The organism is Streptomyces sp. NPDC049915 (assembly GCF_040656475.1).
In the GTDB taxonomy this organism is placed as follows: Bacteria; Actinomycetota; Actinomycetes; order Streptomycetales; family Streptomycetaceae; genus Streptomyces.
Genome location: NZ_JBFAMH010000006.1, coordinates 393,566 through 451,236 on the forward strand (window position 1 = coordinate 393,566; position 57,671 = coordinate 451,236).

General features: G+C 69.2%; 44 protein-coding genes and 4 pseudogenes (2 of these 48 running past the window's edge). 26 read left to right on the top strand and 22 right to left on the bottom strand.

Annotated features, from left to right (window positions below; translation table 11 throughout):
* A protein-coding gene (locus tag AB0J12_RS14020) for an EAL domain-containing protein (RefSeq protein ID WP_363264509.1) crosses the window boundary here: on the bottom strand, positions 1 to 2,131 show its 5' portion. Its footprint begins 1,037 nt before the window's first position; only the first 2,131 of its 3,168 coding nucleotides appear in the window; the start codon lies at positions 2,129 to 2,131; its stop codon lies beyond the left edge, outside the window.
* 414 nt (positions 2,132 to 2,545) lie between these two features.
* Between AB0J12_RS14020 and AB0J12_RS14025 the strand changes: the two genes are divergently transcribed.
* Complete coding sequence (locus AB0J12_RS14025) at positions 2,546 to 3,736, top strand: MFS transporter (RefSeq protein WP_363264510.1); 1,191 nt, start codon at positions 2,546 to 2,548, stop codon at positions 3,734 to 3,736.
* A 1,185-nt stretch (positions 3,737 to 4,921) separates the two neighbouring features.
* Here the strand turns inward: AB0J12_RS14025 and AB0J12_RS14030 are convergent.
* The 6 genes and pseudogenes from AB0J12_RS14030 to AB0J12_RS14055 all read right to left on the bottom strand — a co-directional run bounded on the left by AB0J12_RS14030 (position 4,922) and on the right by AB0J12_RS14055 (position 10,760).
* Entirely contained in the window at positions 4,922 to 7,399 is a 2,478-nt protein-coding gene (locus AB0J12_RS14030) for a SpoIIE family protein phosphatase (protein ID WP_363264511.1), read from the bottom strand.
* 150 nt (positions 7,400 to 7,549) lie between these two features.
* Positions 7,550 to 7,708 carry a hypothetical protein gene (locus AB0J12_RS14035; RefSeq protein WP_363264512.1) on the bottom strand — a complete coding sequence of 53 codons (159 nt, stop codon included), beginning with the start codon at positions 7,706 to 7,708 and terminating at the stop codon, positions 7,550 to 7,552.
* A gap of 274 nt (positions 7,709 to 7,982) precedes the next feature.
* A pseudogene (locus tag AB0J12_RS14040) lies at positions 7,983 to 8,108 on the bottom strand (FKBP-type peptidyl-prolyl cis-trans isomerase); the annotation flags it as partial.
* A 30-nt stretch (positions 8,109 to 8,138) separates the two neighbouring features.
* The gene (locus tag AB0J12_RS14045) at positions 8,139 to 8,912 is read right to left on the bottom strand and encodes an FKBP-type peptidyl-prolyl cis-trans isomerase (RefSeq protein WP_363264513.1); all 774 of its coding nucleotides are present in this window, start codon (positions 8,910 to 8,912) and stop codon (positions 8,139 to 8,141) included.
* A 364-nt stretch (positions 8,913 to 9,276) separates the two neighbouring features.
* Positions 9,277 to 9,564, bottom strand: a complete 288-nt coding sequence (locus AB0J12_RS14050) for a hypothetical protein (protein WP_363264514.1) — start codon at positions 9,562 to 9,564, stop codon at positions 9,277 to 9,279.
* 209 nt (positions 9,565 to 9,773) lie between these two features.
* The gene (locus AB0J12_RS14055) at positions 9,774 to 10,760 is read right to left on the bottom strand and encodes an alpha/beta hydrolase (RefSeq protein ID WP_363264515.1); all 987 of its coding nucleotides are present in this window, start codon (positions 10,758 to 10,760) and stop codon (positions 9,774 to 9,776) included.
* A gap of 143 nt (positions 10,761 to 10,903) precedes the next feature.
* On the opposite strand from AB0J12_RS14055, the gene AB0J12_RS14060 reads away from it, so the two are divergent.
* Positions 10,904 to 11,509, top strand: coding sequence for a helix-turn-helix domain-containing protein (locus tag AB0J12_RS14060; protein WP_363264516.1), 606 nt, complete (start codon positions 10,904 to 10,906; stop codon positions 11,507 to 11,509).
* A 160-nt stretch (positions 11,510 to 11,669) separates the two neighbouring features.
* Here AB0J12_RS14060 and AB0J12_RS14065 read toward each other — a convergent pair whose 3' ends face one another.
* Positions 11,670 to 13,118 (bottom strand): M4 family metallopeptidase, encoded by a 1,449-nt coding sequence (locus tag AB0J12_RS14065; RefSeq protein ID WP_363264517.1) that lies wholly within the window; start codon positions 13,116 to 13,118, stop codon positions 11,670 to 11,672.
* A 689-nt stretch (positions 13,119 to 13,807) separates the two neighbouring features.
* Between AB0J12_RS14065 and AB0J12_RS14070 the strand changes: the two genes are divergently transcribed.
* Both AB0J12_RS14070 and AB0J12_RS14075 read left to right on the top strand, forming a co-directional pair.
* A complete protein-coding gene (locus AB0J12_RS14070) occupies positions 13,808 to 19,795 on the top strand; it encodes a DNRLRE domain-containing protein (RefSeq protein WP_363264518.1) in 5,988 nt (1,995 codons plus the stop codon).
* Positions 19,796 to 19,864: 69 nt separating this feature from the next.
* Positions 19,865 to 20,143, top strand: coding sequence for a hypothetical protein (locus tag AB0J12_RS14075; RefSeq protein WP_363264519.1), 279 nt, complete (start codon positions 19,865 to 19,867; stop codon positions 20,141 to 20,143).
* 241 nt (positions 20,144 to 20,384) lie between these two features.
* Here AB0J12_RS14075 and AB0J12_RS14080 read toward each other — a convergent pair whose 3' ends face one another.
* Positions 20,385 to 21,038: a TetR/AcrR family transcriptional regulator gene (locus tag AB0J12_RS14080; RefSeq protein ID WP_363264520.1), complete on the bottom strand. Its 654-nt coding sequence runs from the start codon at positions 21,036 to 21,038 to the stop codon at positions 20,385 to 20,387.
* 45 nt (positions 21,039 to 21,083) lie between these two features.
* On the opposite strand from AB0J12_RS14080, the gene AB0J12_RS14085 reads away from it, so the two are divergent.
* A complete protein-coding gene (locus AB0J12_RS14085) occupies positions 21,084 to 22,016 on the top strand; it encodes a DUF2867 domain-containing protein (protein WP_363264521.1) in 933 nt (310 codons plus the stop codon).
* Here AB0J12_RS14085 and AB0J12_RS14090 read toward each other — a convergent pair.
* Positions 22,002 to 22,175: pseudogene (locus AB0J12_RS14090) on the bottom strand (IS5/IS1182 family transposase); the annotation flags it as partial. The gene AB0J12_RS14085 and the pseudogene AB0J12_RS14090 sit on opposite strands and share 15 nt — an antisense overlap.
* 1 nt (position 22,176) lies before the next feature.
* Between AB0J12_RS14090 and AB0J12_RS14095 the strand changes: the two are divergent.
* Positions 22,177 to 22,404 (top strand): hypothetical protein, encoded by a 228-nt coding sequence (locus AB0J12_RS14095; protein WP_363264522.1) that lies wholly within the window; start codon positions 22,177 to 22,179, stop codon positions 22,402 to 22,404.
* 90 nt (positions 22,405 to 22,494) lie between these two features.
* Here AB0J12_RS14095 and AB0J12_RS14100 read toward each other — a convergent pair whose 3' ends face one another.
* The 3 genes from AB0J12_RS14100 to AB0J12_RS14110 form a co-directional block, all read right to left on the bottom strand.
* The gene (locus AB0J12_RS14100) at positions 22,495 to 23,289 is read right to left on the bottom strand and encodes an SDR family NAD(P)-dependent oxidoreductase (RefSeq protein WP_363264523.1); all 795 of its coding nucleotides are present in this window, start codon (positions 23,287 to 23,289) and stop codon (positions 22,495 to 22,497) included.
* Complete coding sequence (locus tag AB0J12_RS14105) at positions 23,286 to 23,477, bottom strand: hypothetical protein (RefSeq protein WP_363264524.1); 192 nt, start codon at positions 23,475 to 23,477, stop codon at positions 23,286 to 23,288. The genes AB0J12_RS14100 and AB0J12_RS14105 overlap by 4 nt, the downstream gene beginning before the upstream one ends.
* A 73-nt stretch (positions 23,478 to 23,550) precedes the next feature.
* Positions 23,551 to 24,633 carry a DUF2855 family protein gene (locus AB0J12_RS14110; RefSeq protein ID WP_363264525.1) on the bottom strand — a complete coding sequence of 361 codons (1,083 nt, stop codon included), beginning with the start codon at positions 24,631 to 24,633 and terminating at the stop codon, positions 23,551 to 23,553.
* Between the two features lie 127 nt (positions 24,634 to 24,760).
* Between AB0J12_RS14110 and AB0J12_RS14115 the strand changes: the two genes are divergently transcribed.
* Entirely contained in the window at positions 24,761 to 25,354 is a 594-nt protein-coding gene (locus tag AB0J12_RS14115; protein WP_363264526.1) for a helix-turn-helix domain-containing protein, read from the top strand.
* A 141-nt stretch (positions 25,355 to 25,495) separates the two neighbouring features.
* Positions 25,496 to 26,641 (top strand): acyl-CoA dehydrogenase family protein, encoded by a 1,146-nt coding sequence (locus tag AB0J12_RS14120; protein WP_363264527.1) that lies wholly within the window; start codon positions 25,496 to 25,498, stop codon positions 26,639 to 26,641.
* Positions 26,642 to 27,071: 430 nt separating this feature from the next.
* Here AB0J12_RS14120 and AB0J12_RS14125 read toward each other — a convergent pair whose 3' ends face one another.
* The gene (locus AB0J12_RS14125; RefSeq protein ID WP_363264528.1) at positions 27,072 to 28,652 is read right to left on the bottom strand and encodes a DHA2 family efflux MFS transporter permease subunit; all 1,581 of its coding nucleotides are present in this window, start codon (positions 28,650 to 28,652) and stop codon (positions 27,072 to 27,074) included.
* Positions 28,653 to 28,968: 316 nt separating this feature from the next.
* Between AB0J12_RS14125 and AB0J12_RS14130 the strand changes: the two are divergent.
* Positions 28,969 to 29,390, top strand: a pseudogene (locus AB0J12_RS14130) (trypsin-like serine protease); the annotation flags it as partial.
* Here the strand turns inward: AB0J12_RS14130 and AB0J12_RS14135 are convergent.
* Positions 29,348 to 29,479 carry a hypothetical protein gene (locus AB0J12_RS14135; protein WP_363264592.1) on the bottom strand — a complete coding sequence of 44 codons (132 nt, stop codon included), beginning with the start codon at positions 29,477 to 29,479 and terminating at the stop codon, positions 29,348 to 29,350. The pseudogene AB0J12_RS14130 and the gene AB0J12_RS14135 overlap by 43 nt on opposite strands.
* A gap of 95 nt (positions 29,480 to 29,574) precedes the next feature.
* Between AB0J12_RS14135 and AB0J12_RS14140 the strand changes: the two genes are divergently transcribed.
* From AB0J12_RS14140 to AB0J12_RS14150, 3 genes are all read left to right on the top strand, one after another.
* A complete protein-coding gene (locus AB0J12_RS14140) occupies positions 29,575 to 29,784 on the top strand; it encodes a hypothetical protein (protein ID WP_363264529.1) in 210 nt (69 codons plus the stop codon).
* Between the two features lie 49 nt (positions 29,785 to 29,833).
* The gene (locus tag AB0J12_RS14145) at positions 29,834 to 30,307 is read left to right on the top strand and encodes a VOC family protein (RefSeq protein ID WP_363264530.1); all 474 of its coding nucleotides are present in this window, start codon (positions 29,834 to 29,836) and stop codon (positions 30,305 to 30,307) included.
* Between the two features lie 337 nt (positions 30,308 to 30,644).
* Positions 30,645 to 31,211 (top strand): dihydrofolate reductase family protein, encoded by a 567-nt coding sequence (locus AB0J12_RS14150; RefSeq protein ID WP_363264531.1) that lies wholly within the window; start codon positions 30,645 to 30,647, stop codon positions 31,209 to 31,211.
* A 284-nt stretch (positions 31,212 to 31,495) separates the two neighbouring features.
* Here AB0J12_RS14150 and AB0J12_RS14155 read toward each other — a convergent pair whose 3' ends face one another.
* Positions 31,496 to 31,852 (bottom strand): hypothetical protein, encoded by a 357-nt coding sequence (locus AB0J12_RS14155; protein ID WP_363264532.1) that lies wholly within the window; start codon positions 31,850 to 31,852, stop codon positions 31,496 to 31,498.
* 467 nt (positions 31,853 to 32,319) lie between these two features.
* On the opposite strand from AB0J12_RS14155, the pseudogene AB0J12_RS14160 reads away from it, so the two are divergent.
* Positions 32,320 to 32,901: pseudogene (locus tag AB0J12_RS14160) on the top strand (transposase family protein); the annotation flags it as partial.
* A gap of 204 nt (positions 32,902 to 33,105) precedes the next feature.
* Positions 33,106 to 33,879 (top strand): L,D-transpeptidase family protein, encoded by a 774-nt coding sequence (locus AB0J12_RS14165; RefSeq protein ID WP_363264586.1) that lies wholly within the window; start codon positions 33,106 to 33,108, stop codon positions 33,877 to 33,879.
* Between the two features lie 207 nt (positions 33,880 to 34,086).
* Here the strand turns inward: AB0J12_RS14165 and AB0J12_RS14170 are convergent, their stop codons facing one another.
* Together AB0J12_RS14170 and AB0J12_RS14175 are read right to left on the bottom strand one after the other, a co-directional pair.
* The gene (locus AB0J12_RS14170; RefSeq protein ID WP_363264587.1) at positions 34,087 to 35,871 is read right to left on the bottom strand and encodes a HAMP domain-containing sensor histidine kinase; all 1,785 of its coding nucleotides are present in this window, start codon (positions 35,869 to 35,871) and stop codon (positions 34,087 to 34,089) included.
* A gap of 37 nt (positions 35,872 to 35,908) precedes the next feature.
* Complete coding sequence (locus AB0J12_RS14175; RefSeq protein WP_363264588.1) at positions 35,909 to 36,604, bottom strand: response regulator transcription factor; 696 nt, start codon at positions 36,602 to 36,604, stop codon at positions 35,909 to 35,911.
* Between the two features lie 638 nt (positions 36,605 to 37,242).
* Here AB0J12_RS14175 and AB0J12_RS14180 point away from each other — a divergent pair.
* The 4 genes from AB0J12_RS14180 to AB0J12_RS14195 all read left to right on the top strand — a co-directional run bounded on the left by AB0J12_RS14180 (position 37,243) and on the right by AB0J12_RS14195 (position 41,157).
* On the top strand, positions 37,243 to 37,584 hold the full coding sequence (locus AB0J12_RS14180; RefSeq protein WP_363264593.1) for a hypothetical protein: 342 nt from the start codon (positions 37,243 to 37,245) through the stop codon (positions 37,582 to 37,584).
* Positions 37,585 to 37,676: 92 nt separating this feature from the next.
* Positions 37,677 to 38,774 carry a DegT/DnrJ/EryC1/StrS family aminotransferase gene (locus AB0J12_RS14185; protein WP_363264533.1) on the top strand — a complete coding sequence of 366 codons (1,098 nt, stop codon included), beginning with the start codon at positions 37,677 to 37,679 and terminating at the stop codon, positions 38,772 to 38,774.
* Positions 38,771 to 39,808 (top strand): Gfo/Idh/MocA family oxidoreductase, encoded by a 1,038-nt coding sequence (locus tag AB0J12_RS14190; RefSeq protein ID WP_363264534.1) that lies wholly within the window; start codon positions 38,771 to 38,773, stop codon positions 39,806 to 39,808. The genes AB0J12_RS14185 and AB0J12_RS14190 overlap by 4 nt, the downstream gene beginning before the upstream one ends.
* A gap of 38 nt (positions 39,809 to 39,846) precedes the next feature.
* On the top strand, positions 39,847 to 41,157 hold the full coding sequence (locus AB0J12_RS14195) for a nucleotide sugar dehydrogenase (protein WP_363264535.1): 1,311 nt from the start codon (positions 39,847 to 39,849) through the stop codon (positions 41,155 to 41,157).
* Here AB0J12_RS14195 and wecB read toward each other — a convergent pair.
* Positions 41,142 to 42,233, bottom strand: coding sequence for a UDP-N-acetylglucosamine 2-epimerase (non-hydrolyzing) (gene wecB, locus AB0J12_RS14200; protein WP_363264536.1), 1,092 nt, complete (start codon positions 42,231 to 42,233; stop codon positions 41,142 to 41,144). The genes AB0J12_RS14195 and wecB overlap by 16 nt on opposite strands.
* Positions 42,230 to 42,883 (bottom strand): acyltransferase, encoded by a 654-nt coding sequence (locus AB0J12_RS14205; protein WP_363264537.1) that lies wholly within the window; start codon positions 42,881 to 42,883, stop codon positions 42,230 to 42,232. The genes wecB and AB0J12_RS14205 overlap by 4 nt, the downstream gene beginning before the upstream one ends.
* Before the next feature lie 287 nt (positions 42,884 to 43,170).
* On the opposite strand from AB0J12_RS14205, the gene AB0J12_RS14210 reads away from it, so the two are divergent.
* From AB0J12_RS14210 to AB0J12_RS14225, 4 genes are all read left to right on the top strand, one after another.
* On the top strand, positions 43,171 to 44,865 hold the full coding sequence (locus AB0J12_RS14210) for a DUF4012 domain-containing protein (RefSeq protein ID WP_363264538.1): 1,695 nt from the start codon (positions 43,171 to 43,173) through the stop codon (positions 44,863 to 44,865).
* Between the two features lie 275 nt (positions 44,866 to 45,140).
* Entirely contained in the window at positions 45,141 to 47,048 is a 1,908-nt protein-coding gene (locus AB0J12_RS14215; RefSeq protein WP_363264539.1) for a polysaccharide biosynthesis protein, read from the top strand.
* The gene (locus AB0J12_RS14220) at positions 47,045 to 47,773 is read left to right on the top strand and encodes a sugar transferase (RefSeq protein WP_363264540.1); all 729 of its coding nucleotides are present in this window, start codon (positions 47,045 to 47,047) and stop codon (positions 47,771 to 47,773) included. The genes AB0J12_RS14215 and AB0J12_RS14220 overlap by 4 nt, the downstream gene beginning before the upstream one ends.
* Positions 47,766 to 48,950 (top strand): DegT/DnrJ/EryC1/StrS family aminotransferase, encoded by a 1,185-nt coding sequence (locus AB0J12_RS14225; RefSeq protein ID WP_363264541.1) that lies wholly within the window; start codon positions 47,766 to 47,768, stop codon positions 48,948 to 48,950. The genes AB0J12_RS14220 and AB0J12_RS14225 overlap by 8 nt, the downstream gene beginning before the upstream one ends.
* 150 nt (positions 48,951 to 49,100) lie before the next feature.
* Here AB0J12_RS14225 and AB0J12_RS14230 read toward each other — a convergent pair whose 3' ends face one another.
* Both AB0J12_RS14230 and AB0J12_RS14235 read right to left on the bottom strand, forming a co-directional pair.
* Positions 49,101 to 49,718, bottom strand: coding sequence for an acetyltransferase (locus AB0J12_RS14230; RefSeq protein ID WP_363264542.1), 618 nt, complete (start codon positions 49,716 to 49,718; stop codon positions 49,101 to 49,103).
* Positions 49,715 to 51,253, bottom strand: coding sequence for a glycosyltransferase family 4 protein (locus AB0J12_RS14235; protein ID WP_363264543.1), 1,539 nt, complete (start codon positions 51,251 to 51,253; stop codon positions 49,715 to 49,717). Before AB0J12_RS14235 ends, AB0J12_RS14230 begins: the two co-directional genes overlap by 4 nt.
* A 246-nt stretch (positions 51,254 to 51,499) precedes the next feature.
* Between AB0J12_RS14235 and AB0J12_RS14240 the strand changes: the two genes are divergently transcribed.
* The 4 genes from AB0J12_RS14240 to AB0J12_RS14255 all read left to right on the top strand — a co-directional run.
* Positions 51,500 to 54,286 (top strand): O-antigen ligase family protein, encoded by a 2,787-nt coding sequence (locus AB0J12_RS14240; protein WP_363264544.1) that lies wholly within the window; start codon positions 51,500 to 51,502, stop codon positions 54,284 to 54,286.
* An 89-nt stretch (positions 54,287 to 54,375) separates the two neighbouring features.
* Positions 54,376 to 55,518 carry a glycosyltransferase gene (locus AB0J12_RS14245; protein ID WP_363264545.1) on the top strand — a complete coding sequence of 381 codons (1,143 nt, stop codon included), beginning with the start codon at positions 54,376 to 54,378 and terminating at the stop codon, positions 55,516 to 55,518.
* On the top strand, positions 55,515 to 56,492 hold the full coding sequence (locus AB0J12_RS14250) for a D-glucuronyl C5-epimerase family protein (RefSeq protein WP_363264546.1): 978 nt from the start codon (positions 55,515 to 55,517) through the stop codon (positions 56,490 to 56,492). Before AB0J12_RS14245 ends, AB0J12_RS14250 begins: the two co-directional genes overlap by 4 nt.
* Positions 56,479 to 57,671: the 5' portion of a glycosyltransferase family 4 protein gene (locus AB0J12_RS14255; protein ID WP_363264547.1), read on the top strand. Its footprint extends 4 nt past the window's final position; 1,193 of the gene's 1,197 nt are visible here — the first part of the coding sequence; its start codon is at positions 56,479 to 56,481; the stop codon falls past the right edge of the window. Before AB0J12_RS14250 ends, AB0J12_RS14255 begins: the two co-directional genes overlap by 14 nt.

Below are 57,671 nucleotides of genomic sequence, written 5' to 3' on the forward strand. Positions count from 1 at the left end.
TCACATGCTCGGTGAACCGCTCCACGCCCACCGACGTGGCCGAGCCCTCCACCAGCAGGGCGAACTCGTCGCCGCCGATGCGTGCGGCCGTGTCAGAAGCCCGGACAGTGGTCTGCAGCCGGAGGGACAGGGCGACCAGGAGTTCGTCGCCCACACTGTGGCCGTGCAGGTCGTTGACGACCTTGAAGTTGTCCACGTCCACGAAGAGCACACCGACCACGGTGCCGTCGCGCTGAGCCTGCACCAGGGCGTGGCTGACCCGGTCCTGGAAGAGCACGCGGTTGGCCAGGCCGGTCAGCGAGTCATGGAATGCCCGGTGCGTCAGTTCGCGTTCGAGCTTGAGCTGTTCGGTCACGTCCCGCAGGGTGAGTACCACCCCGCCGACCGTGGCCTCCTCGCGCAGGTCGCTCCACCTCACCTCGACCTCGATGGTCGCCCGGTCGGCCCGGACCATGCGCCAGTGCTCGCGGTTGCCCTGGTCATCATGCCTGCGTATACGGCCGAGGGTCTCGACCACCGCGCGGCTGTCCTGTGGCGGGACCAGATCGATGAGCTGTGCGCCCTCCAGGTCCGGAACGCCCAGCAGTTGGTCTGCGGAGGGGCTGGCATAACGGACCCGATCGTCTTCGTCGAGGATCAGGATGACGTCAGAGGCGTTCTGCACAAGGGTGCGGAAGTACGCCTCGCTGTTGCGCTGATTGACCTCCTCGGAGAGGGCCAGCCGCGTCACGGCAAGTGCGCTCTGCGCGGCGAGAGTTGTCAGCGTCTCGCGCAATACGAGCAGGTCCCGCTCGTCCCCGGCAACGATGAACGCACCGATCAGCGGTTCACCACAGGGGTGATCCTGCGAGGCGAGCGGGCTGACCAGCGCCTGCCGGGTGCCGGCCGGATCCGCGAGGCGGGTGGCGAGATCGGGCATCAGGGCGTCGAGGGGGACCAGGCGGTTCTCGCCGGATTCGGCCAGGTCCCGTACGGCTCCGGTCACCCACGCGGACACGGGAAGGCGTTCGCGGTCGCGCGTCCCGTTCAGCCAGAGGGTGTTGTCCGGCACGATGAGCAGCGCCGACGAGGCCGGACTGTGTGCCATCAGCGACGTCACCGCGGAGTGGACGGCTACGGCCACATTCCGCGTGTCACTCGCCTGGCCCAGCGCAGACACGGCGATGCGCAGCACCTTCTCTCGGCCTACCGCCTGCCGGTGGGTCGTCGCCACGCCCGCCAGGCGGTAGAGCACGAGAACGAAGAGCACCGCGGAGAACACCCCGATGACGCCGCCGTTGGCGTTCACGCCGCGCACGGCTTGCACGAGGAGGATGGTCGGCGCGATCAGCGACGCCAGGGTGAGCAGGCTCAGCCGGCCCGTGCCGGTATCGGGACGCCATTCACCCGGTTGGGTGAGCGACCGCATGGACGGATCGAGTGCGGCGGCCGCCCAGGCGCCGTACAGGACGGCCCAGCCCAACTCGACGAGCGTGCCCGTCTTCCAAGTCCCGTTCAGCTGAATCAGGCCGTAGGCCACGTCGGAGGCGAGCAGACCGACGGTACCGACGGTGAGGAGCATGAGTGAGCGGCCCTTGCCGCCGCGGCCGGCGAGCAGGCGCAGCAGCATCGCCAGGACGAGGATGTCGCCGAGAGGGTAGGCCATGGAGAAGGCCTTCTGCACCCAGGTGAGTCCCTGGATGTGGCTGAACGGCTCGATGAGGAAGAGCCAGGACAGCAGGGCCAGGCCGACGGTGAGCGTCAGTGCGTCCACGAGGCTCGCTCGGTCACGCCATCCCGTACGCCAGTGGACGAAGCCCAGCAGTCCGGCCGCGTAGAGCGGATATGCCGCGAGGTAGAAACCGTCGGCGACCGACGGAAACGGGCTCTGCTCGTGGAGAAACTGGATGTAGACGATCTGGGTGGCCTCGCCCGCGGCGAAGGCGAAGTTTCCCGTGGCGAGCAGCAGCCAGGGACGCCTGTGTGCCGGGCGGTTGAGAAAGACACCCAGGAGGATACCGACGACTCCGATCATTCCCATGGCGACGAAGAGCAGCCGCTGTTCCGGAAAGACGTAGTACAAGGCGGTCAGCGCGATGATGCATGTGCTGACGGCGACCATCGCGGCCTGGTTTCGCAGTCGCGCGTCCACCCCACTCACCTCCTGGGAACGCCATCAGTGGGCGGACCGGGTCGGGCGCACGGCGCCGAGCCACAGCGGAGAAGCCCGAGGGATCGGGCTGGTGGAGGGGAACTCTCCGGGGCCGTGAGTCGGCCCGGTCGCCTATGAACGCCCTTACCTGCATACGCGGTTGCCGGGGTCTACGCGGTCTCCGGTACGGGGGGCTCCTTCTTGCCAGGACATCGACATGTTCTGCCATCCAGCTTACCCGGCTCTTCATTTCCCGCATACGCAGGGAGAGATGCCGGCGCCCGCACGCATCCGCACAGATTCACGTCGCGTCGCGGGACACCGAGAAATGCGCGAAAATGGCGGCTTGGGAGCTGTTGAAACCGGATCGGTCCCCCGCGGCGACCATCAGCTGTTGACGAAGCATGGAGGACCATGCTTGCGGATTACCGCCGGATCTTCTCCCCTGCCGGCAGCATGCTCTTCTGCGCTGCGGGCTTCGTCGCGCGGGTTCCGTTGGCGATGATCAGCGTCGGCACTGTCACCATGCTGTCGCAGCTCGGGAGCGAGTACCGGCTCGCCGGCTCGGTCTCCGCCACCCAGGCACTCGCCACCGCGGCGATGGGACCGCAGGTCTCCCGACTGGTCGACCGCCACGGCCAACGTCGCGTGGTCGTTCCGGCGATGGCTGTGTCAGTCGCTGCCATCTGTGGTCTCGTGCTGTGCGCCCGGTATGCCGCACCGGACTGGACGCTGTACATCGCGGCAGCTGTGGCGGGCTGCATGCCCAGTATGGGTGCGCTCGTCAGGTCCCGCTGGGCTGAGATCCACCGGGCGTCACAGCATCTGCTGCACACGGCATACTCGCTGGAGTCGCTGCTCGACGAGGTGATCTACGTCGTGGGCCCGATTCTGGCCATCACACTGTCCACCGGGGTCAGTGCCGAGGCAGGACCGCTGGCGGCCGCGGTCCTGCTTGCCGTCGGCGTCATGCTGTTCGCCGGTCAGCAGCGCACGGAACCGCCGGTACGCCCCGAGCCGCTGCGTGCGCAGGGCGGGGCACTGCGGACCCCAGGACTCGGCCTCTTGGCGCTGACGCTGACCTCGGTGGGGGCGACCTACGGTTCGGTGGAGGTCGCGACATTGGCGTTCGCAGGCGCACACCACCACAAAGCGCTCTCCGGCCTGCTGCTCGGGGCGTACGCGCTCGGGTCGTGCCTGGCGGGCATGGTCTTCGGCACGATCAGGCCGCGGCGGGAGATCACATGGCGGTTACTCATCAGTGTCTGGGTGCTGGCGCTGGCGACGGCACCGTTGCTGTTCGTGCCGGGCCTGGCGGCGCTGTCGGCGATGCTCTTCGTGGCGGGCATGTCCCTCGCGCCGACCCTGATCAACACGATGGAGCTGGTAAGCCGCCTTGCCCCGGCTGCTCTGCTCACTGAGAGCATCACCTGGATCGTCTCAGGCCTCTCCGTGGGGATGGCGCTGGGCTACGCCGTGGCCGGGTGGGCGGCCGACGCGGCGGGGGCCTCGGCCGGCTACCGGGTGCCGTGCTCGGCGGCCCTGCTCGCCGCCCTTACCGTCTGCCTGGCCATGCCACGGCTGTCTCGCGCCGTGGCGCGCTGAGCTCGGCAGGTCCGGCCCGCCCCGGCCTCGACGGGCAGGAGGCGAGACGGCAGCAGCGGAGGCGACTGGATGGCGGTCCGGTTCCGGCCCCTGGTGCCCGTGCGGTTGCGGACCCTCGTCGTGGCCGCCGTCCATCGTCGAGGCAGCACCGCTCCCGATCAAGGACCGTTCGGCACGCGGCCGTCTGGCGGGCGATGCCGGTGGGTCTCGTCGACCACCGCCGCCCAGTGATGCCCCTTGCCCGCGTCGATCCCGTACCACACCCGGCCAGATCGCTCGCTCACCCCGCTGTCGTCTCCATAGACAGCGACCGCACAAGGCGCGTACATCTCAATCAGCAGCCAGGGCGCCCCGGAGAGCCGGGTGGCCACTCCGTTCGAGCCACTCACTGCAAGCAACCTTCAGCCACACCCGGCCCTCCTGGGCCGCCCAACACCTTATGGAGCTGCTTCGATGCAAGATCACGTCCCACTTTCTGATCAGCAATCGGCTGAGTGTGCCGCCGACCCCCATGGGGTGCTGCTGCGCCGGTCTGCCGGGCTGCTGCCTCCCTGATGGCCCGGCCGTACACCGCCTCCGCCTTCGCCGCCCAAGATGCCGCGGTGTAATGATGCGCGTGCACTTGCAGACCATGGTCACGCAGAGTGAGGAAGTGCTCCCGCGCGTCACGGAGAACACCAGAGAGGTCGTCGGCCTCGCTGTACACCGCACCGGTGCGGTGACGCAGTACAACTTTCGCAGCCGCCGATCCGGACCGCGCGAGTACGGGAAGCCCGACAGCCAGGGTCTCGCGGCAGATGACCGGCGCGTTCTCCGGACAGACGCTGGGAAAGACGAGTCCTGTGTAATGAGGGAGTCTGCTCAACAGCCGGGGCGAGGCAGAGCGCCGAGGAACCGTACGTCACCCGGGCGCAGCCTCCCTGCAGGCCGGCTCCAGTGGCCCGGAGCCGACAACGTCGAGGGGCTCGCCTCCAGGCCTCCGGTTCGAGGACACCCGGCTGCTCAAGAGAAAGGCCGAGCGGATGGAGCTGATCGAGTAGATCAGAGGCCGACGGGCTGAAGCTGCTCGCGGCGGGCTATGGATGCTGAAGCCAGGCAGAGCGGCGGAGCGGCAGGCAACCGCGGCGTTCAGCTTTGTTCGCCTTCCACGCCGCGCCACCAAAGATGGGGGAGCGGCGGCTGGAGTCACGGTGGGAAGATTTTTGTTTCTGCCACGGGGGCAAGCATTTCCGCCCAGATGATTTTCCCGTCTGCGGTATGGCGGGTGCCCCAGCGCGCGGCGAACTGCGCCACCAGGAAGAGACCGCGGCCACCTTCCTCGCCGAGCTTCGCCCGGCGAAGGTGGGGCGAGCTGCTGCTGCCGTCCGAGACGGAGCAGATGAGGCGGTTCTCGGTCCGGATCAGCCGCAGGGAGACGGGGGCGCGTGCATGCCGGATCGCGTTGGTGACCAGTTCACTGACGATCAGTTCCGCGGAGAAGGTCAGATCCTCAAGCCGCCACTGAGTGAGGCGCTCGCTGGTCAGGGACCGAGCCAGCCCAGCTGTTTCCGGTTCGAAGGCCAGCTCCCATGAAGCCACACTGTCGGCCGGCAGCGGGCGAGGCCGGGCGACCAGGAAGGCGACATCGTCTGGGGGGTGATCGGGCAGCAGGATGCGCGCCATGGTGCCGGTGATCTCTTCCAGAGGGCGGTCCGGATGGGCGAGCGCGAAGCTCAGTCGCTCCAGTCCGATGTCCGTGTCGGACTCGGAGGCCAAGATCAGACCGTCGGTGTACAGGGCCAGGATGCTGTCGTCCGGGATGTCCATCTCCACCGATTCGAAGGGCAGGCCGCCCACTCCCAGCGGAGGGCCGGTGGGAATGTCGCAGAACTCCACCGGCGTGTCCGGATGCGCGAGGGCGGGTGGCGGATGCCCGGCGCTGGCGAACGTCGCACGGTGCGTGACGGAGTCATAGATGCCGTATAGGCAGGTGGCGCCTACCACGCCCTCCACACCGTAGGGGTGTGCCGTCTCGGCCTCCTCGGCCAGACGCTGTACCAGGTCGTCGAGGTGGGCCAGCAGCTCGTCGGGCGGTAGATCCAGGTCGGCCAGCGTGTGCACGGCTGTGCGCAGCCGGCCCATGGTTGCTGCGGCGCGCAGACCGTGGCCGATGACGTCGCCGACCACGAGCCCCACCCGGGCACAAGCGAGAGGCAGCACATCGAACCAGTCACCGCCCACTCCAGCCTCCGTGTCAGCGGGCAGATAACGGTAGGCAGCTTCTACGGCGGCGTGGACCGGCAGTTTGTGCGGCAGCAGGCTGCGCTGCAGTGTGAGTGCGGAGTGGTGCTCCCTGGTGAATCGGCGTGCGTTGTCGATGCAGACGGCGGCCCGGGCAGCGAGTTCCTCAACAAGCAGCAGGTCCTCAGGGGTGAAAGGCTCGGGATTGCGCCACCGCATCAAAGTTGCCACCCCCATGGTCACGCCCCGCGCCCGGAGCGGAACCACCATGTGGGAATGGATGCCTAGGGCCCGCAAGCGGGTGCTGCGCACGGCGTCATGCATCAGCCAAGGAGTGGACGGCGCCAGCACCGCGTCCAGTACGGGATTCCCGCTTGCCAGACATCGCCATTGCGGGGACCCCTCGGCATATCCGACCGTGCCGCCAGGTGGGACGACCACTTCGGGCAGGTCCTCATGGACGGACCGGTGGACGGCCCGGCGCATGTCGGCTGTCCAGCCAACGGAGCGGACATCGGGCTCCCGACCGTCCAGAACGCCCCCGAGCAGGTCGACGGCGATGAAGTCGGCGATCTCGGGCACCAGGACTTCGGCGAATTCGTCTACCGTGCGACCGAGGTCCAGAGTGCTGCCGATCAGGCCGGCGGCCTCATTGAGAAGAGTCAGTCTGTGCTGTGCTCGGTACAGGTCGGTGACGTCGACCGATTCCTCACACACCCCCAGCGTCCGACCCGCCGCATCTTGCAGTCGGTAGTAGGACAGCGACCACACGTGTTCACGATCCGGATCCGCGAGAGTACGCCCTTGGTACCGAAGATCGACGACGGTCTGCCCGGTGACGAGCACCTCGCTCATCAGCTGCGTCACCGAGTGCGGGTGTCCGGCCGAGAGCACCTGGCTACCGGGGTACAGCTCGCCTTCACTACGCCCCAGATACTGCGTGAACTCCCCCGGCAGCTCCTTTCGCGCCGCAGTGTTGGCCCATGCCACCCGCAGGTCAGGCCCGTAGATCGTCAACGCCACCGGGGATTCGGCAGCCAGGCCGTCGAGCATCGCCTGCCGCAGCTGCCACGCCGTATGTTCCTCGGCATCCGCCAGCAACAGGAGGAAAGCGGTGCCCGCCACCATGGCCGGGAGCTGGTACAGCGACGTCACCGTCCGCAGGAGGTGGCCGGACCGGTGACGGAGAACCGTTTGACCAGGCTTTCCGCCGTCCGGATGCATGCCGAGCCAGTCCTCATCCATTCTCTCGGCCTTCGTCGCCAGCGCGCTGATCGGTTGGCCGAGCATTTCCCTCGCGCGGTAACCCAGCAACTGCTCCGCCTGCGGGCTCCAGCCGGTCACCGACTTCCGGCCGTCCAGCGTGACGACGGCTGCGCGCGTGACACTGAGTGGATCGCCCCGATCGTCCGCGCCGGGGGCAGTTGCCGATGTGGTCACCACGTGTCCGTCCTCGCTGTCACTGCGGCCCGCGAAGCAGCCCGCGCGCTTCCTTCAAGGATCTGCTTGCGGGAGCGGAGGCACAACGCCTGGGCAGAAGGGCACAGCGCCTGCCGGACGCCCCAAGTTCGGTGATCTTGCTCAAGGATCCGCCTATGAGGGGCGTCCGGTGCTGTGGGCGGCCCGCCTCAGCGCGCAGGGACACGATCGGGCGTGCTCGGAGCGGGTGATGTAGCGCAGCCGGGCGGTCAGGCCGCGGTGTGTGGGGAACGGGGAGGTGATGCCGCCCGCGAGGGTGTCCAGGACCGTCACTGGAACTTCTCCGCCACCTCCCACCATGGCCTGCCCCCCGGCTGCGCCGACGCCACGATCGGGAACGGCAAGATCCGTCGACCGTGCCCCGCCGGACTGTGACACGCCGCCACGCGGTCCCGGAGGGCCGCAGAGCGCATCCGTCGAGCACGAGGGCGAAGCCTTGGCTGCGCGGCGAGCCGGGGTCAGCTCGCGGCGAGGACGTCGACGACGAAGACCAGGCTGGACCGGGCCGGAATCCCCTGCTGCGCCTGGGAGCCGTAGCCGAGTGCGGGGGGACGACGACCAGCAGCCTGCTGCCCACGTTCGCGCCCACGAGGGCCCGGTCCAGGCCCTCGATGAGGTTGTGGCGGCCCACGACGACCGGCGTGGGGCCGGTCGCCCAGGAGGCGTCGAACAGGGGCGCGTCGTTCGTGCCCCGGTTGCTGTTTCAGACCGCACCGGCTCGCCGGAGCACCACCGTCCGGCCCGCGCCGACCCGTGGCCCGGAGCCGTCGACGATCCGGCGTACGACCAGGCCCGCCGGCGGCGCCGTGTCGGGCATGTCGATCGAGACGGCGGAGGCGCCGGCGCGGACGCTCGGCAGGCCCGCGTCGTCGCCGTGCTGCCGGCCGTGGACGGTGGCCCTGGCCGGCACGGCGTCGACGATGTCCACCGCGAAGACCACCGTATCGGTCGGCGACACCCCGAGGGCGGGGTTGCCCGAGGTGCCGTAGGCGGCCGAGGGCGGAGCCACCACCAGGACGCGGCTGCCGACGCTCTGCCCGCGCACGGCCAGGTCGAGGGCGGGCAGCACCGAACCGGTACCGACCGTGAACAGCACGGGGTGAGCGGGCTTTCCACCCCCGGCGAAGGTGGAGGGCAGATCCTTGCCGGCCTTCCACGCGCGAGCCGAGTAGTCGACGACCGCGATGTCGTGGTCGGCGACCACACGGCCGTGACCCGTGAGCGCGGGGGTCACCACGAACTTCCCGGTCGGGCCCGCCTTGGGGAGGGTGATGACCGGCTTCTTCCCGAAGTCACCGCTCACCTTGGGCAGTACGGCGTCGGTGTGCACCACGGGGGGTACCGGCCGGCGGGCCACGGACACGGTCGGAGCCGGCAGGGGACGGTGGCTGTCGTGCCCGGTGGGCGAGGTTTTCCCGGCGCTGCAGCCGACGAGGGCCAGCGCGCAGGCAAGCAGAGGCAGGGCGATTTTGCGCATGTTCTTTCCCGGCACCCGTACCGATGAGCCGGTCGGCGCTGTCGTAAGTGTTGGTCACCGTGGTGGCGTCGGTGTCGGTGCAGCCGTCTCCGGGTGCGCTGACGCTGGTGGTCAGACCGGTGCGGTTGGTGTTGCCGTCCAGTGCGCGTGCAGGTCTGGTCCGCGGCGGTGTCGTCCGTGTGGGTGAGCCGTCCGGCGTTGTCGTAGACGTAGTTCTGCTCGGTGGTGTCTCCTGCCGTGCCGTTGTGGTGGACGATCTGCCCGTGCGTGGAGTAGTCCGCGGTGTCCGCCGGCACGATCGCGCTGTCGGTGTCACGGGTGTAGATCCGGGAGGTGTTCTCGCCGATCTCGTTGAAGCCGAGGTTCAGCGTGTAGCCGCCGGGCAGGGTCTCGGTCGTGAGCTGCCGTCCGGGCCGTAGGCGGCGGTGAACGTGCCCGCCACGGAGTCGGTCAGGGACGTGGGAAGCCCGCGGGGTTCCTTCGTCGTGTCGTAGGCGTAGGTCGTCGTCGACGGGGACGAGTCGCTGACCTTGAGCGGGCGGCCCAGTACGTCGCACTCGGCGGTGCGGGTGTTGCCGGTGCCGTCGTTGTAGGAGATGACCCGGCCGAGCTTGTCGTAGGCCGTCGTGATGGTCGTGCCGTTGGACGTCACCGTGGCGGTGCGACCCGTCGCCGGGTCGAACCTTTGCGAGGGGGCTCTACGAACGGCGACCTGCGGATTCGTGAGCGGCTCCGGGGTGTTCGCAGAACTCTCGCAACTGGTCAGTTGTGAGAATCACGCAGCACCCGGCCGTAGCCGCTGCGCTCGGGTACGCGGGCCGAACTGTTCCGTGTACAGAAGCCCCGGCCGCGCCTGGCGGTTCAGCCCGTGAGGGTGTTGAGCCAGCCGGTCAGCAGACGGTTGATCTCCTCGGGGCGTTCCTGCTGGATCCAATGGCCGCAGCCCTCTACGAGATGGGAGGCGGTCAGGCCGGGGAGGGTGGTGGGGAAGGCGTCGATAGCGTCGGACATCCAGGTGGTGGAGGCGTCCAGGGCGCCGCCCATGAACAGGGACGGCTGCTTGATCGGGGCGCCGCGGTGGGGGGTGAGATCTTCCCAGTCGCGGTCCACGTTGCGGTAGCGGTTGAGGGCGCCGGTCAGACCCGTGCGCTCGAACTCTCCGGCGTAAACGTCGAGATCGTCCTCGGTAAGCCAGACCGGGAGGATGCCTGCGGGAAAACGGTCACGCAGGCGGCCGCCGTGGGCGACGAAGTGCGGGTCGGGCTCGCCCTGGGCGGGCATGGTGTCGGCGGACAGAGCGGCGTAGAAGCCCGCGAGCCAGCCCCGCACGTCAGGCTCGATCTCCGTCTCGGCGCGGCCGGGCTCCTGGAAGTAGGAGACGTAGAACTCCTGCTCGGGGCCACCGATCTGGCCGAAGATGTCGGTGGGGCGGGGGCCGCCGGGTGGCGCGTACGGGACGCTCAGCAGGGCGACGGCCCGGAAGACCTCGGGGTGGAGCAGGGCGGAGGTGGCGGCGATGTTGGAACCCCAGTCGTGGCCGACGACCACCGCGTTCTCCTCGCCGAGGGCGTGCACGAGGGCGACGTTGTCCTCCACCAGGTCCAGCATCCGGTAGGCGTCGATCGCCGCAGGCTTGGAGGAGCGGCCGTAGCCGCGCACGTCGATCGCCACCGCCCGGTAGCCGGCCGCGGCGAGGGCCGGGAGCTGGCGGCGCCAGGAGTACCAGGACTCGGGGAAGCCGTGCACGAGCAGGACCAGCGGGCCGGTGCCCTGCTCGACCAGGTGCAGGCGCCCGGCCGGGGCCTCGACGGTGCGGTGGCGGAGTGCGGTGAACGGCTCGGGCTGCATGGGGGCTTCTCCTCGGTTCGCGGGCGGACGCAGGTACGCATCGATCATGCGGCGCAGCGACCGTCCACCGCGACTACCCTTGCCACTCTGGCAAACTTGCAGGACAGGGTGGTGGAGCGGCACATCTGGAAGGGACAGAGCGGGTGACAGGCGACGACGTGGCCGACACGCTGGCGGCGATGGGCCCCCGGCTGCGGGCCGCGCGCGAACACCGCGGCTCCACGCTCACCGGCGTCAGCAGCGCGACCGGCATCTCCCCGAGCACGCTGTCGCGGATCGAGACCAGCCGACGCAAGCCCACCCTGGAAGTGGTGTTGCAGTTGGCGAAGGAGTACGGCGTCTCCCTGGACGAGCTGGCCGGCACCGCCCCCGCCGCCGAGCCCCGCACCTCCGCGCTCCAGCGTTTCGGCGACGACAAGGCGGTGCTGCCGCTGACCCGGTACGTCGGGGGCCTGCACGCCCACAAACACGTCCTGCCCGCCGTCCAGGAGCCGCCCGCGCGGCCCCGGCAGGTCTCCCACGACGGCTGGGAATGGCTGTGCGTCCTGTACGGGCGGCTGTGGCTCGCACTCGGCGGCCAGGACCTCGTCCTGAGTGCCGGGGATGTCGCCGAGTTCGACACCCGCAATCCCCACGGGGTTGCGAACGCCGGCCCCGGCGGCCCGGTCGAGTACCTGATCATGTTCGGGCCGCAGGGAGAGCGCCTGCGACCGCGCACCCCGCCCGCCCCTGGCCCAAGGACCCGGTAGTAAGCAGCGAACGATGCGGAGGCAGTTGGCGATCAATCGGCTCGTGAACGTCGACAAGAGATGAGGGCGAGGGTCGCGGCTATGGGCCGGTCCAGCCACTGTGAGGACTCGACGCCCAGCTCCGGAGGCGGCACATCTGCCGCCTCCGGTACGTCGCGTGTCAGGCGACGCCGGGGATGCCCCGGGCCTGGAATGCAGCGCGGACCGCGTCTGCCGCGCTCTTGCCGTACATCTTCTGCGCCGTCGCGACCGTCGTGTTCGCGGCCGCCGCGAAGCTGGTGTCGGGGGCGAAGCCGAACTGGGCGTTGACGATGATCCGGTCGGCGACGCGCGCGCCGAGGGCGGTGCGGATGTCGGACAGCGCGCGGGACCAGATTTCGCCGTCCGCGTGGACCTCGCCGACCCGGTCCGCATACGTCTTGTCGGAGTCGATCCGGCGCAGACAGTGCGGGGCGTCGCTGTAGGTGACGGAGTCCCAGTCGGCGACGCAGGCGACGTCGGTCTTCAGCGGCCAGCCGTAGCGTGCGGCGGCGTGCTCGCCGACGGCGACGGCGAGATAGTCGCCGAAGGCCTCGCCGATGGAGCCGGCCTCCAGGGAGGTGCCGAAGCCGGGTACCTGGGCGTTGTGCACGGCGTGACCGTACTCGTGCACGACGACCTCGGCGTCCTCGGCGTCGTCCACGCCGCCCTTGCCGAAGCGGATCTCCGCCTTCTTGTCGCTGAAGAAGGAGTTGTCGGCGCCCCATTGGTTGATACGAACCGGCTGGGCGCGGTCGTTGGCGCCGGGCAGTTCGCTGCCGAAGCCGAGGCCCTGCAGGTACTCCTGGGCCTCGTTGACCCAGAAGTACGCCATGACCTGCTCGAACTGGTCGTCGTGCCGGTTGTAAGAGGCGGCGTCGGCAACCCGGGCGGAGGCCCCGGTGTCGGAGCGGACTGAGGCCCAGCGGCCGGAGAGGCCGCCGCTGCCGTCCAGATTGCGCAAGGCGACGGTCGCGTAGGCGGTGGCGGGAACGGCGTCGGCGGCGTCCTTGGCGTCGGTGAGAGTCTGGTTGCCCGACGACTGGACGGGGTTGACCATGAAGACGCGGGCCTGCGGGCCGAGCACGACGGGGGCGGTCCCCACGGCGGAGGCCGAGGCGGCCGTCATGAGCAGGGCCACGGTGGCGGTGGCCCCGGCGAGCAGTCCGCGGGGTGTGCGGTGAGCCATGTACATCCTCCCGTTGCGGATGGCGTGGGTACGGTGATGCAGCGTGGGCGTGATCTTCGCGCATCCGCCCGGCTCTTGGACAGGTCCATGAGCAAAGCGCGTTCCTTTGGTGGGCTCATCAGTTGACCGGATGAGGTCGGCGACCTTCTTCATCTGCCTCAGGGCGGGGCGCTTGCCGACCTTGTGGAAGACGAGCAGGACCGGCGGGTGCACCTGGTCGTGCCACCACGGGGCGGCCACATGCCGGCGAGTGCGCCACAGCGGCTTCTCGATGCCGTCGGTGTCCTTCTGTCGCTGGGTGGAGTAGCCACCGTCGACCACGAGCACCTGACCGGTCATGAAGTCCGAGGCGGAGGACGGCAGGGTCGTCATCCCGGGTGCCTGCTCACCCAGCACGACCACGCCCGCCCCCCTGCCGAGAAGAAGAAGGCCAGCTACATCCTCCATCCCCTGGACAGGGGCGACTGGGGCCCCCGCACCGTGGGCGGGCCACCGGTCCAACCCTGCGGGATGTGGTGGTGACGGACGCCGACGGGTACTCCCGACACCGGGCCGCCCGGCCCATCGACCCGGACTGCCGTCACGGCTGTCCTGAGTAACTGGAGCCATCCATTCCGCCAGTGTCGGATTGCGGCGATATTCCTTCAAGATCAAGCAATATCGTCGCACGGGTTTCCGGTTCGTCGGAGTCGATGGGTGCGTGCGCATCGGTGCGCGGAGACGCAAAACCGACACGTCGTCCAGGCGGGTCATGGCCAGGCGATGGCTGAATCTTGACCCCCGTTTGAGTGGGCGAGGAGGGCCTCTTGACTCCCTGAACCTGTGGCGAGTCTGCCGCGCGGAGAGCATGTCATGCTCCCCTGCGCCCAGGCGTGATCTTGGAATGTGTCCATCGGTGCACAGCTCACGCCCTGGCCAGAGGGGTAAAAAGCGTGTTCGCACGTAGATTCGCCGGTGGGTTGATCAACCCGCGCGTACAGAGATGGGCGGCGACGGTGGCAACCACCGCGTTGCTGTCCAGCATGCTGGGTACGGCCGTCGCAACGCCGGCCCAGGCCGTGTCCGAAAAGAGCAAGACCTTGACGCGGCTGGTGACAGAGCGTCCTGACGCCCTGTCGGCCATGATGGCGGCCCGCAAGCAGCACAGCCGGGTGGAGGTGATGTCCGAACGGACGGAGACCTCGCAGACCTTCGCCAACCCCGACGGGTCGTGGACGTCGAGCCAGTACCCGGGTCCGGTGCGGGTCAAGGACGCCTCCGGCTCCTGGCACCCGGTCGACACGACCCTCGTGCAGGACGCCAAGGGTGCCTGGCACCCGAGATGGGCCGCGGCCGACCTGCGCATATCCAACGGTGGCACGGACTCGTTCGCCTCGCTCGAGGACGGGGGGCGCTCGTACGGCGTCTCCTGGCCCGACAAGCTTCCGAAGCCGAAGGTGGCCGGGAACACCGCCACCTACGAGAACGTCCAGCCCGGCGTGGACCTCAGAGTGACGGCCCTGCCGACGGGCTTCTCCCATGTGCTGGTGATCCGGCAGGCCCCCACCCAGCCATTGAAGTTCGCGCTGCCCACCCGCACGTCCGGGATGGAACTGTCCCAGGACACGTCGGGTCACCTGCGGTTGAAGAACAGGGCCGGCAAGCTGGTCGCTTCCGCGCCCGCACCGGCGATGTGGGACTCCTCCGTCGACCGGCGCTCGGGTGAACCGAAGCACAAGGCCACCATCCCCACCCGGGTGAAGTCCGGCAAAAGGGCGGGGGACAGCTCACTGGACCTCTCTCCGGCCGCTGCGTTCTTCGCCACCAAGGACCTGACCTATCCCGTCATCGTCGACCCGGCCACCACCCTCGCGGTGACGACGGACACCTGGGTGCAGAACCCGGACTACACGGACTCCCAGATCTCCTCGCCCGAACTGAAGGCCGGTACCTACGACGGCGGACCGCATGTCGCCCGCTCGTACCTGAAGTTCGACGTGTCCAAGTTCGCGGGCAAGCACATCCTCGACACAGACCTGCAGCTGTACTCGTACTACTCGTCCACCTGTGCCACCACCGGCGCGGGTGTGCAGGTCCGCCGCATCACCTCGAACTGGGACTCCTCCACCATCACCTGGGGCACCCAGCCCGCCACGACGACCACCGACGCCGTCACCAACACCGCGGCACTGGGCTACGACTCGTCCTGCCCCGCGGGCAACATGCACTGGGACGTCGACAACATCGTCAAGTCCTGGACGTCCGGCGCCTCGGCCAACTACGGGTTCCAGATCCGCGGCGCCTCCGAGACGGACGCCCTCACCTGGCGGCGCTTCCGCTCGGCGAACTACGTCTCCGGTGACAACTCGGCCGAGCCGCACTTGACCGTCACCTACAACTCCACCCCGGGCACTCCGACCGGCCTGTCCGCCTCACCCCTGGTGACGAGCACCCTGGGCACGGTCAAGTCGACTTCCGCGACGCCCACGTTCACGGCGAAGTCCACCGACGCCGACGGCGGAAACGTCACCCTCACCTTCGAGGTCTCCCACGACCCGGCCTACCCGTCCGAGGGCACCGGAGTGATGTGGACCGGCACCAAGACGGTGGCCTCGGGAACGTCCGGTTCGGTGACCATGCCGTCCACAGTGATCGGCTCGACCCGGCCGCACATCCAGTGGCGGGTCAAGGCCTCCGACGGCACCGACACGTCCGCGTGGTCCGGCTACAACAAGTTCGGCTTCAACGTCACCCCGCCGTCCGCACCGACCATCAGCTGCCCCGACTACCCGTCCGGGGCATGGTCGGCGCACACCGGCTCGGAAGTGTGCACCCTGGACACCACGTCCACCGACGGCGCCGGCTACTACTGGTCGCTGGACAACGCCAACCCCGCCATCAAGGTGGCCGACCCCGACGGCACCGGCGGTGACCCGCTCACCGTGACGGTCAACCCGGCCAACGGCTGGCACACGCTGTACGCCAAAGCCTTCGACGACTCCTACAACCAGTCCACCGTGACCGCGTTCTCCTTCGGCTCCGGCACGGCGGGTATGACCTCCCCCCGGGACCAGGACACCACGTCCACCACCTTCACCCTGCAGTCCAACGCTCCACCCGGGTCGGCCAAGGTCACCTTCCAGTACCGCAAGGGCACGAGCGGTTCCTTCACGACCATTCCGACCGGGGACGTCACGAACGGCGGGTCGGCCGTCACCTGGCCGACCGCGGTGAACACGGTCACCGGTGGAGTCCAGTCCCCGGCGCTGACCTGGAGCGTCACCCACACCGTCGCCGATGACGGCCTGCTGCAGATCCAGGCCGTCTTCACGGACTCCGCGGGCAACAACCCGATCACCACCCCGCCGGTCAACGTCACGCTCGACCGGGTCGGCACGGGTACCGACTTCGGTACCACCCAGGCCGGACCGGTCACGGTGGGCCTGCAGTCGGGCAACGCGTCCGTGAGCGCCACGGACGTGTCGATCGCCAGCTTCGGCAGCGGCCTCGCGGCCACCCGCACGTTCAACTCCCTGAACCCGGCATCACCGTCGCTCTTCGGCCCGGGCTGGACCACCAGCCTGCCCGTCCAGGGAACCGGCGCGTCCTGGTCGTCGCTCACCGACGGCGGCACCTACACGGTGCTGGCCGGCGCGGACGGCTCCGAGCTGACCTTCGCCACCGGCAGCACCGACGGCAGCGGGGTGACCTCCTACTCCCCGCAGGGTCCGGCCGTCACCGCGGGCCTGCACCTGACCAAGAAGGGCGGCACCTTCACCCTCACCGACGCCAAGGGCAACCAGGTGGCGTTCACCGCTCCGGCGGGCGGCGCGGCCGGTCAGTACCTGCCCACCACCGTGACCCCGCCCGCGGGCGCCAGGTCCACCGGCTACGTGTACGACGCCACGGCCACCGACGCGGCCTACGGCAAGCCGATCCTCGTGATCGCCCCGGACGCCGGCGCGGCCGCCGGAACCCCCAGCACCACGGCCTGCCCCAGCCCGCCGTCAGCGACCACCTGGGACGCGGGCTGCCGTGCCCTTGAACTGGTCTACGACAACACGACGAAGAACGTCTCCCAGATCAACTTCGTCACCTCCAACGGCACCACGCTCACCCGGACCGCCGTCGCCCAGTACTCCTACGACGCCTCCGGCCGCCTCATCGCCGAGTGGGACCCGCGCATCAGCCCCGCGCTGAAGAACACCTACACCTACGACGAGACCAGCGGCGACGCCGACTTCGGACGCCTCACCTCGATCAGCGCCGCCCAGTCCACCCCCGGCACGCTGGCCCCGTGGAACCTCGCCTACAACACCACGGCCGGCAGCCCGGACTACGGCAAGCTGCTCTCGGTCACCCGCACCCACGACCAGGCGCACGGCGGGGGGACCGCCAAGACCGCCGTGGCCTACAGCGTGCCTCTGACCACCGCGGCCGGCGGCCCGACGAACATGGACGCGGCCACCACAGCGACCTGGGGACAGCAGGACAACCCGGTCTCCGCCGTGGCCGTCTTCCCGCCCGACCACGCGCCGAGCGGCACCTCGCCGTCCGACTGGACGTACGCCCGCGTTCTCTACTACGACGCCAACGGGCGCGAGGTGAACAGAGCGGTCTACAACAACGGCTGGACCATCACCACCACCGAGTACGACCAGTACGGCAACGAGGTACGCGATCTGACCGCCGCCAACCGGGCCACCGCGCTCGCCGACAGCGACCCGGTGACGACGGCCGGCCAGCTGGACAGCCGGAACCTGTACTCGGCCGACGGCACCCAACTGATCGACAGCTACGGCCCCGCCCACCAGGCGATGGCCGCGGGCAGTCTGCAGACCGTCCGCACCCACGAGCACTACGTGTACGACGAGGGCGCGCCCAACGGGAACGTGGACATCGACGGCCAGCCCTACGGCCTGGTCACCACCGAGACGGTGACCGCCAGCATCGGCACCGCCGTCCCCGGTGACTCGGACGTCGAGGCCCGCACCACGCAGAACCTGTACAGCCGGGGCACCGACACCAGTGGCTGGACCCTGCACACCCCGCTGCAGATCATCACCGACCCCGGGACCGGGCACCTCGCCCTCACCAAGTCGGTCGTCTACAACCAGGACGCCAACCTCTACGGCGGTCAGCCCCTGCTGATCGAGTCCCGGCTGCCCAGCGACAGCGGCGGCACGAAGGCCGGTACCACCCGCACCATCTACTACACCGCAAGCGCCAACAGCGCCGATGCCTCCTGTGGCAACCAGCCGGCCTGGGCCGACCTGGTCTGCAAGACGCAGCCCGCCGCACAGCCCGGCACCGCCGGCCTGGCGACCCTGCCGGTGGTCAAGTACACCTACAACACCTACCTGGAGGAGCTGACCAAGACCGAGACGTTCACCGCAGCCGACGCTGCCACCACCACCCGCACCCTGACGTCCAGCTACGACGCCGCGGGTCGCGCCACCGGCAGTTCCCTCACCACGAGCGGGAGCGGCATGGGCGCGGCGGTGCCCGCCGGCGCGACCGTCTACGACCCGGCGACCGGACTGCCCACCGACACCCAGAGCGTCGACTCGGCCGGCAACGCGACGGCACACCTGAAGACCGCGTACGACGACTTCGGCCAGATCACCAGTTACACCGACGCGGCCGGCAACGTCACCAGCTTCACCTACGACCTCGCCGGACGGCGGATCAGCCGGAACGACGGCAAGGGCACCACCACCCTCACCTACAACGGAGGCAACGACCACAGCGGCGACATGACCGACGAGTCGGACTCGCAGGCCGGTACGTTCACCGCCGCCTACGACGCCGACGGCAAGCTGGTCGCCGAGACCTACCCGGGCGGCACCGTAGGCCGGTACACCCGCGATTCCACCGGCACCGCGACCGACCTCAGCTACACCAACCCCGCGTGGAGCGGACCGCTCACCGACAGCATCGAGGTCAACGCGCACGGGGACTGGACCAATCGGGAAGTGCTGAACAGCAGCCAGTCCTACACCTACGACGCGGCCGACCGGCTGGTCTCCGCCGCCGACGTCCAGTCCGCCCAGTGCACCACCCGCACCTACGGCTACGACGTGGACTCCAACCGGATCTCCGCAAGCACCGCCGCGCCCAGTGCGGACGGCAGCTGCCAGACCAGCTCCGCGAGCACCGTCAGCCACAGCTACGACGCGGCGGACCGGCTGACCGACGCGGGCTACACCTACGACACGCTGGGGGACGTCACCACCACACCCTCTGCCGACGCCGGCGCAGCCGGGGACCTCACGGCCACCTACTACGCCAACGGGATGGTGGCCGGCCAGACGCAGGGCTCCTCGACGCTCAACTGGCAGCTCGACCCGCAGGGCTCGCGTGCTGCCGGCTACACCGACAGCCGCACCGGACGGACCGTCACCAACCACTACTCCGACGGCTCCGACAGCCCCACCTGGGTCTCCGACTCCCTCGGAGGATGGACCCGGAACATCGACAGCGCGGCGGGACTCGCCGCCACGGTCACCGCGGCCGGCACCACCCTGCAACTGGTGAACCTGCACGGTGACGTGATGGCAACCGCCGATCCCGTCGCCAACACGGTCACCGCCACCTTCACCTACCTGGAGTTCGGCGGCACGACCGACGGCAGCGCCCCGGGCACCTACGGCTGGCTCGGCGGGTACCAGCGGTCCGCCGCCGCGCTCGGCGGGCAGGTACTCATGGGCCGGTTCGGCCAGACCGACCCCGTCTTCGGCGGAAGCGCGAACGCGTACGACTACTCCGCGCAGAACCCGATCACGGAACTGGACGTCACCGGCGCCAGTTACCGCAACTACAACGCTCATCACTGGCACTGGTGGGGTCTTGAGATCGACATGACGCGCTACCGGACCACGAGCGTCATCGACCAGCTCTGGAGCAACTCCTCCAAGGCCGCGATCCTCGCCGCACTGTTCGGAGCCATACCCGGCAGCAACATCGGCGCGGTGGTGTTCGGTGTCATCGCCGGCTACTACGGCTGGATCGCCTCGAAGCTCCAGCACGAGCTCAACATCCAGTCACACGGCGTCATCCTGGAGCTGTACCTCGGCTACCCGTACGTGACGCACGAATGAGAAACGGCGTACCCCCGCTCCCGGGCGGGGGTACGCCCGCTTCCGCACCTGTAAGGAGGTGGCAACACAGTGGGAACATTCGATTCGGCCGTGGCCATGGTGGTCGGCCTGCTCGTGGCCGGGGCCGGGGTACTCGCCGCCGTGACCGGCCGGGCTCCCGGGTGGCTCAAAGGAACGGTGACCCGCCCGCGCGTCTGGGGCGCCGGTATCGCGCTACTGGGCCTGTTCGCCGTGTCCGTGAGCCGCCCGCTCCTGTCGTGGGCACTGGCAGGCGGGCCTGCGGGCGAGACGGCCAGGGCCGGCTTGATCCTGATCGGCCTCGCGCTTCTGTGGCGGGGCCGGAGCTGAGCACGCCAATCTGACCAGCGACGGGCCGCCGGAGACACCACTCCGGCGGCCTGTCACGGTTGGGACCGGCGCCCGGGCCGCCGTTGGCGAGGGCTCCCGGTGGTGCCGCTTGAGGGATCATCAGCAGTCGTATCGGACGGCGATTCAGCTCTTCTTGCTGGATCTCCTGCCGGCTAAGAGCGTCCGCCAGTAGTCCATGGGCTTGGGGAAGTTGGGGGCGCGGACGGACACGGATTGATGATCACGGAGTTCCTGACGTTCTGTGACCATCGAGAGGTGCCGTGTCCGTCGTGCCCGCGTAGGGCATCATCAACACCTCGAGTGCCTCGCTGAGATACGCGCCGAACTCCCCGCTCTCCTCCGGGGGCAGCATCGCGGGCACCGCGTGGCCGAGCTGGGCGTGCCCAAGATAGACGGTGTACGCGAGCAGTCCGCGGCGGCGGGCCTCCGGTTCAGGGAAGCCGAGGTCGGCGAAGAGCTGCGCGATGTACTCCACCCTGCGCTCGGTCACCCGGCGCAGGGTCGCCGCTACTTGGGGATGCGTCGCGGTGACGAGCAGCGCGACCTCGAGCGGGTCGGCCGTGGCCGACTTGATGGCTTCGGCGAAGAGCAGGTGGAGCCGCTTCTTGGGGTCTGGTTCCGTCTCGACCTCGCTGATGGTGCCCTCGGTGTTGATCTCCGCCCAGCGGTCAAGGGCGGCCGCGATGAGCGCGTCACGGTTGGCGAAGTGCCAGTAGAAGCTGCCTTTGGTGGTGCCGAGCCGGGCCGCCAGGGGCTCCACCGCGACGGCCGCGATGCCGCCCTCGCCGATCGCGGTGAGCGCGGCGTCCGCCCAGTCCTGGGCGGACAACCGGGCCTTCTTGTCCTGTCGTTGCTGCCGTTGCACCATGACCATACGCTACCGTATGGGCAACCATACGTCGGCGTACGGAGGTGCGCGATGACCGCGATACTCAATGTCCACGAGCGTGTGATCGAGGCCCCCGCGGTGGCAGTCGGCGCCTTGCTCGACCGCCTCTCCGCCGTGGACGACCCGATCTTCCCGACCCCGGCCTGGCCGCGGATGCGCCTCGACGGCCCCCTCGCCGTAGGTGCCGCCGGCGGGCACGGCCGGATCCGCTACCGCGTCACGGCGTACGAACCCGGGCGCCGCGTCCGCTTCGGCACCCAGCCGGGCGACGGCCTCGACGGCTTCCACGAGCTGACGGTCGAACCACTCGGCGCCGGGCGCTGCCGTGTACGCCATGTCCTCGACATCGAAGTCCGCGGCCTCGACCGGCTCCAGTGGGCCTGCGTCATACAGCACCTCCACGACACGATGGTCGAGGAGATCTTCGACAACATCGAGCGGGCGGCGGCGGACGGCGTCGCCCACCCTGTGCGCTGGTCACCGTGGGTGCGGCTGCTGAACCGGCTCGGCTGGGCCCGGCCTGAAGCCATCGCCACACCGGCGGCGGCACGGCTGATCCGCACCTCCCTCGACCGTACCGACTACGAGGACGCGTACCGCATGGAGCTTCTGCCGGGCCTGCCGCGTGACCCGGCGGCCTGGACGGGCATCCTGCGCGGTGGCTTCCCGGTGCTCGCCCAAGCGGACGGCGAGCTGCTCCTGAACGTGAACACGGCGGGTCTGACGGCCCACGCCTCGATCCTGATCGATGAGCGGTACGTCACCCTCAGCACGGCCGTGAAGGTCGACAGCTTGCACGCACAGCTCTACTGGGGTGTGGTCAAGCGCGTACACCCCTTCATGGCCCGCACCATGTTCCGGCGTACGCACCGCAAGTTGGCCCTCACGGCGCCCAGCGCAGGAGAACGGAGCCGGGCCCTCTCGTCTGGAGCATCCGTCAGCAGGCCATCGGATGCGGGGTGAGCGGGGGCGTGCGTCCCAGCGATGGGTGTACCAAGCCCGGCGGATGAGGCTACGGACAGTGATGATGACGGTGGCGAGATGGAGGAAGAACTCCACGCAGATCCGGCGTCGTTCGGTGCAGCGGCGGAGCTTGCCGAAGTTGTTCTATGCCCTGGTCCGTATGCAGGACGCCCGCCCGAAGGTCATCGACGACCTGAAGCGGAAGAACGACGAACTGCAGCACCAGCTCGCCCGCCTGCGCGCCGAGCACAACCAGCTGCGTACCGACTTCCAACAGCTGGCGCGGGTTGTACCCGTCCTGGAGGCCGAGAACGAGCAGCTACGGCAGTCCGCCGGCAGCGACGGTGTCGTTCGTGTACTGCCCGTCCGGCACCAGCCAAAGGGCTGAGTTGACACATAGCACCGCTACTGAAGCGGGAGCGCGGCCGGTGCTGCCGTGACACCCGCGCCTTGCGGGCCGGGCGTTGCCGTACCTGCCTCAGACGGCGGCGGACTTCCCCGGGCCGGGGACGGTGCGGAAGCGGAACGGTTCCGGTTCGCGGTCCGCCTGGACGAACCAGCACTCTCCTGCACCGTCGCCGGTGACGATCCGCAGCACCGTGTCCGCCACGACCTCGGCCGGGATGACGGGAAGGCCCTGCTCGGAGAGCATGTCGCGCAGCGGGTCGATGATCCGCGATTCGGCGAATCCTGGGCAGACCGCGTTGAAGCGCACATTGTCCGGCGCGAGAGCCGGCCCCAGCGAGCGCGCGAGTCCGACGACCGCGTGCTTGTTGGCCGCGTACAGGGGGTCGAGCGGTACCGCCGCCAGTCCCGCGAGGGAGGCGGTCGCCACGATCGCCCCTCCTCCGCGGGCCCGCAGCGCCGGCAGCACCGCGTGGGTGCCGTAGACCACGCCGTCGAGGTTGGCGCCCATCGCCCGGCGGTAGCGCGCCGGGTCGAAGTCGTCACCGACGCCGCATCCGGTCGCCACGCCCGCGTTGAGCAGCGCGATGTCGACACCGCCGTAGTGCTCCTGGGCGAAGTCCACCAGCGCGTGGTTGGCGTCGAGGTTGGAGACGTCGCAGGCGCGGAAGGTGCCGTCGACCAGGTCGGCCACCTCGCGGCCGCCGCGCGCGTCGAGGTCCGCGACGACCACGCGTGCCCCGGCCTCCGCCAGCGCGAGTGCCATGGCCCGGCCGAGTCCACTGGCACCGCCGGTGACGATCGCCACCTTGCCCGCGAGGTCGGCGCCGTCCGTCTGCCCTCCCCGAAGGGCCTCGGCGGCGGTCATGCCGACTCCAGCACGAGCTCGCCGGCGTTCTGGCCGCGAAACAGCATTTGCAGCATCTCGGGGAGGGCGTCCACGATGCCTCTCACCATGTGTTCCCTGATCTTGATGCGGCGGTCCCGGATCCAGGCGGAGGTCCGCTGCGCGGCGTTGGCGTACTGCTTGGCGTTGTCGAAGGAGACGTAGCCCATGGGCGTCCTTTCGAGGGGCGGGGTGAGTGCGGCCGTGCACAACGGGCTGCACGTCGAGCGCGACGGCCATCGGCTACGGGGTGATGATGTGGCCGGTGCGCGGTGAGGTCCGACCCGACTGGACCTCGTGCCAGACCCGCTCGAGGCTCTGCGGGCCGCTGCTGTGCACGATGTCGACCCACCCCTCGGCCACGGGCAGGAACTCCTTCCACGCCTCGGCGAAACGGCGGTCCAGCCCTTCCCGCCCCCAGTCGCCGATGCGCTTGCGCATCTGGTCGGGGGCGAAGAACATGCCCGGCCCCGTCTCCGCAAGGGTGCCGGCGGGCGCGGGTTCCTGGTTGGTGATGCCGACGACCACCTCGTGCACCAGTGAGTCGCCCAGGTGGGCGCGCAGCCGGGCGGACAGCTGCTCGTCGCCCGCGAAGTCGGCGTACAGCGTCTGGGTCCGGGGGAGCCGGGAGACGTCCTCGTAGGTCAGCACCCGGTCGTAGCAGCCGAGGCCCTCGGTGAAGGCGAGGTTGCGCGGGGAGGTCAGGCCGACCACTTCGCAGCCCTGCCCCTGGAGCAGGTGGGCGGCGCCGTAGGCCGTCTTGCTCGAGGCGGACGACAGGACGACGCTCTTCGCGCCCAGCCAGGCGTTGTCGACGAGCCAGTCGGCCAGCATGAAGGAGGTCCAGAACAGCGGGCGGTACAGGACGTGAAGGTCCTCCCGGCCGGCCTCGTAGGCGAGGTCGCCGGTGGTGAGGGCGTAGGCGTTGTAGGGCCGGGGCAGCGGCACGCGATGGGGGCTGGCCTCGCGGAAGCCGCGCTCGTCGACCCGGTCGGGGCGGACCAGCAGGTGGCTCGCGGACGGGTAGTAGCCGTAGTAGCGGCTGCCGGTCTCGATGCCGTCGACCCGGGAGGCGACGACGTCGGCGAAGCCCCAGAGGGGGACGATGCCCCAGCCGGCGCGGGGCGCGGGGAAGAACTCCCAGTAGCGGAACGAGTCGCCGAGTGCGGCGTAAGTGACGTTGTTGGCGGTCAGGCCGACCCGGTCGACGCGCAGCAGCGCCTCGCCGTCCCGCACCTGGGGGAGGGGATCGTCGGCCAGCTCCGCGGTGGACAGGTCGTCGCGGCGGACGAGCAGGTTCCAGGCGGTGGCAGCGGTGTTGTTCATGGACGGGAACGTACTTGAATCCGGATTCGGATTCAATACTGGGTAGGCTGCGCACATGCTCCCTCCTGACCCTGGAACCGAACAGCCCGCGCAGCCACAGCCGGCCGGGACGCGTACCCGCCGTGGCATGCGCACTCGTGACGCCCTGGTGGCCGCGGCCCGGCGGATCTTCGAGCGGGACGGCTATCTGGACGCCCGCATCGTCGACATCGCAGCCGAAGCCGGAGTGGCCACCGGCAGCTTCTACACGCACTTCGCGTCCAAGGAGGACGTGTTCGCCGCCGTCCTCGCGCGGCTGCAGGACGAGATGCTGCACGCGGGAGTCAGCGACGGCGGTGACGGCGACGGCGACGGCGGACGCAAGGACCTGTGGCGAGGGGTCGAGGGCTCCAACCGCGCCTACCTGGAGTCCTATCGCCGCAACGCCGGCCTCATGGCCGCCATGGAACAGGCCGCCGCCGTCGACCCGCAGTTCGTGGGAGTTCGGCTGGAGCGGTCGCGCGTGTTCATCGACCGCAGCGCCGCCGCCATCGCCCGCCTCCAGCAGTCGGGCCTGGCGGACCCGGAGCTCGATCCGGAGATCACCGCCCGGGCCCTGAACGCGATGGTCAGCCGGCTTGCGTACGTGACCTTCGTCCTGGGCGAATCCGTGCCCTTCGACACGCTGGTCGAGACCGTCACCCGGCTGTGGACGAACGCGCTGCGCATGCCGCGGAGCTGAGCCCGGCGCCGACGTGCCCTGTGATCCGACTCATAGCGGGGCCGCCACGGCCGGTGGTTGACGGCGGCACCGCGCACCAGCAAGGTTGACCGCCAGCGCACGGTGAGCAAGCGCTTAGTTAACGATGAGGGGTGAGCGATCATGAAGCGCCGCATGTTCGAAGCGGATCACGAGGCTTTCCGGGTTTCCGTACGGGAGTTCCTGCACCGCCACGTCCACCCGCGCACCGACGAGTTCATCGAGGCCGCCGGGATCCCGCGCGGCATATGGATCGAGGCCGGCAAGCAGGGCTTCCTGGGGCTGGAGATTCCCGAGGAGTACGGGGGCGGCGAGGCGCGCGACTACCGGTACAACACCGTGCTGGCGGAGGAGCTGGCCAAGGTGAATGCGGCACTCTCCTCCTGCCTGGGCATCCACACCGACATCGTCGCCCCGTACCTGGTCGATCTGACCACCGAGTGGCAGAAGCACCGCTGGCTGCCCGGCTTCTGCTCCGGGGAGATCGTGACGGCGATCGGGATGACCGAGCCCGGCGGCGGCTCCGATCTCGCGGCCCTGCGCACCATCGCGGTCCGGGAGGGTGACACCTGGGTGCTCAACGGGTCGAAGACCTTCATCACCAACGGCTACTCGGCCGACCTCGTCGTGGTCGCCGCACGGACCAGTCCCGAGAAGAAGGCCCATGGCATCACCCTGTTCGGCGTGGAGACGGGGATGGAGGGCTTCACCCGGGGGCGCAAGCTCGACAAGGTGGGGCAGACCGAGTCCGACACGGCAGAGCTGTTCTTCGACAACGTCCGGGTACCGCAAACCCATGTCATCGGCGAAGTCGATCAGGGCTTCATCCACATGATGGAACGACTGCCCCAAGAGCGCCTCGGAGGGGCGGTCGCCAACCTCGCGCACGCCGCGCAGATCCTCACGGAGACCATCGAATACACCAAGCAGCGCAAGGCATTCGGCCAGCCGATCGGCTCCTTCCAGTACAACAAGTTCCTGCTCGCGGAACTGGTGACGCAGATGGAGGTGGCCCAGGCGTTCGTCGACCAGGCGGTCATGGCACACAACGACGGCGAACTCACCGCCGTGGACGCGGCGAAGGCCAAGTGGTGGTCCGCGCAGGTGCAGAACGACGTGCTCGACGCCTGCGTCCAACTGCACGGCGGCTACGGTTTCATGAACGAGTACCGGGTGGCCCGGGCCTGGCGCGACGCCCGGGTCACCAAGATCTGGGCCGGCTCAAACGAGATCATGAAGGAACTCATCGGCCGCGACCTCGGTCTGTGACCGCCCCGCTTCGGGTGTCGGCGTGGGGTCGACGAGTGGGGTGTCGCGGCCCTGGCGCTCGTGGAGGGTACGGCCGGCGCGGGCCCCGAGCAGGCGCTGCTTCTCCCGGAAGCCCTTCTTCTCACCCTTGTGCAGACGGCCTTCAGAGCGGTGGCCCACCACCCCAACGCCACCGCCCTCGACGGGCAAGTGATGGGCAGCAGCTGCCGACCCGTCGCTGCCGACGACTGTGATACTGAATCAGGTGACCGAGGCCCGGAGGGCGACGCCCCCCGACGGCCGGCAGACCACTGGAGGAGTCTGCGCGATTCGCTCGGGGACAGCCGGGACTTCCTTCGATGAGCTGCGGTCACGGACGTGGTCTGACCTGCGGAACAACTCTGAGGAAGGATCCGAGTGGACGTTGTTGCGCCATGTGCGTACGTGAGAGTCATCGGCGCACTCGACGACAGAATGCGAGGAACCCGCGGCGGTCCCCCGTCGGTCGTCCACGGGTGATGGCGGGCGGGGCGTCCAGCGCGCAGTGCAGGGGGTGTTGCTCGCCGACGGTCCCTCTTCGGCCGACACCGGTACGGACTGGCCGATCGGGGTTGCGGATGACGGCGGCGGCGAGCAGCCCGGCCAGGACGCACAGGGCTCCCGAGATCAGACAGGCGGTTTCGAAACCTGCGGAAAAGCGGTCCGGATCCAGGTAGGCCGCCCCGGTGAGCCCCGCAGCGGCAGGAAGCACTGATACAGCGATCAGACCGGCAGCGCGGGCGACGTCGTTGTTCACTGCTGACGCCGCGCCCGCATGCCGTGCGGGCGCGGTGGCGAGGGCAGTGGTCGTCAGCGGTGCAACGGTCGTGGCCAGGCCGAGTGCCAGCACCAGCACGGCCGGCAGCACCTCCGTGACGTAGTCCGCCGCCGCGCCCACCCGCGTGAACAGCGCGATGCCGCAACCGACCAGGACGGGACCGATGCTCATCTGCGCCCTGGGGCCGATCCGCGCGGCCAGGGCACCCGAGCGAGCTGAGAGCAGCAGGATCACCGCAGTGAGCGGCAGGAGCGAGATGCCGGCCTCCAGGGCCGTGTACCCGGACACCTGCTGCAGTTGCACCGGCACCAGAAACAGCGCACCGCCGAGCGCCCCGTACAACACGAAGGTGACCGCGTTGGTGGCGTTGAACTGGGCCGAGCGGAACAACTCCAAAGGCAGCACCGGGTTTCGTGAGCGGCGCTCCCACAGCACGAAGGAGCCCAGCAAAAGCGCCCCCGCGGTCAAGCTGCCCAGTACCACCGCACTGGTCCAGCCGCTCGACGGTGCCTCAATAAGCCCGTACGTGATGCCCACCAGCCCCAGCGTCACCAACGCCCCGCCGACCACGTCCACGCGCTCGGGGGCCTGCGGGTCCCGCGATTCCGGGACGTGGAGCGTCGAAATGGCGATCACGGCGGCAGCCACTGGCAGGTTGACGGCGAAGATCCACCGCCAGGACACCGCTTGGATCAGCCAGCCGCCCAGAAAGGGACCGATCGCCGTGCCGACACCACTCAGCCCCGACCAGGCGCCGATCGCCTTCCCCCGGTCGTCGGGTGCGAAGGTGACCTCCAGGATGGCCAGACTGCCTGGAGTGAGGAGAGCCGCGCCAACGCCCTGCAGCGCCCGGGCGGCGATCAGAGTAGGGGCGTCAGGTGCCAATCCGCACATCAGCGAGGCCGCGGCAAACCAGGTGACCCCGATGAGGAAGAAGCGTCTGCGCCCATAGCGGTCGCCCAGTGCGCCGGCCACCAGCAGCAGGCCCGCCAGGGTCAGGGTATAGGCAGTGACCACCCACTGAAGCGTGGCCAGCCCGGCGTGGAAGTCCCGGCCGATGGCCGGCAGCGCGATGCCAACGACGGTTGCGTCGATGGACGCGACAGCGGAACCCAGCACGGCCGCGGTGAGCACCCAACGCCCCTGTCCACTCGCATACGCGAGCCCGGCGCCATTGCCGGGGACGGTAGTCCCGGTTGTCATGACCTCGGCCACCTCCTTGGAGTCTTCGACTGCCGCCGTCCACGGGCACCGGCCCGTGGCCGCCGTTCCGGTTCCTGGCCGTACGCGTCACGATCACAGCCGCGCCTACTGGGTACACCGTAAGCGGGTGCGGGCCACTCTCCAGCGCATGAGTGCGGGGTGCTCTCTGCCAAGCCCAAGTGCGCGTTTGGTTCGCCTTTCGAATGGTCCATGCCGAGATTCCGCCAACAAAAATCGCATGCGGGCCCTGGTGCTTGAGGGCACGGGCCGCGGGCGCAACGCGCGCTCCAGTCCGGCAGGGCCGGCACCCCGCAGTCCGTAGGGTTGGGTTCTCGTGGTTCGCCTGGACCGCCCCGTCTCCGAGAAGCCCGTCCGGATCGCGGAACGCGCGGGACGGCCCGGCACCCCGACCCGGATCCTGGGATTCGGCACCACCTCCGACACCGAACTGAATTTCCCGGAGCAGCCGCGGGAGCTCCAGACGCGCCGCGGCGCCGAGACCGAATGCGCCCCCGCATACGCCGACCGGACCCGGCTGTGCACGATCAGCCGCGTGCCCGCGGCCATGGCGTGCTTCGGGGACTCCGGCGGGCCGCAGCTCCAGAAGGGCCGACACGGGGGTGGGAGCTCATCGGAGTGACCTCGGGTCCTGGCACCCCTGATGTCCCGTGCTCGGCCGGGCCGGGCCTCTACACCAGCGCGCCCGCCTACGCGGGCTGGATCCGGCAGACCAGCAGGCACAACTCCTGATCCCGACGGTCGGTGGCGCTGAGCAGGCCGGGCAGTGCGTCGGTGAGCCGAGCGCGCGACCCGCCATCGGTGGCATCCCAGCCCGGCACGGGGGCGAGCGTGCTGGGGGCATCGCTCTCCCAGTCACCGGCATGGAGGCCAAGCTGGCCGTCGGCGCTTTCTGGCGAGCCCCGGCAGCCTGCTGGTGGGCGCGAACGACGGTGGAGTCGAACGTGACGGCCCGGTCGACGTCGCCTTCGTCATCAGCCTGGCGAGCAGAGCGGTGAAGACCTTCTCCCAGGTGCCGTCGGTGGCGCACTTCTGCAGCCGGTTGTGGGCGTTACGGCTGCTCGCCCTGTTCGCCGCCGTCTTCTTCGAGACGGGCGGCACCGGTCGCGGCCGTCCTCATCGCTGACGAGCGGCTGCCAGGTGCAGCATGGCCATACGCGCCATACGCTCGTCACATGTCCGACGTCACGCCTTCCGGCGCCACAGCCGATGACCTTCCCGCACCGGCCGAGGGCTTGATACTCACGCACTTTCTCACGGTCAGCGACGTCCCTCGCTCACGGGCCTTCTACGCCGATGTACTGGGTGGAAGGGTGGTGCTGGAGGAGAACCCCTGCATCATCAAGGCCGCCAACAGCTGGATCATCATGAACCCGGGCGGTGGGCCCACCGACGACAAACCCGATGTCGTCCTGCGCACACCGGAAGACCCCAACACTGTCTCCAGCTTCCTGAACGTACGGGTGGCCGACATCCACGACTTCTACGCCACGGCGAGCGCCAAAGGGGCCGAGTTCCTCACCCCGCCCATCGACCGCCGCGCCGAGCTGCGGTGCTATATGCGTGATCCGGACGGCTACCTCATCGAGGTGGGCCAGGCCACGGGGCTGCTCGAAGGGATCCTGGCGCGTATCGACACTGAAACCTAAGAAGACGCCCGATGAGTCGCGGCCGGACCGCGCGTACCCCCTGAGGGGAAGAGCGAGGGCCGCCCACACGCGAAATCCCCGGGGTGGCTGATACTCCTTCATGTACGTACCTCATGCCACGCGACCAGGCATCGCTTCGAATCGCGCATCCGGTCCTGGCGCCGCCGGCCACCGACCAGTCCAGGACGCCTGGAACACCGCGGCTTGTCCGTGTCGACCGAGCACACCACGCTGAGCCCGCGCACGAGGACTACCTGCGAGCCCGGATCGCGCACCGATGAGTTTTCCGCGCCGTGCTGGTCTATACGCCGGACACCCACGGACGGAAGGCTGGGCCATGCGGAAACTGATCTACGGCATGAACCTGACCCTGGACGGCTACATCGCCGCGGCCGGCGACGACATCGGCTGGAGCGGACCGCCGAGCCGCGAGCTGTTCCAGTGGTGGCTCGACCACGAGCGGGCGAGTGGCCTGTCGCTGTATGGGCGCAAGCTCTGGGAGACGATGAGCTCCTACTGGCCGACCGGTGACCAGCAGCCCGACGCCACTCCGGCGGAGATCGAGTTCGCACGGAACTGGCGGGACACGCCGAAGGTGGTGTTCTCCTCGACGATCGACAAGGTCGACTGGAACACCCGCCTGGTCACCGGCGACGCGATCGCCGAGATCACCCGGCTCAAGGCCGAGGACGGCGGCCCGATGAACATCGGCGGCGCAACGCTCGCCGGGGCGGCGATGCGCGCCGGGCTGATCGACGAGTACGTGATCGTCGCCCATCCGGTCCTGGTGGGCGGCGGCACGCCGTTCTTCACCGCGCTGGACAGCTGGGTGAACCTGAACCTGGTGGAGACGCGGGCGTTGCCCGGCGGCGTGGTCCTGACCAGGTACGAGACGAGGCGGTGAGCAGCTTCCCGCTGTGTCACGGCTTGGATGGGTGTTTCCTTCTCACCGTCGTGGCATTTCCTCAGCCGGGATCGTCTGGGCGGCTGCGGCGACACGCTTCCCGAATCGGGCCGGCTCAGCATCAGAGCCGAACCACCCATGCAGGGGCGGCTTGACCTGCCTCGAGAGAGTCGGTAGCGATCTTGCTCGGGCCTGGCAGCACATCAGCGGCACGGCACGAGCAACTGCGAAGCGAGGACGCAGTTTGTGGGCGTCCAACCTGCGGCTGTCCGCATGCTGTCAAGTCACCACACGCTCCGGTCCATGGGCTTGGGCAGTGGTTGCAGCGTTCCGGCCTCCCGCAGCCGCACGTTCACCTGGACTGTCTGTTCCATCGTCGCGGCGGGCGGAGTGATGGCGGGCAGTAGGCCGCCGGTAGGGAGCTCCGTACGGCTGACGCCGGGAAGGGCTGCGGGCACCAGCGTCGCCCGGCTCGAGGAGAGGTAGCCGAACCGGCCGACGGACGGTTCTCCTGGGCCGAAGTCCGCCTCGTCCTCCAGGGCGTCGAGGACGTCGCCGTCGGTCACGTCACCGAAGTCGGGCTCCCAGGTCTCCGCCACCAGGGTGAGCAGTTCCGCTCCGCCGGCCGCAGCCGCGGACATCGGCTTGCCAGCCGGCCCCCGTCCCCGATGACCAGTGAAAGTCCGTAGTCCGTGCGATCGGACCAGCCATCTGTGGCTTGGGCCGATCGCAGAGCCGCGAGGATCGACCCCGCGTCGGCACGCAGAGCGGTGGCCGGCCCGACCTCGTGGATCTGCTGCCAGGTCCACACCTCGCCCGACTCCGGTGCGAGCGCCGGCAGCACGGACACCAGTCGGTCCAGCGTCCGCTTCCAGCGATCCGTCAATGCCTCGGCCGGCTCCTCCGAGGACCCCAGAAACCTCGCACAACACGGCTCATGTGAAGCAGCGGGCATGCCGGCCCGCGCGCACGTGCCTCTACAGTTGTTGTGGGCGAAGCCCAGCTAATGCGTGCGGGGCGGTATGCCGCCCAGGGCCCGCGCCTCGCCCAGGAGCTGCTCGTTGGTCCGGGCCGGCCCCCACTTCCCGACTGTGCACTTCGCGCGGAATCGCTGCTCTGGCGAGTGTGCCTGCGCCGGCACGACACCCTCACGCAGATCGCCGCCGGCTTCGATATCGCTGTCGGCAGCGCCCACGCCTACGCGAGGGCCGTCATCGATCTGCTGGCCGACCGCGCGCCCGGCCTGCTGCGCGCGTTGCGCGAGGCCGACCCCGACTACGTGCTGCTCGATGGCACCCTCGCCGAATGCGACCGGGTCGGCGATAGTCGCGCCGACTACTCCCACAAGCACCGCCGACACCGGGTGAATGTGCAGGTGGTGACCAACCCGGTCGGGCACCTGCTGTGGATTTCACCCGCCCTGCCTGGCCGTGCGCACGACCTGACCGCGGCCCGCGCCCACCGCATCCTGCGGATCTGCGAACGCCAGGGCGTCCCGGTCCTCGCCGACCGGGCCTACATGGGCGCCGGCCCCTGGGTGACCACACCCGCCAGGCGCCCGCCAGGCGGTGAGCTGTTGCTGACCCAGCGCACCGTCAACCACGCGCTTTCCGCGGCACGATCACCGGTTGAGCGCGGCGTGGCCCGGCTCAAGTCCTGGCGCATCTTCCGCAAGGCCCGATGCAGCCCGATTCGATCCTATGGGGATCGCCGTCCGGGAACTTCGGGGCGCCTCACGGCCTCGTACGACGAAGCTGATCAGTTCCTGACATGTGACGTCCAGTCTGACGGCATGCCTTCACCAACTCGTGTCACACCTCGACGTCGTTCGCGCACCCTGCCCGGGAACCATCAGGTCATTGCATCCGTGACCCGGGGCATCAGCCGTCTATGGATGTCGGCCGCCGTCCTGGCCCTGTCCGCGGCGCTGACCGGCTGCGGGACTATCGGCGCCGGGACAGCCGACATCGCCCCGTCAGCGTCCGCCGCGGCGCAGGGCATATCGAAGGCCGAGCCCCGCACGACACAGGCCAAGCCCCGGCAGCCGTCCACGGACACCGAAGCGTCGGCCGGATCCGCTCTCGCGCAACTGCCGGGCCTGGGCCCCAAGACGCTGGCCGAGGTCCCCCCGAACGCCCGCCAGGTCGTCCTCGTCACCGGACAGGACACGAACTCCTCGACGTCGCAGGTGGTGTTGTACCGGCGTACGAGCGCGGGCTGGGAGCCGGGAGTGGCCTGGCCCGCCCACAACGCGCACAAGGGCTGGACCGAGGACCATCACATCGGCGATCTCCGCTCACCCGTCGGTGTGTTCACTCTCACCGACGCCGGCGGTCTGCTGGCCGACCCCGGTTCCAAGCTGCCGTACAACCAGTCACGGGGTTTCACGATCGGCGGCACGGGATTCGACGGCGAGCCGCTCGCGGGCTCATTCGACTACGTCGTCGCGATCAACTACAACCGCAAGCCCGGCACCTCGCCCCTCGACTGGACCCGCCCTCTCGGCAGCGGCAAGGGCGGTGGCATCTGGCTGCACGTCGACCATGGCGGGGCCACGCACGGCTGCGTGTCCGTGTCGAAGGAGCACATGAAAGAACTGCTGCTCGCGCTCGATCCGGCCCTGCAACCGGTAATCGTCATGGGAGACGCCGAGTCCCTCAAACGCTGACGCGAACGGTGCGAGGCGTCCATGGTCGACGCGTCCGGGCGACGAACGACCCTCGGCCAAGGCAGGGCGGAGTCCGGGCCGCGTACCACGCGTCGGTCGGCCCGGTGTTCACCGGCACGGTGCGGAACGCGTCGTAGCCGTCGTAGCGTCGCGAGGGGGCCACAGCTCGACGAGCTGTGGCCCCCTTACTGTTCACGCGGTCGGTGCTCAACCGACGGTGGTGTCATCTGGGTGGTGCAGGCCAGTCCCGCGAGGCAGTCGCACGGTGAACGTGGTGCCGGTGCCGAGTTCGCTGGTCACTGACACCGTTCCGCCGTGGGCCGCGACGAGCTGCTGGACGATGGACAGTCCCAGTCCGCTGCCGCCCGTGCGCCGGTTGCGGGACTTCTCCGCGCGCCAGAAGCGGTCGAACACATGGGGCAGATCGTCGGGCGCGATACCACTGCCGGTGTCCTTCACCGTGAGGATGACGTGGTCGCCGACTTCTTGGGCCGCGACGGTGACCGTGCCGCCGGAGGATGTGTGTCGCACCGCGTTGGAGACCAGGTTGCCCAGCGCCTGCCGCATCCGTACGGGATCCGCGTCCACCCGGATGCTCGACGTCACGTCGGTGAGCAGTCGTATGCCGGCAGTCTCGGCGCTCGCCCGTTGGGCGACGGAGACCTGGGCGAGGAGGCCGGCCACACCGACTCGCTCGCGCCGCAGGCGCAGGGTACCGGCGTCGGCGGCCGCGAGGTCCTGGAGGTCGTCGATGATGTGCTGGAGCAGCAGCGCCTCTTCGTGCAGGGACTCGATCAGTTCCGGATCCGGCTCGACCAGGCCGTCGCGTGTCACTTCGAGCCAGCCCCGGATGTTGGTGAGCGGCGTGCGCAGCTCGTGTGCGATATCGCTGACCATGGCTTTGCGCTGTTTCTCGGCGTGCTCGCGGCGGGCGGTGAGTTCGTTGAACGCCGTTGCCAAGTAACCCGTTTCGTCCTTGGCGGATACGACGACGCGCGCATGATGTTCGAGTGGCTGCTGGGCGGCGGCCGTCAGCGCCCGAAGCGGGCGCACCAGGCGGATCGCGACCAGTGTGCCGGTCGCGACGGTGACGATCAGGACGAGGCCGGTAACGCCTATGACCTTGAATTTGTTGGCGGTCGACAGGTCGAAGCCAGGTGTGCTGCCGTCCAGGCTGCCGAGGTACAGCTCGGCGACGGGAGCCACGTACGGGTCGAGCTGTTTGCGACGTCCCTCCTCGACGCAGTCCGCCTGCTGGCTGCTGCTGCCGTCACCGGTCGCGCTCTTGCCGGGAAGCGGAAGTACGAGCTGGGCCCGCAGGTCTTCCGAGGAAAGGATTCCCTTGCGTGTCATGCAACTGCCGATGATGCGGTTGAGGGCGGTCAGTGCCCTTTTCTCGGTGTGCGTGGGGGTGTTGAGCTTTCTGTCATCACATTCGGACGGAACCTGGTTAGACCTCGGTTCTGAGTCCGGGCGGTATGTGTCCGAGAGTTTGACGGTGACTCGGCCGCTGGGGGTCTGCTGGATGCTTCCGTCAAGTTTGTATCGCCTGATGCAGGTCAGGTGTTCCCTGGCCAGTTTCTTCAGCCCCACCCGTTCCGCCGAGGGCAGCAGGAACGGGCCCACGGCGCGTGGGTCGATCCCGGACAGCTGCGCCCCCGGCTCCGAGTAGGTGTCGGTGCGCAGTGGATCGACCACCGCCGAGACACGAGCGGGCAGGGCTTTGGTGACGGCCGCGGAGTCCGCGATGATCCGGCCGGCCGGTGTGGCCAGCGTGATACGGCGGCCCGTCGTGCGGGAGAGCTCCCGCAAAGACTTCCCCACCCCGTCCCAGCTGGAGTGTGTGGCAGCGAATCCACTCAACTGACGATAGATGTCCGTGTCATCCGACAGGACCTGGCCGCGCTCCTCCTGGAGACCACGCGTGGTGCTCTCCACCGCCAGCCAGGCAGTGGCGCCCACCGAACAGACGGCGATGAGAACCGAGGCCATCAAGTGCTTCACCACCAAGCTCTTGCGCCACGGAATGTTATGAGCCACTGCGGTCCCCGGTGAGCTTGTATCCGACACCGAAGACCGTCAGCAGCCGGATCGGCCTGCGCGGTTTCGGTTCGATCTTCTTGCGCAGGTTCATGATGTGTACGTCGATGGCCCGCTCGGTGGAGGCGCGGTCGAAGCCGCTGGTGTGTTGCAACAACTGCTGGCGTGAGAAGACCCGATCGGGTTCGGCGGCCATGGCCAGAAGAATCTCGAATTCACCAGGTGTGCACGCGACCGGTTCGCCGGCGCAGGTCACCTGGTGCCGAGCGGCATCCACGGTGATGTCACCGACCCGCAGCAGCGGTGTGCTCTCGGCCGGGCGCTGAGTGCGCCGCAGGACAGTGCGTATGCGGGCCATCAGTTCGCGAGGGCTGTAAGGCTTGGTCATGTAGTCGTCCGCGCCGAGTTCCAGGCCGAGGAGAACGTCCTCCTCGTTGGCGCGGGCGGTCAGCATGAGGACGGGAATATCGCCGTCCTGGCGCAGCACCCGGCAGACGCCGAGGCCGTCGACCTTCGGCAGCATCAGGTCGAGGACGACGAAGTCGGGCCTTTGGGCCTGGGCCTCGTCGATCGCGGCCCTGCCGTCGTGCACCACGGTGGCGCTGTGGCCTTCCCGCAGCAGGAGTCGGCGGATGAGTTCCGCCTGCATCTCGTCGTCTTCCGCGACCAAAATATGTGCACACACGCGGGCGACTCTAGGCGCGCACAGCCATGGATTGGCTGGTGAGAGACGCTTCCCACATCCTGACAACTTTCTGATATCTGCTCTCCATGCTGGTTTCGTGCCCCTGGGCACTTCCCGCGATGCGGTGACCACAGCGCGGCCCGACGGGCCGGACACGCGGTGCGCAAAGCGCTCAGGTGTCATGGCGAGCGGCCGCTCCGTGGCCCGTCGGCTCACGCCACTCATTCACATGACGGAGACGGAGACAGACCCCATGCCCCGAGTCAAACCGCTCACTGCCCTTGCGGCTCTGCTCGTGCCGGTGTTCTGCCTTGCGGGATGCGGGGCCGAAACGAACACGGCGGAGAACACCCCGAGCGGCGCGACGTCCGCCCGTGCCAAGGCCGCCGCCACCCACCGAATACGCCTGAACGTCGCCGACGCTACTGGGCCGCGGACTCCGTGTTCGGCCACTCCAACGTCAGCCATGGCTGAGTCGGACTCAGCGACGTAAAGGGAGGCGGAGACCAGGGCCAGGACGCCGCCTGGCCCTCGACTCGGGCCATGAGGACGTTACCGAGGTGTTCGGCCACTACACGCCCGCGTGAGTGGTCGGCATTGTCGCACGCCCAGCCGGCCACAGGGTGCTGAACGGTGCGGTGGCGCTGTTGCGCCGATTCGGCGCGCAGACAGATGTCGCCCGAGGGCCTGTCCTCAATGGCGAGCTGGTCGTGTGGGCGGGGGACCGGATGTCGTTCGAGGCGTTGCAGCGTCGCGTGGCCGCCGGCCATCGCAGCGCGCTCCGCCTTGCGGAAGACCTATTTGCCCACCTGATTGTCTTCGACGTCCTCCAGTCCGAGGGCAGAGATCTGCTGTCCGCGCCGCACGCCGAGCGCTGCGCTGCACACGCCATGGGCGCCGAGGTCACCGTGTTGTCGCAGTCGCTGAAGAAGCAGGAGGACGGCCTGCGCCTCGGCGCCGACCACTCTCATCGTCCATAAGGGTGGAGATGCGGCGCACGGGGAAACCGGATGGGGTGGGCGGAGGTTGAGCGTAGGCCGGCTCTCTTTCGCCCTTCGAACGGAGAAGTCCAGTGACCCGCTCCCTTCCATCGATCCCGGCGGCAAGACCCGTGATCGGTGAAGCCGAGATCGCTGCGGCCGTACGTGTTCTGCGCAGCGGCCGTGTCGTCCAGGGGCCGGAAGTGGCCGCCTTTGAAGAGGAGTTCTCCGAGTTGGTCGCCGGACGCGCCTGCGTTGCGGTCAACTCCGGAACCTCCGCCTTGCAGCTGAGCCTCATGGCCCTCGATATCGGGCCGGGGGACGAGGTCGTGGTGCCCTCGTTCTCGTTCGCGGCGACCGCCAACGCAGTGCGCCTGGCCGGTGCCGAACCGGTCTTCGCCGACATCATTCCCGGCACCTACTGCCTCGACCCGCTCGCCGCGTCAGCGGTGATCGGTCCGCGTACCGCGGCCCTCATGCCGGTGCATCTGTACGGGCACCCCGCGCCCATGGACCAGCTGACGGAGCTTGCCGCACGCCATGGGCTTGCCGTACTGGAGGACGCCTGCCAGGCGCACGGAGCCACCCTGCACGGGCGCCCCGTCGGCAGCTTCGGTGAGGCAGGGTGCTTCAGCTTCTATCCGACGAAAAACATGCACGCTCTTGAGGGCGGCATGATTTCGACCGGCGATCCGCACCTCGCCCGCACTCTTCGGCTGTTGCGGAACCAAGGCATGGAGCAGCGGTACGCGAATGAGATCGTCGGGGCAAACATGCGGATGACCGACGTCGCTGCGGCCGTCGGCCGTGAGCAGCTGAAGCGGCTGCCGGCCTGGACGGAGCAGCGGAGGGCCAACGCCAAGGTGCTCGACTCCCGCATCAAGGGGCTGTGCGTTCCACACGAGGCGGATGGCGCGCGGCACGTCTACCACCAGTACACGATCCGTGTCCCGGGCGGTCGTCGGGATTGCGTGCAGCAGGACCTGGCGCACCAGGGCATCGGCAGCGCGGTGTACTACCCGACGCCGATCCACCGGCTCAGGCCCTATCAGGACCAAGGCAGGCCTTCCCTGCCCGAAACTGATCGGGCGGCTGCCGAGGTTTTGTCCCTCCCGGTTCACCCGAGCCTCGGGCAGGCCGAGCTGGAGCGGATTGCCCAGGCCGTGAGCGATGCCGGAGGGGTGCGGTGAGTCGGCGTACCCTGCGGGCCGGGCTCATCGGGCTCGGAGCCATGGGACGCAACCATGCCCGGGTGCTGTCGTCGCTCGACGGTGTCGAACTGGTGGGCGTCATGGACCCGGCGGGGGATTCCACGGGTGCCGTCCGGAACGCCCCCGTCGTCGCCACCCTGCCGGAGCTGATCGCCCTGGGACTCGACTACGCGGTGGTCGCCTGCCCCACGGCATTGCATGAGGAGATCGGCCTGACCCTGGCCGAGAACGGGGTGCCGGCGCTGATCGAGAAGCCGCTCGCTCACTCCGCGCCGGCCGCACAACGACTGCTCGACGCCTTCGGCAGAGCCGGACTGGTCGCGGGGGTCGGACACGTCGAGCGGTTCAACCCGGCACTGCAGAGCCTGCGTTCCCGTCTCGAGTCGGGAGAACTGGGGGAGGTGTTCCAGGTGGTCACGCGCCGTCAGGGGCCCTTCCCGCACCGCATCGCCGACGTCGGTGTGGTCAAGGACCTGGCGACCCACGACATCGACCTCACCAGCTGGGTCACCGGCCACGACTACGCCTCGGTCTCGGCGCGCACGGTGTCCAAGAGCGGCCGCCCCCATGAGGACATGGTCTGCGTGGTCGGTGACCTCAGCGATGGCACCCTGGTCAGCCACCTCGTCAACTGGCTCAGCCCCCACAAGGAGCGCTTCACGGCGGTGACCGGCGAGCGCGGCTGTCTCGTCGCGGACACCCTCACGGCAGATCTGACCTTCCACGCCAACGGAGTGGTGGCCACCGAGTGGGAGGCCCTGCGTGCCTTCCGCGGGGTAGCCGAGGGCGACATGGTCCGCTACGCCATCCCCAAGCGTGAGCCGCTCCTCGTAGAGCACGAGCGGTTCCGTGATGCCCTGGAGGGCGAAGCGGCGGACATCGTCACTCTCGATCAAGGGCTGAGGACGGTCGAGGTGGCGGAGGCGGTCCTCGACTCGGCACGGAAGAAGGCATCCGTGGGCCTGCGAAGCCCGCGCACCCCGACCCTGGCGACGGTCACCCAGCGGTCGTGACCCGCCACCGCAGCTTGTGCCCCTCGGAGGAAAGAGCCGTGCAGATCTGTGTAGTGGCGCTCGGAAAGATCGGCCTGCCACTGGCGGTCCAGTTCGCCGCAAAAGGCCACCACGTAATCGGCGCCGACGTGGACGAACGCGTCGTACGCCTGGTCAATCAGGGTGTGGAGCCGTTCCCCGGTGAGGCCGGACTCGCCGAAAGGCTGAAAAGCGTCGTCGCAGAGGGGCGGCTGCTGGCCACCACTGACACGACGGCGGCGGTCACGCAGGCCGAGGCGGTGGTCGTCGTCGTCCCGTTGTACGTCGATGCGGGGGGCACCCCCGACTTCGGCTGGATGGATGCGGCGACGCAGGCCGTGGCGCGCGGGCTGCAGCCCGGCACACTCGTGTCGTACGAGACGACACTGCCCGTGGGCACCACGCGAGGGCGCTGGGCGCTGATGCTCGAGCAGGGCAGCGGACTGGCCGCGGGCCGGGACTTCGCTCTCGTCTTCAGCCCCGAACGGGTGCTGACCGGCCGCGTGTTCGCCGACCTGCGCCGCTACCCCAAACTTGTCGGCGGCATCGACGCCGGGTCCGCGCGCCGAGGTGTCGAATTCTACGAGTCCGTCCTCGACTTCGACGTACGAGGCGAGCTCCATCGCCCCAATGGAGTCTGGGACCTCGGTTCGGCAGAGGCCGCGGAGTTCGCCAAGCTGGCCGAGACCACCTACCGCGACGTGAACATCGGGCTGGCGAACCAGTTCGCACGGTTCGCGGACCGTGTCGGCGTCGACGTGGACCTGGTGATCGACGCCTGCAACTCGCAGCCGTACAGCCATATCCACCGGCCCGGCATCGCCGTCGGCGGTCACTGCATTCCCGTCTATCCGCGGATGTACCTGTGGAACGACTCCGAGGCGACGGTCGTGCGAGAGGCCCGTGCGACCAATGCCTCGATGCCCGAGTACGCGGTATGCCGGCTGGCGGAGGTGTACGGCGACCTGACCGGCGCGGGCGTACTGGTACTCGGCGCGACCTACCGGGGCGGCGTCAGGGAGACGGCGTTCTCCGGGGTGTTCCCCGTCGTTGAGGCGCTGCGGGCACGGGGCGCCGCGCCGTATGTGTCCGACCCGCTGTACGGGGCGGACGAGCTGCGCGCACTCGGCCTGCCGCCGTACGCCGGCCAGGCAGTCACGGCTGCCATCATCCAAGCCGACCACGACGAGTACCGGGAACTCGGATCCGACCGGTTCGCGCAGGTGCGCGTCGTGGTCGACGGGCGGCGGATCAGTGACCCGGATCGGTGGGCCGGGGCCGAGGTGATCGTGCTCGGTGCGCCGTCACCGACAGCTCAGCGGGCGACGTGATCTTCCAGCGCCCGCACCACGCGGACCGCTGCTTTGCCGTCGCCGTACGGCATGTCACGTGAGGACTTGGGCGCGGGGCGCAGGACGGTGTCAGACCATGCCTGGGAGCCGAGTTCACGTGGGTCCGGCACGAGTGCGTTCCAGCCGCCCCGGAGCGTTTCCGGCCACTCCGTCTCAGTACGCAGTGTCGTGCAGACGCGCTCCAGCAAGTACGCCTCCTTCTGGAGTCCGCCCGAGTCGGTGATCACGCCGCGCGAGTCGAGCACCGTGGCGATCAGCTCGGCGTAGGGGAGAGGACGGCTGATATGCAGCAAGCCATGGTCGAGCTTGATGCCGAAGCTCGCGGCACGTGCGAGCAGCCGGGGATGAGCGGCCAGGACGACGGGAACGGGCAGACCGGTCAGGGCGTCCACAAGGGCGGCGAGGCGATCGGGATCGTCTGTGTTCTCCGCCCGGTGCAACGTGGCGAAGAGGTAGGGCTTGCGGGCGTTGCGGGAGGCCGGAAGTGCGGGGGCGGTGGCCTCACCCCTCAGCACCTTGTCCCTGAGGCGCAGGCAGACATCAACCATCACGTCCCCGGTCAGCACCGCACGGTCGGCCAGGCCTTCGGCCGTCAGGTGCCGCACCGCCTCCTCGGTGGGTGCGAGCAGCAGATCGGCGGCGTGGTCGGTGAGGACGCGGTTGTGCTCCTCGGGCATCCGCCGGTTGAAGGAGCGCAGACCTGCTTCCAGGTGGGCAACGGGGACGTGCTGCTTGGCCGCGGAAAGGGCGCCGGCAAGAGTTGAGTTGGTGTCTCCGTAGACCAGCACCCAGTCGGGGCGTGCGGCGGCGATGACAGGATCCAGGGCCGCCAGGGTGGTACCGGTCTGCACGCCGTGGGTGCCTGAACCCACGCCCAGGTGCACATCGGGCTCAGGGATGGAGAGCCCGTGGAAGAAGACGTCGGACAGATCCGCGTCGTAGTGCTGGCCGGTGTGGACGATCGTATGGTGGTGCTCCGTGTTGCCGAACGCTGCGGCGACTGCGGCGAGTTTGACGAATTGGGGGCGCGCCCCCACGACGCTCATGACCTTCACGGGCTCGACATTTCTCGGTAGTGAGCTGAAAGCTCTGTCAGAATTCCGTCTTTCTCCGCGTAGAGAATGCCGTTCCTCGGGCACTCCCAGAAACCGGCCCGGTCCGGCAGTGCGCGCAGACGCTCGCCGGCCTGTCCCACCCATCCGATCCGGCGGGCAGGGACACCGGCAACAAGAGCGAAATCCGGCACATCCCGGGTGACGACGGCCCCCGCGGCGACCATCGCCCATCGGCCGATACTGACCGGAGCCACACACACCGATCGCGCGCCGAGTGACGCGCCCTCAGCGACCCGGACACCGACCGCCTCCCAGTCACCAGCGCGTTTTTGACGTCCGTCCGCATCGACGGCGCGAGGATTGCGGTCGTTCGTCAGGACGACCGCAGGCCCGACGAAGACGCCGTCGGCCAGCTCGGCAGGCTCATACACCAGCGCATGGTTTTGAATCTTGACCCTGTGACCGATCTTCACCCCCGGTCCCACGTAGACCCCCCGGCCCACGACGCAGTCACAGCCGAGCAGGGCTTCCTCGCGAATCTGGGCGAGTTCCCACACTGTGGTGCCAGGGCTGAGAACGGCCGACTCGTCGACCTGTGCACCGGGTGCGATCCGCACCTGCGGAAACGGTGCCTTCGCGCTGTGGCTCATGTGTTGAGCAACGAGCGCGGGCTGCTACGGGTACGGTTCCTTGTTCCGCTCCGGTCGGCCTTCAACATCACGGTCTGCGCCTGGAATATTAGGCCGTTCGGAGCGAGTTCCTGCTGCCTGGCGTGGTGAAGTTTGCAACGCGTCTCAGCGACTGCCATTACTGATCTGATCCAAATGCTTCAACGTGCAGTCTGAAGGGCGTTGCGGAGAGTATGCGGGCATTTGTGGCTCTGATGGTACGGCGCCGTCGCCGAGCCTTCCTCTGGGTTGTCGGAGCCGTCGGTCTGTTGTCCGCCGCGTCGGCCGGTTTCCTGGTGTGGGAGGTCCGCACGGTCCAGGGCAATCTTGCTGCGGCGCAGGCGGCGACTGACCGACTGCAAACGGAGATGGTCCATCAACGCCAGCCCTCGGCCGAGGTGCTGGGCTACATCCGCAAACACACAGTGGCCGCCCGGAGCGCGGCCACCACACCGTTGTGGGGCGTAGCCGAGAATCTCCCACTGATGGGCCCACCGCTCCGCTCTGCCCGGGGGCTGAGCGTCGCCGCCGACGAGATGGCCACTGGCGTGCTGCCGGAGGCGGTGCGACTGCATCAGATGCTCGCGTCCGGCCAGATCGTGCACCGCGGTCAGGTGGACATCCCTCGGCTTTCGGCTGCCACGGACCTGCTGGGGAATGTGCGGCGCCAGTTGACCGGTATCGAGACGAGTCTGGACGGCCTGCCCGACTCGACGGTGGTCGGTCGCCTCGACATGGCCCGGCAGCGGCTGTCCGACCGAGTGGCGAGCCTTTCCGGGTCGGTCTCCGACGCGGAGGCGACGGCGCGGCTGCTGATGCCTGTTCTGGGTGCGTCGGGCCCGCGCTCGTACTTTCTTGCCTTCCAAAACAATGCAGAGGCCCGGGGCACCGGTGGCCTTGTCGGCACCTTCGGTATCTTGACCGCAGACCGCGGTCGCATCACTTTGCACAACTTCGCGTCAGATGACACGCTGCCGGCCACCACGACTCCCGTGGCGAACTTCGGGCCGGCGTTCGCCGGCCGGTACGGAGCTGCTGAGAGTGCCCAGGGGCTGGCCAATTCCAATCTGTCCGCTCATTTTCCGTACGCTGCGCAGATCTGGGTGGGCCTGTGGCAGCGACATACCGGGCAGCGTCTCGATGGGGCCATCGCAACCGATCCCGTGGGACTCGCCGGTGTCCTCAAAGCCACGGGGCCGGCCCGACTTCCGGGCGGAAAGCAGCTGACCGCGGAGAACACCGTAGATCTCACCGAGAGCGTCCTCTACGCGTCGTACAGCAACACCGAACGCAAGCGTTTCCTGGTCCAAGTCGCACAGTCGGTCGCTGCTGCCTTGCTGGACCAGCATCACGATCCGGTGGCCCTCCTCCACGCGCTGCGGCAGATTGCCGACGACGGCCGGCTTCGTGTGTGGAGCAGAGACGCCTCCACCCAGTCGGCGCTCAAAGAAAGCGGCCTGGCAGGCGACGTCCCCGAGCAAACAGGGCCGTTCGCCTATCTCGTGGTCAACAATTCCGCGGGTAACAAGATGGACTACTATCTACGGCGGTCGCTGACCTACGAGCTCGGTCCCTGCGAGGGCGGTACCCGTTCCAGCGTGGTGCGCATCAGGCTGACGAATGCCGCTCCCGCTGCGGGCCTGCCTGCCCTTGTCGCTCTCCGCTCTGACGATCCCGGACACTCACACCCCCCGGGATCCACAAGCATCTGGCTTTCGCTGTACGCCCCTTCCGGTGCGCGGTTCACCGGTGGGACATTGGACGGGCGGCGAATTTTGTTGTCGTCGACCGAGGAGCGCGGCCACCCGGTACTCGGCGCACAGGTGGAACTCCTGCCCGGTCAGACGCGAGAAGTGGACATTCGTCTGCTGGAACCGGTTTCGGGTCGCCGCCCCGTGGTGCCCGTGCAGCCGTTGGCACGGCCGCAAACCACCAAGGTGCGCATCCAGCCGTGCGCGAAATAAGCGGACCGCTCGAGTGAATCCAAGGGGCTCATGCCCGCTCAGGAAAGGTGCAGCGGGACTCATCCAGTCGGGCGGCGAAACCGTACCCACCGACAATCAGGTCCGAGAGGCAAAGCCAAATATTCGGGCCACACAGAAGGATGCGGCGGCGTCCGTGGACATGCCGTCGGCATAGTGCCGAAATAGAGCTTCGGCTCATGACATCATGCTGATCGGGGTTCATCTTGCGTGGGGAATGCACGGGTAACGACAAGCTGACAGCGATTCATCCCGCGGTGTTTCACACCGCACAAAAAGGCCGCGCCTGGCCGGGGGCCTGGTCTGGCGTTGCGGCCCGGTGTCGTCGGCCGGCGATGCAAGCCGCCTTAGACGCGCTCGCCTGGACGTGTGGCCTGTTGATTGCCGGCCTGACCAGCGGCGGCGCTTCCCCTCTGCTCGTCGGACCCGGCGATCTGGTCATCGTCTGTGCCGTCACATGGACGGCAGCGGTCCTGGCCGGGGCCGTGTGCGGGCTCTACTCCGGGCGCTATCAGGCGGAGACTGGCGCAGAGTTGAGCGCGGTGCTCGTCTCGGCCGCGCTGACGGGGCTCCTTCTGGAGGGCGTCTGCCAGGCAGGGCTTCCGCTGGTGGGCGACAGACCGGCCGCGGCCGGCCTCGCCGCCCTGGTCGGCGTGCTGGGCATGATCACCGTGAGGGCCGCGGTCGCGGCCGTCCGGCGCAGGCCGAGACGGCCCGCGCCGACCGCCGTCAAGGTGATCGTGTTCGGTGCGGGCAGCGCCGGAACGCAACTGGTACAGCGGCTGACCGGTCAGCCTGGCGCCCAGTACCAACCGGTTGCGCTGATGGATGACGACCCCGGCAAGCGCCGACTGCGGATCTGCGGGATCAGAGTGCGCGGCGGGCGAGAGCGGCTCGCGCAGGTCGCTGCGGAGACCGGGGCGAGGGTGATGGTGATCGCGATCGCCGGCGGCTGCCGGGACGGCCGAGTGATCCGCGAGCTGATCACACTGGCCGAGTCGATCGGCCTGATCACCAAGGTGATTCCGCGCGTTGAGGAACTGGTCGCCGGACCGGCGCGGATCGACGACGTCCGCGACCCGCGGATCACTCAGCTGCTGGGCCGCGATCCGATCCGGCTGGACCTCGAGTCGGCTGCCGCCCAATTCGCCGGACGCCGCATCCTTGTCACCGGCGCCGGCGGCTCGATCGGTTCCGAGTTGTGCCGCCAGTTGTACGGGCTGGGTCCGGCGTCGCTGGTGATGCTCGACCGGGACGAATCAGCTCTGCACGCGATCCAGCTCGCGCTGCACGGTCGTGCGCTGCTCGATTCCGACGAGGTGGTGCTCGCCGACATCACAGATGCCTCCCGCATCCACGAGGTCTTCGCGCAGACCCGCCCCGAGATCGTGTTCCATACGGCGGCGGTGAAACATCTGCCGCTGCTCGAGCGGTATCCGGCCGAGGCGCTGAAGACGAACGTGATCGGCACGTTGAACGTGCTGCAAGCGGCTGAGGCCTGTGGCGTGCGGTCGTTCGTGAATGTCTCCACCGACAAGGCGGCCGACCCGGTGAGCGTCCTCGGCACCTCCAAGCGGATCACCGAGCGGCTCACCGCACACATGGCCGGTGCATTCCCCGGGACCTGGGTGTCCGTCAGGTTCGGCAATGTCCTGGGCAGCCGGGGTTCGCTGCTCGGCTCGCTGTCCGCGCAGATCGCTGCGGGCGGCCCGGTCACCGTGACACACCCACAGGTCGCCCGCTACTTCATGACAGCAACTGAAGCCGTCCAACTGGTGCTGCAGGCCGTGACTGTCGGGGAGAGCGGTGAGGTCCTCGTCCTCGACATGGGAGACCAGGTCCGCATCGTCGATCTCGCCCGTCGTATGGCCGCCGCGGCATCCCGGCGCGTCGAGATCGTCTTCACCGGGCTGCGGCCCGGCGAAAAGCTGACCGAGGACCTGCTGGGCAAGGAGGAGCCGGACCACCGGCCGCGGCATCCGCTGGTCAGACAGGTGCCGGTGCCCGCACTCGATGCCGCTGAGGTCACCGGCATCGGTCACCTCACCGATCCCGACGAGGTACGCGCAGCCCTGGCGCGCCTGGCCGCCGCGCGCGGCCCCGAGCAGCCGGACGGCCAGCCGGTGCTGCCCGGCCAGCCCGGAAAAGCGGAGGCCAGCAGGTGACCGCCCCGCCCCTGCCCGGCCCGTACCCGGCAGAGTCGGTGATCCCGCAGGCGCCCACCGTGATGCCCGGCGACGCCCGTGTCGGCCACCATGGGCCCAACCTCAGGTCGTACCGCGGCAAGCGACTGCTGGATCTGGTCGTGGTCAGCCTGATCATCGTGCCGGCCGCGCTGCTCTGCGTGATCGCCGCGCTGGCGCACCTGGTCGCCCATGGCAGACCCGTCCTGTTCCGGCAGCAGCGGGTCGGCCGCGACGGCCGCCTGTTCGTCCTGCTGAAACTGCGCACCATGCGGGATGCTCCGGCTGACACGGAGAGACCGGGTGACCCCGATACGGCCCGGGTGACCGCGGTCGGCCGGGTCCTGCGCCGCACGTCCCTCGACGAGTTGCCACAACTGGTCAATGTGCTGCGCGGACAGATGAGCCTCGTCGGGCCTCGGCCGACATTGCCCTACCAGGTACGCCGGTACACCGATCGTCAGCAGCTGCGACTGCTGGTCACCCCAGGCCTGACCGGCCTGGCGCAGGTGCACGGGCGACAGCGGCTGAGCTGGCCGGAGCGCATCGAGTGGGATCTGCGGTACGTCCTCCGCCAGAGCTTCCGGCTCGACCTGGTCATCTTGTTCCTCACCGTCTGGACGGTCCTGGCCGGGGGTGGAGCCACCGCCAGCCATGACAACGATCCGATCGCCCGCAGATCAGAAAGGATGCTCTCAGGTGCCTGACAGCAACGTCCGGATCCGGCTTGCCAGTCCCGATCTCGGTGAGGAGGAGGGGGAGGCCGTACGCAGGGTCCTGCGCAGCGGTGTTCTCACCAACGGCGCGGAGAACGAGGCCTTCGCGCAGGAGTTCGCCGACCGGCATCAGGCGCGGTTCGGTGTGACGTTCTGCACCGGCACGGCCGCGCTGCACGCGATGTTGCTCGCCGAGGGCATCGGCCCCGGCGACGAGGTGATCGTCCCGTCGATGACCTTCGTCGCCACCGCCACAGCGGTGTGCCATGTCGGGGCGACCCCGGTGTTCGCCGACATCGACGCACGGACGTTCAACCTCGACCCGGTGTCGGTGGCGGCCCGGATCACCCGGGCCACGCGCGCGGTCATGACCGTGCACTACGCCGGGCAGCCCGGTGACCTCGACGGGCTGGAGCGGGTGTGCGACGCGGCCGGCGTGCCGTTGCTGGAGGACGCCGCGCAGGCGGCCGGCGCCGAGTACCGCAGCAGACCGGTCGGCACCTTCGGCCGGTCGGCCATGTTCAGCTTCACCCCCACCAAGAACATCACCACCGGTGAGGGCGGCATTGTGCTGACCGACGACCCGGACGTCGCGGAGCGGCTGAAGCTGCTCCGCAATCACGGCCAGACCGCGCTGTACCAGCATGCAAGCCTCGGCTACAACTGGCGGCTGACCGAGATGCAGGCCGCGATCGGCCGGGTGCAGCTGCGCAAGCTGGACGGCATCCTGCGGCGCAAACAGCTGATCGCGGAATCACTGACCCTGCGGCTGGCCGGCCTGCCCGGGCTGACGACGCCGCATCAGGTACCCGATGCCCGGGGAACCTGGATGCTCTACACCTGCCTGCTGCCCGGCATCCGCGACCAAGTGCTCGCCGACCTGTTGGACCAGGGCATCGAAGCACGGATCTACTTCCCGCCGGTACACCGGCAGCCAATCTTCGCCCGGAGGGACGGCGGCACGGGCGATGCCGCAGCACTGCCGGTGACCGAGGCCGTCGCCCAGGCGATGCTCTCGCTGCCGGCGCACCATCGGCTGACCGAGGCCGAGGTGGTCGAGATCGCCGACGCGGTGTCCACCGCCGTCGGCCGGGCAACGGCGTCGCCGAATGCCCCCTCAGCCGATGCCGGTCGGTGCCCGGTGACCGCGCATCACGTGCCGGCGTAGGCGGCTTGCACGCGACGGGCCGCAACCGCGCCCAGGTCCTGGCCGCGCCGCCGGTCAGGTCCGCCACCAGTTGCTCGCGCTGGACGTGGACTTCTGCCGGGGAGCCGCGTCGGCGCCGGGTGCTCGGGACCCCGTGATCGAACCGGACGGTCAGGGCTCCCGGGCCCTGGCAGGGACACCGACGACCAGCTGGCCGACGGCGACATCGCGGGTCACCAGAGCCGCGGCGCCGACCATGACGGACGGCCCGATCCGCCGGCCCTGCAGCACGGCGGCGTTGCTGCCCACCGTCGACCCGGCGCCGATGGTCACGTTGCCGGCGATGTTGGCCCCCGGCAGGATCGTCACGAACTCCTCGAGCACCGTGTCGTGACCGATGCTGACCTGGTAGTTGACCTGGACGTGTGCGCCGATCACGGTGCCGGTGGAGATGAACGCCTGGCCCAGCACGACGCAGCCACGCCCGATCCTGGCGCCGGGGGAGACGACCGCACGCGGGTCGATCACGGTCGCCGCTCGCAGGCCCCGATCTTCGAACTCTCGGGCCAACCTGCGGCGCGCGTCGGCGTCGGCGATCGCGACCACGAACTCCTCCCGCTGCCCGCCGGACGCGGCCAACTGCCCGGGCCGCAGCACCGGACAGCCATCCACCGTAGTGGCTGCCGGGTGCTCGTCCACGAAAACCACTTCGAGCGCCGCGGATGCCGCCCGCACCGCGTCCAGCGTCTCCCTGCCGAAGCCGCCTGCGCCCACGATGTGCAGCGTCACAGCCGCGCCTCCGTCACCGGATCCTCGCGCCGCGCCGGTTCCGAGACGGCGGCGAGGAACGCGCCCGCCAGCGCGGTCATGCCGTGATGCCGGTAGACCCAGCGGCGGCCGCGCTCGCCCATCTGCTCCCGTTCGGTCTCGCTCATCGAGGCCAGACCGGCCAGCGCGCCCGCCATGTCCGCCGGTGACTCGGCGGGCACGCACACTCCGCCGCCGGACTCGCGCACCGGGCCTCCGGGCGCATTGCTCGCGAACACCAGCGGCTTGCCCGACGCCAAGTAGTCGAACAACTTGTTGCTGCTCAGGCCGTACTTGAAGACCGCGACATCGCGCAGGCAGAACAGCGTCACATCCAGCTCGGCCAGTACGTCCGGCACGGCCTGCTTCGGCACCGGCGGCCAGAACAGCACGTTGTCCAGGCCATGCCGGCGAGCGAGCCGTTGGCACGCGGCCTTCTCCTGGCCGTCGCCGACCATCACCACAGCGACCCGCGGATGGCCGGCGGCCCGCAACTCCGCCGCAGCCGCGACAAGGGTCGCCACCCCATTGGCCGGTCCGTGCGAGCCGATGTAGCCGGCCGTGAGAAAACCGTCCTTGCGAAAGCTCCTGATCCGGTCGATCAGGTCGGCGACCCCGTGCCCGGAATCCGCGGTGTTCGGGTCGGCCGGCTGACCCGGCTCCATCGGCCGGGGGAAGTCGGCGATCCCGTTCGGCACGTAATGGATCTTTCCGGCCGGGACACCACGGGCCTCCAGATAGGCGGAGGCACCGGGCAGCAGGCAGATCACGGCGGACGCACGTCGGCAGCAGAAGGACTCGGCCAGCCGGAGCAGCCGGGCAGGCAGCCCGTTCGCGCGCAGGGCGCCCATGTCGATCAGCGTCTGCGGCCACAGGTCGCGCACCTCGACGACGAAGCGGGTGCGGCGGCCACGGGCCGCCAACCAGGCGGCGAAGACCGCGGCCAAGTGCACCGACGAGCCGACGATCACGTCCGGCCGGTCCAGGCTGCGCTGCGCCCAGAGCACCCGGGCCGCATAGTGAGTCATGTTCCGTACGCGGTGATATCCGTTGCCGGTGTAGGGCGGCGTGCGGACCCAGAGGAAGCGGACGCCGTCGATCGTCCGGGTAGCCACCTTCTCCCCGGGCGCGAGCCGTTCCTCGCGCCTGCTGAAATGGCTGAAGCTGCTGGCGAAGACGGTGACCTCGTGACCCTGCGCCGCCAGCACTCGGCCGAGCTCGTAGTGCCGGGTGCCGGCGGCGCAGTCCGGTGGCGCCGCGTAGTGGTTGAAGATCCAGATCCTCATGTCCTCACCTCCGCGGAAGCCGCTGCTACACCTGAGGGCGTGCTGAGCAGGGGGCTCGTCGTGGGCTTGTGACGTCGGTGCGTCGCTGATCTTGACGGCGGCTTCACCGTCACCGAAGGGTGTCGGCGGCTCGCCGGCCGACACGGCGATCATGCTCCGGTAGGGCAGCGGGTCGGCCGTGTCGCCGTAGGCCCGGGCCGGTTCGAGGAACTGCGGACGTATGCCGACCACGCTGAGCACTTTCACCGCTGTGTTCCCCCGTCCTGCCCGGTCGTCCGCGCCGCAACGGCCTTCTCCCGGCCTCTGGCCAAGGCGACGGTGATCGGCCCGGCGACCAGAAAACTACTACTCATCGTGCATTGATCACTACTTTCTGCTACTCGTGCCGCTACATTGTGCCTGCATGCCGAGGCGGCGAGAACATCCGCTGCTCCCAGCAGCACCGATCCGACTCGCGACTCCGGAGGCCGTTTCCTGGTGCAGTCGTTCATGAAAAGTCTCCGCGTCCGGCTGCCGGGGGTCAGTCCGGCGGCGATCGGAGGCACTCTGGCCACGCGACTGCTGGCCACGGCCATGAGCTTCGCGGCGGGCGTCATCGCGGCGCGGAACCTTGGAGTGCAGGGCCGGGCCACATTCGCGGTCATGATCTCCGTCCCCACCGTGCTGAGCATCGTCACGGTCCTGGGTATGGACAACGCCAACGCCCGGTTCTCCGGGATCTCGCACACCGCATTCCGGCAGATCGTCCGGTGGAGCGTGGTGTTCTCCCTGGTCCCCGGTTCGGCGCTCGCGGGGCTGTGGCTGCTGCTCGGTCATTTCTCGCCGGTCGTGCTGCTCGGCGTGCCGTTCCGGCTTGCGCTGGTCGCGGCCGTCATGTGCCCGGTGACCTTGCTGACCACGCTGCTCGGCACGGCCGAGATCGGCCGGGGGCGGGTCAGGACGTACAACCTCGCGAGCACCGTTCCCGCGGCCTTCCACGTCATCGGAGTCTGCGGCCTGCTCGCCGCGGGGTCGCTGACCCCCACCAGTTGCTTTCTGTCCGCGCTGGCCGGACAACTGCTCTGCGCTGGCGTACTGCTGATCGCGGCCACCGCCCGCGTCCACGACGATGGCGAACGGGTTTGTGCCCGGACCTTCGGCAGCTTCGCCATCAAGGCCTATCTCCCGAACCTCATCCATTACGGGATGCTGCGTCTCGATGTGCCGGTGATCCAGTTGCTTGCCGGCGCGACGGCCGTGGCCATGTATGCCGTGGCGCTGCCCCTGGCCGAGGCGATGTTCCTGCTCCCGACGGCGGTCGCGCTGGTGATGTTTCCCGCGGTGACGTCGGGTGCCGTCGACGCGCGGGCGGCAGCGAGGATCGCCCGGACCGTGTGCACTGCCGCCGCCGTGGCCGCCGCCGTTGCGGCGGCAGCTGCCCCCGTCCTGATCCCAGTGATCTACGGGCAGCCGTACTCCGGTGCCGTGCAGGTGATCTGGGCGATGCTCCCCGGCCTGGTGCTGTTCAGCACGGGCCGCTCGCTCCAGGCGTACCTGGCTGCCGCTGATCTGCTTCGGCCGGTGATCATGGCTACCGGGGCTGGCGCGGTGGTCAACATCGCGTTGCTCGGACTCCTGACCCCCCACTGGGCCGCGGTCGGTGCCGGCGTGGCCGACTCGGCGGGATATCTGCTCTTCGCGGTGCTGCTCGGCCGCGGGATGCGGCTGCGCGTGCGCCCCCGCCCGTGCGAGACGGCTGAGCCCGTCACCGAGGAGGCAGCGGCCGCCCCCGCCCGTCCCTCGGCTGGGCGACTGTCGCTCAAGACGCTCCGTCACCGCCGGCGGGGCGCTTACTCGAGGCAGGTGAGGTTCGTTCCGTTCAGCAGAGCATCCGTGGTCGCGGCGGGACTCCTGACCGCGGCGGGCGTGGGCTACCTCGCGATGGCGTACAGCCCCGCCGTCAGTGCCTTGAGCCTGATGAGCGCCGCCGGGCTTGTCGGCATGGCGCTGGCCTGTGTGCTGATCCCGGACGCGGGACTGTACGTGCTCGCAGCCGCGGTCCCGCTTTCACAGACGGACGTCGGGACGTCGCTGATCAGCCCGAGACGGCTGGTCGCTCTGATGCTCATCTGCCTGCTGGGTCGCGTCGTCGCCGGCAGGGGGATCGTCTGGCCGAAGCTGACCGGCGTCCTGATCACCGCCGGCACGGTCGGTTACCTGGTGGCCGCCAGCGCCCTGATCTACGACGCCGGTCCGCAGAGCAGCGGCAACTGGCAGTACCTGCTGCTGGCGTGCGCGCCGATGATGCTGCTGCCCCTGAGCACCGCACCTGGGCCGGCGCTTGACCGAGCGCTCCTGGTGTTCTGCTGGGGCAGTGTGATGGTGGCCGTGATCGCAATCGTTCAGGCGGGGGCCGTCTTCGCCATGAAGGGGGATCTCGCCCCTGCCGACACCGCTGTTCTGGCCATCACTCAAGAGGGTGCGGCCAACCACAACGCCGTGGGCGCCCTTTTCGTCATGGCGGCCGCAGTCATGCTCAGGCGCTGTCCGGTCGCCCGGAGGGGCCTGCCGCGGCTGGCAACCGGTGCCGGGGTCCTCGTGCTCGCTCTGGGGATTGCGTACTCGCTGAGCCGCGCGGCCTACCTGGCGGGAATCGTGGCGATCGTGCTCTACGCCGCCCGCAGATCGCTGCGCGGCGTCCTGGCCCTGGGCGTCGGCGCGGCCTGCCTGGTACCGCTGCTGCCCGCCGCGATCGCGGCCCGGTTCGACTCGATCCTCGGCGGCGCTCCGGACGCCAACTCCGCGGTACGGCTCGATCTGTGGAGCAGCGCACTGCGGATGTTCGAGGCGCACCCGCTTTTCGGTGTCGGCTATCTGAACTTCGCCGACCAGTTGCCCGCCTATTACCAAGCCACTGGTGATTACGAGATCATGTTCCTACAGTTCCCGCTCCTGGAATTCGCGCACAACACCTACCTGACAGTGCTCTCGCAGACCGGCCTGGTGGGGGCTGTCGGAATCGGCGCGATTGTCGTGCTCGGCGCACAGCGGGCATGGCGCGCCATCCGCTGCGGTGACCCTGCGGGCGAGGCGGCCCTGCTGGCCATGGTAGGTGCCGGCGTCTGCTCGATGTTCGGTGAGGTCCTGCTGGTCCCGCCTCTGTTGGCCGGTCTGGTGCTGATCATCCTGGCTGCGAAGCCGGTTCGGGCCGATGTACCACCACCCGTACCGGCGCCGGCCTCGGCTCGGGCATCGGCACCGGTACCGGCAGGGGTGGTGCGATGAGTACGGCCCGGATCGAGAAGCCCGCCCGGCCGCTGCGCATTCTGCAGATCACCTCGACCGCCGTCGGCGGAAGCTGGTTCCACGATCAGGTGCGGGGCCTGGCCGAGCTGGGCAACGAGGTCTGCGCGGTGTTGCCCCGAGAGGGCCCGCTCGCCGACCGGTTGCGCGGGGTCCGGGGCGTCCGGGTGGAGATCATCCCGTTCGGACTGTCGCGTCGGATCAGGCAGTTGCCGGGACTGATGGCTGCGCAGTGGCGGCTGATGAAGTTCATCAGGGAATACAAGCCGGATGTCATTCATTCCCACCTGATCATCGCGATGCTCGCCGCCCGTGCGGCGTCGCCCGCCTACCGGTCGGCACTGGTCGTGTCGCAGGTTCCCGGACTGGTGCACCTACGGATGGCGCCCTTCCGGATCCTGGAGCGGCTTACGCTGCGCCGGGACGATCTGGTGCTCGGATCGTGCCGGGCCATCGCGCGCCGCTACCGGGCCATGGGAGCGCGGTCGGTCGCGGTCAGCTACTACGGCTGCGACGTACACCGGTTCGATCCGGCGACCTCGCCGGATGCGTTCCGCCGTGAGTTCGGCCTCGCCGACGACACGCCGGCCGTCGGCATGGTCGCCTACATGTATCCGAGCAAGTTGCGGGAGTTCCGCCAAGTCGGCGTCAAGGGGCATGAAGTCTTCATCGACGCCGTATCGCTGATTGTGCGTCGGCACCCCGAGGCCAGGTTCTTCGTGGTCGGTGACGAGCTGGTCGGCGACGGGACGTACCGGCGCGAGCTGGAACGCCGCGCCGCCCGGCTCGGCGTCGCCGACCGGATCCGGTTCACCGGCTTCCGGTCCGACATCGGCTCGGTCATGGCCGGGCTGGACGTCTTGGTGAACCCGTCCATGGACGAGTCCGCCTGCTACACCGTGGTGGAGGCGCTGCTCATGCGAAAGGGCGTGGTGGCGACCGACGTCGGTGGCCTGCCGGACACTGTCCAGCACGGACGTACCGGCCTGTTGATCCCGCCCGCCGATCCCCCGGCACTGGCACAGGCCGTGAACGCACTGCTCGCCGATCCCGCAGCGCGTCTGCGCATGGCCTGCCGGGGACGTGAACTGGCGCTCCGCCAGTTCGACATCACCGGGACGGTTAGCCAGGTGAACGGGCTGTACCACCAGGCACTGGCCGAGCGGGGGCGTCGCGGGCTGTTCCGCAGGGAGAACAGGGAGAGGCCGGCGTGAAGGACAACAGGACGTGGGCCGGAACGACGCTGGTGGGCCTGGCGGCAAAAGCGGTACGCGATCTGCGGCGGCCGAGCTTCCCGGTCGACGTGACGACGCCGCCGGGTGACATGACGACCGACCAGCCGGGCCGGTACCCGCTCGACCTGCGGCCGATGACGGCCGGGAGCAAGCTCGACCACGAGCGCGTGGTGGTGACCCGTGCCGCGACCGGCGAGACCTACCGGAACCCGGTCGCGGTCAGTCTGTATGCGCTCGCACAGCACACCGGCGCACTCGCCTGCGGCCGGCACCCGGCCACTCGGGACGAACGGCCGCCGGGCGTGCAGGCTCTGCTGACCCAGGCCGGATGGCTGCGCGCCGGCCAGGACAGCAATGGAGGCTGGTGCTATCCGGTACCAGTGCCCCGGTACGGGGTGCGCCCAGGCTGGTACTCGGCCATGGCCCAGGGCCTGGCGGTGTCGGTGATGCTGCGCGGATACGCCACGACCGGCGAGCGGTCCTTCCTCGATGCGAGCGAGGGTGCGGTGGAACTGATGCTCCGGCCGCTGGAGGCGGGCGGTTGCTCGCACTACGACCAACTGGGGCGCCCTTTTCCCGAGGAGTGCCCGTCGGCCCCGGTCAGCCACATTCTCAACGGTGCCGTCTTCGCCCTCTTCGGTCTCTGCGAGCTGAGTCGGCATCAGGGCGGGACCGCCCACGAACGCGTGGCGGACCGGCTCCGCGACTCGCTGTCCGCCTTCGACCTCGGGTACTGGACCAGGTACGACCTCCGGCACACGGCGCCCGCCAGTTTCGCGTACCACTGCCTGCACGTCGCGTTGCTGACCGCGGCCGGAAGAGTGCTCGCCGACCCGCGATGGCTGGCCGTGGCCACCGCGTGGGACCGCTACACGCGCAGTCCGGCCAGGCGGCTGCGCGCTGCGGCGGACAAGGGCCGGTTCGTACTCGAGGAACGCCATGCCCGATCATGACCACGCCCCGCGACGGCCGGGCACGCGCGATACGCCGGCCACCCCGCTGCGCGTCGTCCTGCTCGCGTCGGCCCCGTCGGCGCACACCCGGCGCTGGGCGCGAGATCTGGCCATGCGGGGTCACGAAGTGACTGTCTGCAGCTGGCATGAGGCGAGCCTTGGTCCCGAAGACTGGCGAGCCGCGTCCGCCCCCGCGGGAGCGTGCTTGCCGTTGCGGGTCGTGCGCGCGGGGTACTGGCTGCGCCGCGAGGTGCGTCGGGCGCGGCCGGATGTCATCCACGTCCATTCGCTCGGCGTGCACGGGGCGCTCTCCCTTCTGCTGCCGGCCCGCAAGGCAGTGCCCCTCGTGATCACTCCGTGGGGCTCCGAACTCCGGGCGGCGGACCGGCATCCCGGCCGGGCGTTGGTTGCTCGGCTGGTGCTGCGGCGGGCCGCGCGCGTGGTGCCGACCTCCCGCGAGGTGGCTGAGCTGGTCGCGAGCCGATACCGGGTCCTGCGCTCACGGATCACGGTCCTTTCCTGGGGGGTACCGGACGTGCTGTTGGATGCCGGAGACGACGCCGACCCCGAGGTGACGCGCGCGAAGTACGGCATTCCGGCCGAAGCCACGGTCGTGCTGTCGGTCCGCAGCACGTCGGAGGTCTACCGGACACGCGAGATCCTCGTGGCATTCACCCGTGCCGCGCGGGTCCGGCTCGACCTGTTCCTTGTGTTGCTGGCGGGTCACCAGCCGGCACATCCCGGCGCCAGAAGCGCGCAACAGGGATACCTCGCGTTTCTTCGCGCCGGAGCAGAAGATTTGGCTGGTCGGGTCACCATCATCGATCAGCCACTCGGCCATGCCGAGATGTTCAGCCTGATGCGCGCAAGTGATGCGGCGATCTCGGTTCCCCGGACCGATCAGCGAAGCTCATCGGTGCTCGAAGCCGCGGCTGCCGGGTGCCGGCTGCTGCTCTCCGACATCGCGCCCTACCGGGAACTGGTGGCGGAAGGCCTGCTCGCGGACCTGCTTCCCGATCCGCTGGTCAGCTCGTTGGCTGACGTTCTCTCCCACGCGGGGCCGCTGGACGCCGATGATCGCCTGTCCAATCGGAAGCTGATCAGCCAGGCCGAGCGCGGCTCCCTGAAGGTCGCGGAACTCGAGCGGCTGTACCGGGATGTGGCCCGCGAAAGGGCGGT

Excerpts from the sequence above, each read along its gene's own strand:
- AB0J12_RS14170 (WP_363264587.1), bottom strand. The coding sequence starts at position 35,871 with ATGGCCTCGGTTCTCATCGCCGTCTGTTCGGTGGGCGCCACTGCCTGG.
- AB0J12_RS14100 (WP_363264523.1), bottom strand. The coding sequence starts at position 23,289 with ATGACCGCCGCCGAGGCCCTTCGGGGAGGGCAGACGGACGGCGCCGAC.
- AB0J12_RS14155 (WP_363264532.1), bottom strand. The coding sequence starts at position 31,852 with ATGTCCGCGGCTGCGGCCGGCGGAGCGGAACTGCTCACCCTGGTGGCG.
- AB0J12_RS14080 (WP_363264520.1), bottom strand. The coding sequence starts at position 21,038 with ATGGTCATGGTGCAACGGCAGCAACGACAGGACAAGAAGGCCCGGTTG.
- AB0J12_RS14055 (WP_363264515.1), bottom strand. The coding sequence starts at position 10,760 with ATGCAGCCCGAGCCGTTCACCGCACTCCGCCACCGCACCGTCGAGGCC.
- AB0J12_RS14110 (WP_363264525.1), bottom strand. The coding sequence starts at position 24,633 with ATGAACAACACCGCTGCCACCGCCTGGAACCTGCTCGTCCGCCGCGAC.
- AB0J12_RS14045 (WP_363264513.1), bottom strand. The coding sequence starts at position 8,912 with ATGCGCAAAATCGCCCTGCCTCTGCTTGCCTGCGCGCTGGCCCTCGTC.
- AB0J12_RS14150 (WP_363264531.1), top strand. The coding sequence starts at position 30,645 with ATGCGGAAACTGATCTACGGCATGAACCTGACCCTGGACGGCTACATC.
- AB0J12_RS14145 (WP_363264530.1), top strand. The coding sequence starts at position 29,834 with ATGTCCGACGTCACGCCTTCCGGCGCCACAGCCGATGACCTTCCCGCA.
- AB0J12_RS14085 (WP_363264521.1), top strand. The coding sequence starts at position 21,084 with ATGACCGCGATACTCAATGTCCACGAGCGTGTGATCGAGGCCCCCGCG.
- AB0J12_RS14165 (WP_363264586.1), top strand. The coding sequence starts at position 33,106 with ATGTCGGCCGCCGTCCTGGCCCTGTCCGCGGCGCTGACCGGCTGCGGG.
- AB0J12_RS14025 (WP_363264510.1), top strand. The coding sequence starts at position 2,546 with ATGCTTGCGGATTACCGCCGGATCTTCTCCCCTGCCGGCAGCATGCTC.
- AB0J12_RS14095 (WP_363264522.1), top strand. The coding sequence starts at position 22,177 with ATGCAGGACGCCCGCCCGAAGGTCATCGACGACCTGAAGCGGAAGAAC.
- AB0J12_RS14115 (WP_363264526.1), top strand. The coding sequence starts at position 24,761 with ATGCGCACTCGTGACGCCCTGGTGGCCGCGGCCCGGCGGATCTTCGAG.
- AB0J12_RS14105 (WP_363264524.1), bottom strand. The coding sequence starts at position 23,477 with ATGGGCTACGTCTCCTTCGACAACGCCAAGCAGTACGCCAACGCCGCG.
- AB0J12_RS14205 (WP_363264537.1), bottom strand. The coding sequence starts at position 42,883 with ATGAGCCACAGCGCGAAGGCACCGTTTCCGCAGGTGCGGATCGCACCC.
- AB0J12_RS14120 (WP_363264527.1), top strand. The coding sequence starts at position 25,496 with ATGAAGCGCCGCATGTTCGAAGCGGATCACGAGGCTTTCCGGGTTTCC.